Raw genomic sequence first — 57671 nt, 5'->3', positions numbered from 1 at the left:
TATACCTACACTTTGAACTATTTGAATTCTGTAATCTTTATTATTTATTAAAATAGGTGCATCTAATACTATATATCTTTTAAATCGTATAAACTTAGTATATGTTTTAAGTTTTACATTTTCTTTATTTAATAAAATGTCCTTCCATACCCCAGAAGGTGTGAAATAATTAATAGTTTTGTCTTGATAAACACGTATAAATTCTTCTCTTTCCTTTATCAACCCGTTAAGACTATTGAGATTATCTTTTTTTAAATTTGCATCTGATAAAAAATATTCGATATCTTCATATGTATTCCTTATTTGCTCCTTTTGGTAATCAATACTAAAAAAGTTTAGACTTATAAGCTGAATAATTGTATATATTATCAAAATAGTAGTAATTATGGATACTGATACTAGCGTAAGCTCTAAAAATACTGGAAGTCTCACCTTATTCTTCATATCATAATCTCATAATATATCCAATTGATCTTACTGTTTGAATATACTGTTCTTTATCTTTGGAATTGAGCTTATTTCTTAAATACCTAATATAAACATCAACAACGTTGGTTTTTGGGTCATAGTCATAGCCCCATATGTTTTCTAGCAGTGAATCCCTTGATACAACTTTATCTTTATTATTAATTAGAAAAACCAATAATTCGTATTCTTTAGTTGTTAAGTTTAATTCCTTTTGTCCTTTTTTTACTACTCTTGAGCCTTGGTCAATTAATATATCTTTAAATTTAATCGTTGTCATATTATTGTTTTCTTTTCTTCTAAAAACAACATTAATACGAGCAAGAAGCTCCTCGATTGCAAAGGGTTTAGCTAAATAATCATCTGCTCCAACTTGAAGTCCTGTTACCTTATCCATAACACTATCTTTCGCGCTTAGCATTATCACAGGAGTATCTTTCTCTCTTTTAAGACGTCTACATACTTCAAGTCCATTTAGGGTAGGCAACATCAGATCTAAAATTATCAGATCATAATCTTTATTTAAAGATTCATTTAATCCATTCTTACCATCATCAAAAACTACAGCACTATACCCTTCGTATTCTAACTCGATTTTTATAAAATCTGAAATATTTGCCTCATCCTCAATTATTAATATATTCTTCATCTCTTAACCCCTCATAATAATAAGTAGTGAGTTTTTAAGCTCACTACTTATTATAACCCATTTTTCTAATCATCCTCACGATTGTTGTCATTATCTTCTAATTCGTGTTCATTTGTTTCTATATCTGTAATCGCACCACTCTTTGAGCTTATTGTAATTTCCTGTAGCATATCCTCATTATCTTTTATTTGAAAAGTGTATTCAAATGTGGCCTCTTCAAAATCAAGCTCTTTTTCCACTTTTATTACTTCTCCCGGAATCTTTTTAATTGCTATTTCCTCCAATTGCTTCTCACTATAGTTTATGTTTGATTTCGCATAACTATATATCGTTCCTCCTACAATTCCACTTCCAATTAAGACTATGCCTACTACAATTGAAATTGTTTTAGTTATCTTTTTCTTGTTTTCTTTCATTCCTTCTAATATTTTGTTTAAGTTATCTTTCATTATTAATTCCTCCTGTTATTTTATTCTTTACACTTATTATATGAATGGTCTGTGAGTTAATAATGAAATTTCCATTAAATTTGTATTAGATTTGTATTAGAATTTTCTCATTTAGCATAGAATAATAAAGTACCCCCAACCTTTTTTTCTGTATAGGTTGGGGGTACTTTATAGTAAGTTCTTAGGCTAGGAATATGTCCCTATGAAGCCTCCACATCAGAGAATTGACTATTATAAAGCTCAGAATAGAATCCTTCTTGCATTAGAAGTTCCATATGGCTACCTTGTTCTACAATATCTCCATCCTTCATAACAAGGATTAGATCTGCATCTCTTATTGTTGAAAGCCTATGGGCAATTATAAAGGATGTTCTTCCCTTCATTAAATTTTCCATAGCACTTTTTATTAGTATCTCTGTCCTCGTATCAACGGAAGATGTTGCTTCGTCTAATATAAGCACCTTTGGATCTGAAAGAATTGCTCTTGCTATGGTTAGTAATTGCTTCTGACCTTGGGATATATTATTAGCTTCTTCATTGATAATCATATTATATCCATCTGGTAAAGTCTTTATAAATCTATGAGCATGGGCAGACTTTGCAGCTTCTATTACCTCTTCATCTGTGGCATCTAGTCTTCCATATCTTATATTCTCCATTATGGTCCCAGAGAATAGCCAAGTATCTTGGAGAACCATAGATAAATCATCTCTTAAATCAAATCTAGTAAAATCATTTATATCATGTCCATCAAGGAGTATTCTACCCTTATTCAAATCATAGAACCTCATTAAGAGCTTAACTATTGTAGTCTTTCCTGCTCCTGTAGGTCCAACTATGGCAATTTTCTGTCCTGGTTCTATGTCTGCAGAGAAATCATTAATTATAATATTTTCTTCATTATATCCAAACTTAACATTTTCAAAGGTTACTCTACCTTCTACTCCTTCAAGCTTAACAGGTACTTCAACTTCTTTAGTTTCCTCTTCTTCACCTAAGAATTCAAATACCCTTTCAGCTGCAGCAACTGTAGATTGAAGTACATTAGATATCTGGGCTACTTGAGCTATAGGTTGAGTAAAGCTCCTTATATATTGAATAAAGGAAAGTATATCTCCCACTTCTATAGTCTTTCTAACAGCTAACCATCCTCCTAAAATTGAAACTGCAACATATCCTAAATTGCCAATGAAAGTCATAATAGGCATCATCATCCCTGATAGAAACTGGGACTTCCAAGCAGAGTTGTAAAGTTCACCATTGATCTTTCTAAATTCTGAAACTGATTCTTCCTCTGCATTAAAAACTTTCATTATATTATGTCCGCTATATACTTCTTCCACATGTCCATTTACACGTCCAAGAGATGCTTGTTGTTCTTTAAAATACTTTTGAGACTTTTTAACTACAGTCATGACTAATACCATTGAAAGTGGTAGTATTAAAAGAGCAACAATTGTCATCTGCCAAGATATGGATATCATCATAATGAGTACACCTACTAAGGTAGTAGTAGAGGTTATTATCTGGCTCATACTTTGATTCAATGATTGACTTACAGTATCCACATCATTTGTAACCCTTGATAATACTTCACCATGAGTCTTAGTATCAAAATATTTAAGTGGAAGCTTATTTACCTTTTCAGATATCTCTTTTCTTAAATTATATGAAACCTTTTGGGCAACCCCTGAAACTATAAATCCCTGTATAAAAGAAAACAATGCTGATATAAGGTAAAGTCCTATAAGCAATAGAACAATATTTCCTATATACTGAAAATCTATTCCTGCACCTTCCACCCCAGATATCTTAGATATTAATCCTTCAAATATCGAAGTCGTAGCCTTACCTAATATCTTTGGTCCGATGATTGAAAAAGCTGCACTACCTATTGCAAATATTATTACTATGATAAGTTTTAGTCTATATGGTCTTAAATATTGGAGAAGTTGACTGAAGGTTCCCTTGAAATTTTTAGGCTTTTCAACAGCTCTGCCTCCCATAGGTCCATGACCCATACCTCCTGATCCTCGTTTATTTACATTTTTTTCACTCATATTGCAAGTTCCTCCTCTGATAGCTGTGATAGAGCAATTTGCTTATAAACCTGGCAACTCTTTAGAAGTTCTTTGTGTGTTCCAATACCCACTATCTTCCCTTCATCTAGAACTACGATTCTTTCAGCATTCATTATCGTATTAATCCTTTGTGCAACTATTAGTACAGTTCTATCTTTTATTTCTTCATTCATGGTTTTTCTTAATGTTGCATCTGTTTTAAAATCAAGAGCTGAAAAACTATCATCGAAAATAAATAATTCAGGTTTTTTAGCTAATGCCCTTGCAATTGAAAGTCTTTGTTTTTGACCTCCAGATACATTGGTCCCGCCTTGAGATATCTCAGATAGAATCCCATTATCCTTCCCATCAATAAATTCCTTAGCCTGAGATATTTCTATTGCCTTTAGAACTTCTTCACTACTTGCACCAGAATTCCTACCATATTTTAAATTACTTTCTATGGTTCCAGTAAATAATATGCCCTTTTGAGGAACATATCCTATCTTTTCCCTTAGATCATGGAGTTTAACTTCCTTTATATTTATACCATCAAAGAGGATTTCTCCCTCAGTAACATCGTAAAATCTTGGGATTAGATTTACAAGGGTAGATTTCCCACTCCCTGTACTTCCAATAAAAGCAGTAGTTTCCCCAGGTCTTGCAGTAAAGTTTATATCTTTTAAAACATATTCTTCTGCGCCAGGATATTTAAAGTTAACATTTTTAAATTCTAGTAATCCCTTAATATCTTTACTGAATTCTTTTGGACTTACTGGGTCTTTAATAGTAATATCTTCATCTAAGATTTCTGCTATTCTCTGAGCCGATACAGATGCCCTAGGAAGTATCATTGATACCATTGATAACATTAGGAATGACATGATTATTTGCATAGCGTATTGAATAAATGCCATCATATCACCAACCTGTATAGCGCCTTTATCTATTTCATGTGCCCCTATCCATACTATAAGCAGCATAACTCCATTCATAATAAGCATCATTGTAGGCATCATAGTAACCATTAGTCTAGATACAAAAAGATTTGTCTTAGTTAAATCCTTATTTGCACTGTCAAATTTCTTTTCCTCAAATCTCTGAGTGTTAAATGCTCTAATTACCAAAGTTCCGTTCAGAGCTTCCCTCATTACAAGATTAACCCTATCCACCAATTTCTGAACTATCTTGAATTTCGGCATAGCAACAGAGAATAGTGATATGATTAAAATAAGAATAGCTATAACCCCAAGAGCAACTATCCAAGCCATGGAAGTATTAGTATTAATGGCTCTAATAATTCCACCTACTCCAAGTATTGGTGCGTAGAATACCATTCTGAGTAACATTACCATAAATTGTTGTACTTGCTGAATATCATTTGTACTTCTTGTTATTAAAGAAGCAGTTGAAAAATTATCAAATTCTGCATTCGAAAAAGAAGTAACCTTTTCAAATACCTTGTCTCTTAGATTTCTTCCTAGAGATGCTGCAACCCTTGAAGATAAAAACCCTACAAGTATGGATGCTGCCATGCCTAGTACAGATATCAGTATCATTATTCCACCTATGGATAGAATGTAATTAGATTGAGTTTTTTCAATTTTTATTCCTATAGCCTCATACTCAGATTTTACATAATTTATAGCAGATTGAGTTATCATATTATCTGGCAAATCCTTAAATTGCTCATCGATCTTAATCTTTATTCCATCTAACTGTTCTTTGGGTAAGTTTGACAAAACAATAAAAGGATCTGTTCCTTCTGGAAAACTTGCAAAAGGATTTTCAGCTTTGTTCACTTCACCTGCAGCCACCCCTTGCGGAGCACCCTTTTCTATACCTACTACAGTAAGCATAGCTTTACCTAAAAATGAGTTCATATTTTCAATTTCTTCTTTAGAATCAGTATTCAAGATATATAGACTTTCCTTTTCTAAAGACGGATATTTCTTAGAATAATTATTATATTCTTCCTGTGATAAATTTTCTTTACTTATTAGTTTATAGCTGTTATTTACTAAAACCTTTTCATCTTCACTTAAAAATATCTTAATTTTTTCTAACTCTCCAGCCCTTATTACTTCAGGTACTGCATTTTCTATTCCACTTTGCTGTATTCCCACATTAACTATATTTGACATGTAATCAGGTAAAGCTAGATCTGTTGCTGCTTGAAAAAAAAGCAAACCTACTATTATCAATATTGTTATGAGAAATGGCTTCATTTCTTTTATTATCTTAAACATATATTCCTCCCACATTATCTTGATTTTTCTACATCATTTGCTACAAGAAGATTATCCTTCATTTGCATTAACAATCGTCGGAGTATTGCTTTTTCCTCCACTGTCAAGTTCCCAAAACATTCTTCTTCAAGGTTCTCCATTACTTTAATTGCTTTCTTACAAATTTCTCTTCCTTCTTCAGTAATATATACCCTAGAAATTCTTTGATCTTCATCATCTTGCTTACGAATTACTAAATTCGCCTTCTCCATTCTCTTTAGCATCACTGTTATAGTTGAAGCCCTTATATTCAAGCTTTCTGCCAATTCTTTCTGGCTTTGACCATCTTTCCTATTTAGAGTAATAAGCATATGTGGTTGCCCGTGATAAACACCTATTTCATCTAGAAGTACATGGATCCTATGATAGTGAAGTTTTTGTATTTCTAGGAATAAATAATATAAGGAATCTTTCTTAATTATATCCATTTTTTCCTCCTGTATTTAATTAGTCGACTAAACATATTTATTATATTACTCCAATTATATTTACTTGTCAATATGTAATTATGCTGTTATTTAAATATTTATTTTTACTTAGGCGGCTAATTGATATTATGAAAAAGGATGCTAGACTTTATTGTCTAACATCCACTATACTTGCTGCTAAGATATTGAGATACTCTATTTCTGTAAATCTAGCCAAAATCCATCGATTTCAATTTCGTCACTTTCAGGTCTATAGCTATTTATCATACTATAAGATGGTTTATTGAATTTTCTATCTTTATATACTAACTGAAATGGATTCCCTTTATAAACGGTTTCTATAATATCATAGTGCATTATTGTATTTCCCATAATCTTATATTTTCCAGACTGATCGACAAAGGTATCTTGGAATCCCCCAACGCTTATTGCTATCCTCTGATAAGTTCCATCATCTTTGTATTTATAAGAATTAGCAAAAGATGATAGTCCTACTGCCCCACTAATTACATCTTTATAAGCAGTAAACAAATCAGTATGAACATCTGACCATGTTCCCACAAGTAAGCCAGAAGGAAAGTCATCATTGTATTGTAAATATAAAGCATTTAATTCTTCGTCCAATATTGGTTTCATCTGAAACAATATAATAAAAATATTGGCGGGAACAAACAGCTTACCATCCTTATCAAATGGTGCTACTCCAAGATCTATAATCTCTCCATCAAAAACAATTTCTGTGCTCCCTTTTTTCATATCTATCTGTAAAACAATTTCATTTTCCAGTTCCCAACTAAAACTAATATTGTCATTAACCACATTTACATCTGGATAAGGATTCATAAATACATATAATGAAGGAAACTTAGCTGCATATTGTAGTTTGTCTAAAGATACGAAAATATTAACTTCGTCATTCTTCTCTATGGCTATATAGTCAGACTTTGGTATTTCAATGTCATTTATTACAACATAATCCCAATCGTATGGTCCTGAACTACTACTCTCCTTACCAAAGCTTATGGTGGCCTCTTTTGTGCTATCGTTCCACTTTACATCAGCACCCAGATTTTCAGCAACAAATCGTACAGGTATCATAGTTCTACTACTGATTGTCATCGGTGGTACATCCATAATTACTCTTTCCCCATTTATTATTGCATCTTTTTTATCTATCCATAGTTGAATTTTTATTGTACCTAGTTCAATGTCTATTCTCTTTTCATTTGGCTCCCAGCCAATAGATCCACCCATCTCTTCAACTATTGCCCTTACAGGGACTAATATTCTACCATCCACTTTTGCAGGAACGGTATTTCTCCCAGGGTCAATCTCCTTCTTTACTCCATTTACAAGCATCCAAGGATCTCCTAATTTTACTACTATTGTATCTGTAGGTGCAGCAAGAGATTGAATTGAAAATAAGGGAATTATTAATACCAAAATCAGCAATGTTAAAATAGGTTTCCTCCAAAATCTGTAGTTATTAAAGCAGCTCTCCATAATATCACCCCATAATTTAGTAAATATACTTATATATAATATATTAAACTCACGAGGCAATAGTTTGCTTCTAAATAATGTCATGTTTTTTATAGAATATTGCTATTGTTTTGTGGTGTTGATTTTGTAGCCTTATCACAACTAGAGAACCCTAAGTGAATATATAAATATTCAGCTTAGGGTTCTGTTACTTACTTAATCATTGATTCAGAAAATTATATTCTGCTTATTGAAATACTATGTCTAGTTTTATATTGCCTACTACCTGTGCATCAGTTATATTTTGAGTAACTACATTGCCTGCTTTCATTTCTCTAATATTATATTCGTCAATATTAATTGTAAATCTTTCACCAATAGCTCTCCCTGCGCTACTCTGTCTAGCGCCACAATTTAAAGTACTATTAGCAGTTCCTGAAAGATTTATAGTTGAATATCCATTACCCTGAATTCCTGAATGATTATCAGCTTCAATCTTTACATTACCTTCAATTCTTAAATTTATGACTAAACTATTGTCGCTATTATTACTGTCAAATCTAACAGCAGTAGCCCATGAGCTTGCTATGATATTAGCATCTCTTAGAGTTATATCATAAACCACTGGTATACCTAACTCATCATGTATCTGTAATGGAGTACTTCCTGTGGAACTACCAGTAATAACAAATGCAAATTTTTTACTTACATAATCTATCCTTGTGCCATTATGAACACAATATGTTGGATGAATCTCAATTTGCTTACTGTTTGCCAGTGCTAAATTATAGATTACAATGATGTTATCTAATATCTCCTGCAATCTATCTTTTTCAACTTCATTTAATAATGCAGTTACAAGATCCTGTGCAATTTTAAAGTCCTCATGGCTTTGGCTTAATTCTGCTATTGCTACAGCATTTTCTGCTTCCCCAACAGAATTGTCCAACTCCCATTTTGCATATAGTGTATGGTCTCCTACTATGGATACTGTTGTAAAAGATTCAATACGATTTCCACTACCATTATCTTCTGTTTCTCCATCATACCAACCTTCGAAGGTATAATCCTCACGATTAGGTATCGGTAATGTTCCATAAGTTGAGCCATATGTTACTACAATATCACTACAGTATTCACCATCATTGCTATCAAAGGTAACAGTATAATTATTTGCTGTCCATTGAGCTGTGAAGGTTATATTTCCTGCTGGCATGGTTGCCTGAGGTAATGGATACCAACCTCCAAAAGTATAGCCTGTTCTCTCTGGGTCCGCAGGTATAGTAATCTCTGCCTCATATTTTGCTGTAATTACTGCATCAGCATCACCATTTCCTGGTTCGAATGTTAGGGTATAGCTGTTTCTCGTATACTCATATCTCACTACTGTAGATCCATCTGCTGCAATAGTTACTGTTTGAGATGCTGGTGATGTGAATCCTGAGTATTCTTTTACTAATGGTGTTATCCTTGTACCTGCTATACCTGTTGAAGGTACAGTTTCTTCCAGTGTATAGTTTATACCGTCAAGATCTTGAGTATAATATTCTACTGTATAATTAGCCAATTCATTTGCTGCCCATTGTGCTGTGTAAGTCACACCTTCTGCTGGCATAGTTACTGCTAGCTCTGAATTCCAACCAGTAAATGTATAGCCTACTTTTGTTGGGTCTACAGGTGGTGTTATTGTTCCTTCATATTTTACTTGCGTTCTAGCAATTTCCAAATCATCACTATCTAAAAAGATTAAGTTATAGCTGTTTCTCTTATATTCATATTTTACTAATGTTGTTCCATCAGCTTCTATGGTTACTGTTTGTGTTGATGGTGCTGTGAATCCTGTGTAGCTCTTTAATCCTGGAGTTACACTTGCACCTACTGTAGCTGTTAGGTTTTCTGTCTCTGATGGAAGCAAATCATATTCTCCATCTAAATTCTCTTTAAAGTGCTCTACTTTGTAAGACACTTCGTTTGCATCCCATACTGCTGTGTAGGTCACATCTGCTGCTGGCATGTTTGTCGCTGTTGTTGGTTCCCAGCCTGCAAATGTAAATCCAGTTTTGATTGGTTCTTCTGGTATTACTATTGTATCTTCATATTTTACTTGGGTTACTATGTCTTCTTCACCATTTTCTAGCTTGAATCTTAGTGTATAGCTGTTTCTTGTATACTCGTATTTAACTAATGTTGTTCCATCTGCTTTAATAGTTACTGCTTCTGCTGATGGCTTAGTAAATCCTTCGTATGTCTTGACTCCTGGTGTTACACTTTCACCTGTCTTTCCTGTTAGACTCTCTGTATCTACTAAACTATAATCTTTACCATCTAAATTCTCTTTATAATGTTCTACTTTATATGATGTTTCCGCTTCTGTCCATTTAGCATATAGGGTTTGTGCTGAAGTATTTTTAAATATATCTCCTAAACTTATAAGGCTTCCAAAAGCTATATCATTGGATTCATTTGTATACCAACCACTAAATGCATAACCCTGCCTTGTTGGTATTGGAAGACTTCCATATTTTGCTCCATAGCTTATAGTTTTATTTTGAATACTTGATCCTCCATTTGAATCAAATGAAATTATATAGGAGCTTGGAGTCCATGAAGCATTATATGTCAGATTAGATGCTGGCATCTTATCTACAACTGCCTTATCCCACCCCTTAAACTCATGACCTGTTTTCTTCAATACAGGGGCTGTAATACTTGCACCATATTTCATGTCTTTTACTATGTTGCTTTCACCATTATTGGTTACAAAGCTCAGCTGATAGATATTACGAGTATATCTGTACTCAACTTTGGTGCTTCCATCTGCAGCAATCTTAACTGTCTTTACTGCAGGTGATGTAAATCCACCATAGTTTCTTACTGCAGGTTTTACATCTGTATCTGTTGTTCCGGTTAATGTTTGAGTTTCAACTAAAGTATATTTGTTGCTATTGCTAATATCCTCTTGATAGTGTTCTACTTTATACTTGGTATTGGTATTTGCAGTCCATTTTGCATAGACCTTTATATTCTCCCATCCCATGGTTTTAAAAACATATTGATTTTTAAGTGCTGCGTCTGAATACCATCCTCCAAAGGTGTATCCAGCTCTAGTCGGAGCCTTTGGAGCAGAAATAGCTTCTCCATATTTCTTAGTAATAGCTTTTACTGCACTTCCGCCCTTGGTGTCAAATGTAATTGTATAACCATTTTTATTTAAAGTATCCCATACTAGACGATAGCTACGAGAAATTGGAATTGATGAAAATGCTAATGGTGCCTTTTTCCATGTTACTGTCATATCTGCTTCTAGGTAATTTATATTGGATGGTATATTTGCTACTATATTATTGTCCTTAAGGCTAAATCGTTTATCTGAAAAAGCAACTGTATAGTCTCCGATTGGATATATCTTTTCCGATTGCTCTCCTTCCCTAAGATCCAAATATGTCATTTTGAAAGTATCATTTGGAAGGCTATAAGTTTTTGTACTATTATTAAATGTAATACTTGCAGGTTTGTCATAGGCAAAATCAAAGACATTATACCTCTGTCCAGCATTAAGAAGAGTCCATTCATTCTCATACAAGGTCGGATTGTATTCATATTTACCCTTCATGGCCTGGGCCTTAAATGATGTCTCAAAATAAACACCTAACTCAAAATATAGAGCCCCAGATTTTGATGATGTTGTCTTGTTATTTACAGATTTCTTTTCATAGAAGAAGAAGCCATATAGTTTAGTGAAAATACCACTCTCTGCAATAATTCCTACACTGCCTAGGTCCAAAGATATAATACCTACGGCTACCTCTAACTTGATACCTGCCCTAAGTCCAAGGATACCCATGACATAGAATTGGAAGTTATAAGTCTCATCCATGAGATCAACAGTGCTTGTACCAGCTGTCTTTCCCTCTACTCTAGCCCAGAAATTGTATCTTGTACCTGTCTTATACTCAAAATTACATCCAATTGCTACATTTATATTGGCTGATGCAACAAAATTGGCTGTAACTCTCATCTGGACTGCTCCCCAAAGCAGACTCACTGGTACAGATAGAATTTCTTGATCGAATATTTCTATCCAATCAGTGCCATTTTCCATCATTTCACTATATAGGTCATAAAGCTCTGTGACATCTTCAGTAATCTCTTTTTTGTCTTTACTTCCAAGGATTTTTTCTATCTGTGCCGAAACATCTACTGTATCCACACCACCTACTGTGGATACTACTGCCTTAAAATTAACTGATGTGTAATTATATAAATCCATACTAGCAGATACGCTATAGTCAGCTATATATGGGATCTTGATTTTTACACGCCATACTTTTTTAGTATAATAATCCCATATACTACTTGCAGAGGCAACTACAGATAACTTAATTTTTTCCACAAAATTCGCAGTCAATTTTATCTCTATTACATTTCCATCTCCAGCTTGAACATGGATAGTAAGATTTACTTGAATAGTACAATGGATTCCACCATTAAAGTTTTTTGGGCTTTTATTAATGCTTGCCTTTATCTTCTTCTCTTTTAATTTTACTTTGGCATTTGCAGCCATCAATTGAAATTCATCTGTGCTTATTCTCGAGCCATCAGCAAGATTAATGCGAAGGGATTCTAATCCCCCATGGGCATCAGCAACTTGAATGAAACCATCTGTTGACATGGCGAATTTGGTCAAGTAGGAAGCTGCCTTATCTGCAAATTCACTATTTTCTATTTGTTCAGTAATTGTTTTCTCTAATTCATCTACATCTATGTTTTGGAGCATTTGGTCTCCATCTATATCATTTTTAGAATGATAGTTTACAGAATTCTCTATATCTTCTAAGTTAGTTGGTTCAAAATAAACCTTTACTGAAGTCCCTTCAGTTTCTATATCAACTACCTTAGCATAGCTGATTACTTCTTCTTGATCAACTTCTTCTGCTCCCTCATCTGCTTCAGATAACAAATCAACTTTACTAAGTATTAGAAAATCTCCTACATCAATGCTAGTTTCCGCATTAAGTCCTAAGTCACTAAATTTTTCAAAGTTTAAATATTCTAATGATGATGTGAAGGAACCTGTCCCTCCATTATTTATATAATTTATAAGACTATGTCCATCTCCTACAAAAATAGGAAGCATATCTGGAATAAATAGAACTTCATCTGGCTCTGCACCAGTATAGCTAATTTTTTTTCCATCTACTCCTATAACTGTAACATATGCAATATCATCATCAACATAGTCAGCGTCGTCTCCTGACTCAGGCTTGTCTCCACTATATATACAGAGTACATCTCCAACTTCTATAGTTTCAAATCCCATATAATTGAAATCTCCAGTATTAGAAGAGTCATCGCCCTCATCTTCTTCATTGAAGGCTACTAGAGGAATAGACAGGGAACTAACATAAACATTATCCTTTGTAATTTTTGATATATGTTCACTTGGTATATATATAATCCCATCATTTAACTCTAAATTATATACTTCACCCTTTTTTATTGTAAATGAGCATGTCCGAACCTGACCATCTTTATCAGAAAAACTCAGGTCCTCATCTATTAAGCTAAGCTTATAGGAAGCGCCTTCGGTAAATCCATCCACTGCCTTTAGGACAAAGTTGCCATTACTTCCACTTACCTGTAGTTCTACTTCCTTAGAACCATCAGCAATTTCTAGAGATAGGGCTGATTTTATTTCATATGCCGACAGATCACCGGAACTCAAATTAAATGCAAGATTAGGCTCCTGTTCAACTAGGCTAAAAGAATCTTCTATTATCTCTTCTTCTATTTCTTGAATTCCTAAATATTTTGCATATAGGGTTGTATCTTCACTTATACTACTACTTTCAGAAAAAATATCTCCATCTAGACTGAGATCCCTATACCAACCAAGGAAAACAGCCCCCTCTTTTTCTGCTATTGGCAATTCATCAATAGTCTTACCTGCTTCAAGAACTATAGAATTTACTAAAGATCCACCTTGAGAATCAAATTTTATAGTATATTTTTTAGCTACTGGTGGTGTAGTTGGTCCTGAAGGTCCCGGTGACCCTGAAGATCCTGAAGATCCTGAAGGTCCCGATGGTGTTGGTGGTGTAGTTGGTTTCGGCTCTGGTTTTGGATCCGGTGTTGGTGTTGGCTCATTTTTTGTCTCTTGCCATTCTACCACCGTCTTGCTAATTCGTGTAGATAAAGCTGCTGCCTCTGCACGAATTGCATTTGATTTAGGAGCAAATCTTCCATTACTACCTTTAAAAAGACCTGCCTTCCAGAGTTTTAATACAGATTCCTGTGCCCAAGCTGCTACATCTCCTAAATCCTTTGGATCTTCTGTCACATCAGAATCATCTGGAAGTAATATATTACTGACTTCAAAAAAACGAACTGTAAGAGTAGCCATCTGCTCACGGCTAACTATTCCATTAGGATTAAATCGATTGTTGCCAACTCCTTGTGTAATTCCATTTTGAACAGCCCATGCAACATAGGGAGCATAGTAAGCATCTTTATCCACATCTGTAAAGCTGCTATCCTTATACTGGCTTGAGTCCACACCTGCGATTCTACCAATCAAAGTTAGATACATGCCTCTGGTCATGGTTCCATATGGAGAGAAAGTGTCATCCCCTGTTCCCTTAAATATTCCTTGTTCTAATACATAAACTACTGAATCATAAAACCAATCCTTTTCATTTACATCTTTAAATGGGTTTGTATCTTTTGAAAGTAGGTTTATATCCTTCATATTACTTGATGCAGATTGAGCTTCTGCAATTAAATCAAGTGGAAGAATATTTACCAACATACAAACTAGAAGAATTAAACTTACAATACGCTTAGTCATGAAATTGCCCCCTTTCTGAAATAAGTAATTAACTTGTCGAAATTATTTTGTATCTCTGATATAATATAAGAATAAAGATAAATATTTGTAATATTTTGTCTATTTGTGTCTTAATTATATCATAGAAACTAAGTCAACTGCCTTAAGGCAACCTTAAGAATCCTAAAGCTTTCTTTAAATTCAAACAAGTTTGGAGGATGGACATGAAAAGAAAATCCATTAAGACAAGTGTTTTTCTCTATATTTTTATATCCTTAATATTAACAATACCAAGGACTAGTTTTGCTATGGATAAGCCTCAAGCAATAAATGGAACTTTGGATTTATCAAATTGGACTTACCATCAAGATGGAATTGTTAAATTAGATGGCCAATGGGAATTTTACTGGAAGGAACTTCTTACTCCAGAAGACTTTAATAAAGTAGACTTAGAATCAGAGAATAATTTAATTGTACTTCCTAGGGCTTGGAACAAATATGAATTTGATGGTCAAGAACTTTCAGGAAAGGGATATGCTACATATAGACTGCTGATAAAAAACAATAGTGATGAAAGCTTGGGAATTAAGCTTCCTAGGATATTTACAGCCTATAAACTTTGGGTCAATGGAGAGTTAACAGCCTGGGCTGGACAAGTGGGTACAGACATAAATCAAATGACCCCTCAGTATCTGCCTCAAATCAAATACATAAATCCTACTTCTGATACTATTGAATTGGTAATTCAAGTTTCAAATTTTAGGCATCGTAGCGGTGGAATCTTAGAAAGCATAAAATTAGGAACTGCATCTCAAATATCTGATCTCTATATAAGCAATTTAACCCTTGAGTTATTCCTATTTGGAAGTCTCTTTATCATGGGGATTTATCATATTATACTTTTTATCTTTAGGACTAAGGACAAATCTACTTTATTTTTTGGCATATTCTGTCTATTGATCAGTATGCGAACCTTGTTAGTTGGTGAAATATACTTCATCAATCTCTTCCCTAGTTTTAGTTGGGAATTAGCCCATAAGATTCAAACCTTTGCTTATTATTTAGGAGTGCCTTTGTTTACATTATTTCTTAAGTCAGTTTTCCCTGAGGACACTTCTAAGAGGATTAACAGATTAATTTTATTAATTGGTTTTTCTTTTGGATTCATTGTTTTACTGACCCCTGCTAGGGTATTTAATGATATAAATACCTATTATCAAATATTTACTTTTTTTGTCTTCATATATTTATTTTATATTATTACAATCATTTGCTACAGAAAAAGAGAAGGAGCTTTCTTAATAGGTATGGGAGTTCTTGTACTGATTCTCTTCTCTATAAATGATATTCTCTTTCTAAGTACTATGTTTGCTGATTCTGATGATCATTTTTTAAGAAACTTTATTACAAGGGGAAATCTATCTTCTTGGGGACTATTGATATTTGTATTTTCCCAATCTATGGTTTTAGCCAAGAAACTATCAAGAAGCTTCTATAAGGTGGAATTGTTAACAGAAGAGCTTATAGAACTTAATGTGTCTTTAGAGGATAAGGTAATCGAAAGAACCCTTGCCTTGGAAAACTCAAGAAGGGAACTGCAAAGCGCCTATCATGCAGTTTCAAGATCTGAAAAGTCATTACAAGACCTGATTCAAAATATATCTCATGACCTTAGAACTCCTTTGACGGGAATCAAAGGCTATATCAATGCCATATTGGACGGAAAGGTAAAAGACCCAGAAAAACAAAATAAATATCTAGAAAGAACTAATAGCAAAATTGATTTTCTAAATAATATGATACAGGAATTATTAGACTTATCTCAACTTCAATCTAGACAGATGAAGTTAAATATAGAAGAAGTTCCAGTGAGGACCTTGATTGAATCTTTTACAAAGAGATTCAACATAGATAGCCTTCGAAATAATAGAAAAGTTGAAATATCTTCTATATCTGATTCTCAAGATGAAACCCTTATTCTTGAAAATATCTTTCTAATGATTGATATCGAAAAGCTGGACAGAGTATTTTATAACCTAATAAGTAATGCCCATAAATATACTACTGATGATGATACTATAAGTATAAGCTTTAATTTTACTGATGATAAAGAGAAGCTTCTCGTTGAAGTATCCGATAGTGGATTTGGTATATCTACAGATGAATTGCCTTATATCTTTGACCGCTTCTATATGTCTTCCAATGTAGATAAAAGCAATTCAAACAGCACTGGTCTAGGACTCTCAATAGCTAAAGAAATAGTCAATTATCATAGAGGTGAAATATGGGTCACAAGTGAACTTGGACAGGGGAGTAGTTTTTTCTTCACCCTACCAATATATAAGAGGTTATCGTAAAAATATCTACTTACATAATAAGGGGGAATCATAATGGCAAGGGAAACCATATTAGTTATTGATGATGATGAAGATATTCGGGAAATAGTTACCATGTACCTTGAAGATGAAAACTATAATGTACTTACGGCTAAAAATGGGAAAGAAGGCTTATCTCTTGCTTTCTCTGAAAAGCCAGATTTGATTATTTTAGACATGGTCATGCCTGACTTAGATGGAATAGAAGTATGCCAGCACATGCGAAAGAAAATCTCTAGCCCTATTATATTTCTTAGTAGCAAATCCACTGCAACCAATATATACACAGGCCTTATGGTAGGTGGAGATGACTATATTTGCAAGCCCTTTGATTCTTTGGAGCTAATTGCAAGGGTTAAAGCTCATTTGAGAAGAAATCGTATAATAGAGAAGACCAATACACAGGATAATCAAAATAATCTAATATCCTATTTAAATTTGACTATTGATATAGCCCATTTCAAGGTGACACTAGATGGACAAGAAGTAATCTTATCTCCTAAAGAATTTCAGCTCTTAGCTTTATTAGCCCAAAATCCTAATACAGTATTTAGTGGTGAAGAACTCTTTCAAGCTCTTTGGGGGGCAGAGAGTTTAGGGGATTATAGCACAATTATGGTTCATATAAGCAATATAAGAAAAAAGATAGAGCAAGAACCTAAGAATCCAACTTTTATTCATACTATTAAAGGAATGGGGTATAAATTCAGTGTGAAATAATAAATAATGAAATAAAGTAAATAAGTAATTAAAACAAAAATCCCCTATGATCTAGGGGATTTTATTTTAGATATTCATTCCTATTCACCTATACACTCTCATTAGCAAATTGACTCTGGTGCAAATTATAGTAATGTCCTTTTCTCTCAATTAATTCTTCATGGCTGCCCTTTTCTACTATTTCTCCATGATCTATTACCATAATTATATCTGCATCTCTAATTGTTGAAAGTCTATGAGCTATGATGAAAGTTGTTCTATTCTCCATTAATTTTACCATGGCTTCTTGGATTTTTAGCTCTGTTCTAGTATCTACCGAGGATGTTGCTTCATCTAGTATTAGTATAGATGGGTTAGATAGTACTGCCCTAGATATGGCTAATAGCTGCCTTTGACCTTGGCTTAGATTATTTCCACCTTCATTTAGATATGTTTCATATCCATTTGGTAGCTTATTTATAAAATCATCTGCCCTTGCTAAGATAGCTGCACTTTCTATTTCTTCATCTCTAGCATCTAGATTTCCATATTTAATATTTTCCTTTATAGTGCCTGAAAATAGATAAGTATCTTGTAGTACCATTCCAAAGATTCTTCTCAAGAAATCCTTTTTATAATCCTTGATATTCACTCCATCTATTAATATCTCACCATTATCTATATCATAAAATCCAGTTAGCAAGTTTACTATGGTAGTCTTGCCTGCCCCTGTAGGCCCTACTAATGCAATGTTCATTCCAGGCTCTACCTTGAATGACATATCTCTTAAAACAGGTTCACCTTCTTCATATTCAAAGGTCACATTTTTAAATTCTACCTCTCCATTGATCTTCTGTGAAATTATTGCACTTTCACTGTCCTTTCTTTCCTCTTCTTCATCCAATATCTCAAAGACTCTTTCTGCTCCTGCTATACCTGATTGTAATGTATTAAATGTATTGGCAAGTTCATTCAATGGTCTTGTAAATTGCTTGGAATAGGAAATAAAGCTGGCAATAACACCAACAGAAATAGCACCCTTGACAGCCAATATCCCTCCAAATATAGCTATAACTCCAAATCCAAAATTATTTATTACATTCATAATAGGCATGATGAAGCCTGACCAGATTTGTGCCTTTACCCCCACATCTCTTAGGATATCATTTTCCCTTTTAAATTCGGCTATTACCTTCTCCTCATTGTTGAAGGCCTTAACTACATGTATTCCTGCTATGGATTCTTCAATATGCCCATTTAGGGTCCCTAAGGTCCTTTGCTGTTCCTTAAATAATAGTTTTGTCTTTTTTGTTATGATTTTTGTTAAAAGATATACCAAGGGTATGGTTACTAAGCTGGCTCCAGTCATTAGGGGACTTAGATAAATCATCATAATTAAGGAACCGAGTATATTCACTACAGATGTCATGAGCTGTACAGTTGTTTGTGATATGGTGGTGCTTACATTATCTATGTCGTTGGTCAATCTACTCATTATTTCTCCATGGGTATGAATATCGAAAAACATAATAGGTAGGGATTGAAGCTTTTCAAATAAGTTTCCCCTCAAGTTATACACTACTCTCTGGGCAATCCCTGCAACAATATATTCTTGCAAAAATGTAAGAAGATTGTCTAATATATACACAGATAATAATATCAATACAATAAATCTTAAGTTTTCAAATTCAACTAAGGCCTCCCCTGGGTATATAGCATCTATTGATTTTCCTATTAAGTAAGGGACGGATATTCCTAACAAGCCAGATATGAATATAAGGACAAATGTTATAATAAGGGTTTTTCTTTCTAGCTTAAAAGAATCCCATAATCTCTTTAGTGTATGCCTTACATCCTTTGGCTTTTCAACTGTAAGTCTAGCACTCATAGGCCCTGCAATGCCTGTTGCTCCTCTTCTTTTCTGTCTAGGATCCAAAGTTCATCCCCCCTTTTCCTAACTGGGAATAATAAATATCCTTATATACTTCTGAATCTTTCATAAGCTCCTTATGTGTTCCCTGACCGACTATCTTTCCTCTATCCATTACAAGAATCTTATCTGCATCCATTACAGATGTTATTCTTTGGGCAATTAATATGGTTGTAGTGTTTTTTAGATATTCCTTTAATCCTTGCCTTATTTTTCTCTCAGTAATTAAATCAACTGCAGAAGTACTATCATCTAAAATCAATAACTCCGGCTTTTTAATAAGGGCTCTGGCTATGGATATCCTTTGTTTTTGTCCCCCAGATAAATTTACTCCACCTTGCCCTAAATAGGTGTTATATCCTTCATTGAAGGAAGTAATAAATTCATGGGCATGAGCAATTTTTGCAACCCTTTCTACATCTTCAATCGTTGCATCTTCATCTCCCCATTTAATATTGTCCTTGATAGTACCTGTAAATAATAATACCTTTTGTGGTACTATACCAACTTTTTCTCGTAACTCCTCTAGAGTTATATCCTTTACATCTATACCATCAATCTTCACTGTTCCCTTATTTACATCATAAAACCTTGGTATTAAATTGATCAAAGAGGATTTTCCAGAACCAGTTGAACCAATAATAGCTAAGGTTTCTCCGGGATTTACATGAAAGCTTATATCCTCTAAAACATATTTACTGATGCCTTGATACTTAAAATATACATTTTGAAATTCGATCCTTCCCTCTGCATCTTTAAATGAAATAGGATTATCCTCTACTCTAATAGTATCCTTGGCTTCAAATACTTCTCCTATTCGTTCAGAAGATGCCTTGGCCCTAATGAACATATTTAATATTCTTGTCATCATTATAAGGGAGAAAAGCACCTGGGTCATATAGTTGACAAAGGCCATTATTTTTCCGACTTCCATATCACCGCTATTTACCATTAGGCCTCCAAGCCATAGAACTAATACAATACCTATATTAACTACTAGGGCTACGAAAGGATTGAATACTGCTACAACCCTCATTCCCTTAAGGGTAATACCTCTCAACTCATCATTGACTATTCTAAATCGAGATTTTTCATAATTAAATCGATTAAATGCCTTAACAACCCTAATTCCAGCAAGATATTCTCTCATGACTCCATTAACTTTATCTAAAGCCTTTTGAATTTTTGTAAATATTGGATAAGAGATTTTCAAATTTAATGAAATAATAACAACAACAATTGGGACAATTGCCAATAATATAAGGGCCATTTTAGGATTTAAAACAAAGGCCATAACTACTGAGCCTATTCCAATAATTGGAGCCTTTACAAATATCCTCATCATTCCATGGGCGAAGTTTTGTAATTGATTTACATCATTAGTAAGCCTAGTAATTAAAGAAGCGTCTTGAAATTCATCTACATTATCAAAAGAGAACCCTTGTATCTTAATATACAAATCCTCACGAAGATCTGCTCCAAAGTTTTGACTTACTCTAGAAGATACAATATTTCTAATAACTGCAAAAGTGGCACCTATGGCAGTCAATAAAAACATTAGCCCTCCCAGCTTTAATACATAATTTATATCTCCTGTTTTTACACCATTATCTATTATTTTTGACATAATTGTAGGTTGAATTAAATCTCCCATGGTTTCCAATATAATAAATATAATAGCGATTGAATATTGCTTTTTATATCTTTTTAAATACTTTTTAAGATAAGTAGTTTTCATTTTCCCACCTCCAATTGTCCTCCATTCTATTATAATGTTTAGATACCCGAAATACAATAAAAACTAAGTTATTTTACTAACTCAGTTTTTATATTTCTACTATTGTTTTTTCTTATGAAATATTTGAAAGACTTTTATCTACAAACTCCTCAGGGCATCAATAGGATTTAGTCTACTAGCTTTTCTAGCTGGCATAAATCCAAATAATATTCCGACTATGGCTGAAAATCCAATCGCTAAAACTATTGTAGACATTGAAACCGTCAGGCTAAATCCTATATAAATTGAAGCAATATACGCAATAGAAAGACCTAATGCTAATCCCAGTATACCTCCAAAGATTGATAAAAATATGGATTCAATAAGAAATTGTAATTGTATACTATTGGGTTCAGCACCTAATGCTTTCCTAAGTCCTATTTCAGAAGTACGCTCTGTCACAGATACTAACATCATATTCATTATACCAATACCTCCTACAACTAAGGATATAGAAGCAATGCCTGCAAGAAGCAATGACATCATCCCTGTAATATCTCCTATTGCAGATATTATGTCTTCCATATTGAATACAAAGTATGAGTTTTTCTTATAGTTGAAAGCTTGATTTAGAACTTGTTTTATATCATCCATTATAATATCAGATTTATTACTATCAGCCATGTATACATCGATATTCGTTATACTCCTACTACCTACAGTTTTCATAGCTGTAGTATATGGAATTATAATGGTTTCATTAGATGAAGAAAAAGAAAATTCACTACTTGAATTTAATACTCCAACTATAGTAAAGCTTACTCCATTTATTAATATATCTTTATTTATTGGGTCTTTTCCTAAAAATAACTCTTCATTTATTTTAGATCCTATTATGGCAACCTTTGTATTTTCTTCTATATCTAAAATATTCAATCCTCTTCCATTTTTTATGATATCATCATTAGCTTTAAAATGTACTTCGTTTTTCCCTTCTACAGTAACTTCAGTCATTACTGTTCCATTACTGGCTATGGAAGTCTTTCCTGTTATTGTAGGAGACAGTCCTTTTATATTTTCAATGTTTCCTAATGCTTCTAAGTCTCTTTCATTTAACCCCTGTTTTAAAGGTGTTCCCATTGCTTGAACAGTTATCTTGTCTGCGCCCAGTGAAGATACTTGATTTGTCACTTCATCTGTAGCTCCTTGAACTATGGTAATAAGTGCTATAATGGAGGCAACTCCAATTATTATACCAAGTATGGTTAAAAAGGAACGCATTTTATTACTTATTATATTGCTCCAAGACATCTTGATACTATCTCTAAGCATGGTCCCCACCACCTTCAAACATCTTACCATCTACTATATTTACTATTCTATTTCCATGGGTGGCGATATTTTTATCATGGGTTATCATGACTATGGTTCTACCCTCATGATTTAATTCTTGAAACAACTCCATTATCTGGACTCCTGTTTTTTGATCTAAGGCTCCCGTAGGCTCATCAGCAAGCAGTATAGATGGCTCTGTTACTACAGATCTAGCTATTGCAACTCTTTGCTGTTGTCCTCCTGATAGCTGAGTTGGTAAGTTTGGTAATTTATCTCCCAATCCTACCCTATCTAGTATCGCTATAGATCTTCTTCGTCTTTCTTTGGCAGGGACTCCTGCATACACTAATGGGAGTTCTACATTTTGAAGAGCGGACATTCTTGGCAATAATTGAAAAGACTGGAATATGAATCCTATCTCTCTATTTCTAATCCTAGCTAATTCTTTTTGGCTAAGGTTTGCAACTTTTTCTCCAGCTAAGGTATAGGACCCTGAAGTAGGGGTGTCTAAGCACCCAATTATATTCATCAATGTTGACTTGCCAGATCCTGATGGACCAAGTACTGATACAAATTCTCCCTTGTTTACTGTAAGATTAACCTTGTCTAGAGCTATTAGCTCCTCTCCACCTAAATAATAGATTTTAACCAAATCTGTCATCTTTAGTATTTCATCCATTAATTATCCCCTCCTGAATTACGAGAGTTTCTAACTCCTTCAGGTGGCCCGAAATTATGATTCGCTTTCTTAGGAACAAATACTTTATCTGAAATATTTACACCAGATTTGATTTCTACATTTATTCCATCAGTAATACCTAGTTCAACATCTACAGTCTCAATTAATCCTTCTTTTTTTACATTTACATATGGACTATTATCATCTCTGAAATTGATAGCAGTCATAGGTAAAATAGCTACAGCTTCAGCGCTTTCATTTAGTACCTTAGCTTCCGCACTCATACCTACTAATATATCTCCTTCATTTTCAATTGAGATAGTAGTATTGAAGAAAGTAACGCCATTCATAAATATACCTTCCTTTGCTATATCTGTCACTATTCCTTCAAAGTCTTTACTTAAAGCATGAATAGTGATACTTGCTTTAATGTCTTTTTCTATAGATTTTAAATCATACTCATCTACCTTTACTCTTAACTGTAAATCCTTATAATCTACTATTTCAATAATCTTAGCCCCTGGCATTAACTGTTCATCTTCTTCAACAAAAATATCAAGTATTTCTCCATCTATTTCAGATTTAACCTCTACTCCTCTATTTGTCTCATATATTACATCATCTTTTTTTACCATGTCTCCTGTTTGAACCTTGAACTCTTTAATCTGTATGGCTTGTTCTGCAAATATAGTCTGCCTATTCTTTGCTTCTATGCTACCAGCGAAACTATAATATGTGCTGACATCTCCTGATTTAACCTCTATTTCATCTCCCGCAATTTCTTTAGGCGATCTTATTCTCCCTAATACAAAAGCTGCAATTGCCATGACTACTAAAATTCCTAAAATCCATTTAAATCCATTTTTTCTTGCTTTCATTATGTTTATACCTCCATCTATTGTATATATTAATCAACTATTATATTATACCCAAATAAGTTTAGAAATTGGTGCCTGGCACCAAATTTGAAACTTATTTAATATAATTTGCATTTTATCGAATTTTGTCATATTATTGTATTAAGGACAAGCATATTAACTTACAGAATATAAAGGATGGTGTACTCATGAAGAAGAAGAATTTTATAGGAATTGTAATTATTGGATTGTTAGTAGTGAGCATTTCTCTTCCTCTTAAAGATGTTGTATTAAATTTATTTGATAGAGATGCCAAAGCTGAATCTGTCAATACAACTGTAACACCCCCTAATGAAGAAAAATGGAATAATGTTCAGTTGCCTAATACTGATATAGATAAGAATGAAGAAGATTTAATTGTCGAAGAAGAAATCGACTATTTAAAAGATACCACTTATACAGACGAAAGTGGAAAACTTATGGTAAAAAATGTAGATAATGTTTTGGTCTTAGTCAACAAAAATAGAAATCTTTCTTCTGATTATAAGCCTGAGGATTTAGTTGTTCCCAATGTTAGATTTTCTTTTAAAGAAAAACTGGAAAAAAGATATCTACGAGATGAAGCTGCTAAGGCATTAGAAAATTTATTTGCTGAAGCTGAAAAAGATGAGATTATCCTTTATGCTGTATCAGGGTATAGATCTTATAATACTCAAAAAGGTCTATTTGATAGAAAAGTAGAAAGAGTTGGTTATGAAGAAGCGAATAAATTAGTAGCAGTTCCAGGTCAATCAGAGCATCAAACAGGGCTTTCAATGGATGTATCTAGTAAATCTGCGAATTTTTCTTTAGAAGAAATCTTTGGACAAACTGTTGAAGGAAAATGGCTTAAAGACAATGCTCATAGATTTGGTTTTATCATACGATTTCAAAAGGAATATGTTGATATCACTGGTTATAGCTATGAACCATGGCATATTAGATATGTAGGCGAAGAAGCAGCTAAAGAAATTTATGAAAAAAACATTACTTTAGAAGAATATCTAGGAGATATATAATATACTCATAATAAAAGAGATGGAAATCATTCCATCTCTTTTTTATTCTAACATTAATCTCTCTAGTTCAAGTGGTTCTATATAAGATCCATCCTTATATGCTCTCATATTACCGCCAGATATTTCATCAATTAAGGCTATATGATTATCTTCTCCAACCCTACCGAATTCAAATTTAATATCATATAATTCTAATCCTTTTTTACTTAATTCATTTTTTACTACTTCACCAATCTTCTTTGTTAAATCTACTAATATCTTATATTCCTCTTTAGTCATAATGTCTAACATCTCTAATCCTTCATCAGTTATTAAGGGATCATTTCTATCATCATCTTTTAGAGTAACTTCTACATAAGCATCTAGTTTCTGACCTTCTGATGCGTACATCCCATATCTTCTCAAAAAACTACCTACTGCTCTATATCTACAAATTACTTCTACACCTTTTCCAAACATCTTAGCAGGTAGGACTGTCATAGTATTATTATCTATATCAGCATCTAGATAGTGAGTTGGTATTCCTATACTATTTAATTTCTCATAAAAGAATTTAGTTAGTCTAAGTCCAGCCTTTCCAACTCCCTCTATAGTTAACCCTACAGTATTAGCTCCTGGATCAAATACTCCATTTTCCCCTGTTACATCATCTTTAAATTTCAGCAAGTAATTTCCGTCACCTAGTGCATAAACATCCTTTGTTTTTCCTCTGTAAACTAAGTTCATATTGTTAGCTCCTTTGTAAAAGATTTTCTATTAATAATATATAGTTTTTTATGAAAACTATCAAGCCATACTGAAAAAAAAATGAAACAAGCCAAAATTCTTCAGGCTTGCAATTTATTTTTTATATTCTATGCTTTTGCTGCTGTATTTCCAAAATCATAAAGGGTATTAATTTATCCTATATATAGCTAGTATATATTACCACTATTAGGTATAATATTAGACGATAAAATCTTTATATAAGGAGTGGAAAAATGTCTAAAACTAAAGATAAAAAGAGTATAAAAAGAAGCAAAAGTATTGGAACTTCCTTGATGGCAACAGTCACATTAATTATTATCGCACTTACTATTGCTGTAGGTTCTACATCCTACATAATATCTAAAGATTCTCTAGTTGCCCAATCAGAGGATTCCTTATTAAATAAGGCAATTGATTCAGCAAATATTGTAGATGGAAGAATAGAAATATATACATCCTCCATCGAACCTTTAGGAAACTTTGAATATTTAGGTGATCCAAACATATCTTGGGGGGAAAAAATAAAATTACTGAAAACTGAAAAGGCTCGATTAGGACTATCTGCTATTGGAATCGCAGATATAAACGGAAATTTACAATTAGATAATAATACTAGTGTAGATGTAAAAGACTACAACTATTTTAAAGAGGCGAAGAATGGTAAATCATACTTTTCAGAACCCTTTAACAATAGTGTATCTTCAAGTTTTGAAGTAGCTATATCAACCCCACTTAAGTATAATAATAGAATTGTTGGTGCTATTATAGGATTTAAAAATGCAGATGAGTTTTATGCCTTAGCCAGCGATATTAAAATAGGTGAGAATGGATTTGCTTACCTATTGAATGAATATGTTGATGTAGTCTCTCATCCCACAGTAGTATCAGGTGCCACTAGTGATGCTGTATCAGGAGCTACAACAAGCGAAGATATTCCTAGAATTAACTTATATTCTTTACTAGATATGGTAACTGAAAAATCTAAAAATGATGTAAATAAGATAATAGAAGATATTACAAATAGGAAAATAGGTGTCGCCCAATATGAAAAAGATGGGGATATAATACATTTGGCATATGCTCCTATTCTATCAAAAGGATGGACTATTATAGTAAATATTACTGAAAATGAAATCTTAATTAAGTTAAATCTTATAAAAAGGTCTTTACTTATCATAAGTGGTATATCATTAGTTTTGGCAATTGCCTCTTCATATTTTATAAATCGTAAAATCACCAATACAATTGTTGATATTAGCAATAAGACCAAGCATTTATCAGAGCTTGATTTAAGATTTACAATAGATGGGAAGGCACTAAATAGAGACGATGAACTTGGTATTATGGCTAGATCAATCCAAGCCGTATTGGATACTATAAAAGGTTTCGCAAGGGAAACTCAAGCTTCTTCCCAGTCTGTAGCTGCATCATCTCAAGAATTAGCTGCAATAACTGAGCAATCAGCTTCAGCTTCAGCTTCAGTTGCAGAAGCTTCCAATGAAATAGCTAGCAAATCGCAAATTCAATTAAGCGAAATATTTAAGGTATCCAATGAGATAAATAATGTATCCAAACAATTTTTCTTGGCATTAAATGAAAGTAAATTAGTAGAGACATTGAGCAAAGAAGCCTTTAGCAACACAGAGCAGGGCAAAATAGTAATAGATGAAGTAATCCTTCAGATGGATAATATCAGGAATAGTACCAACAAAGTAAGAAATTCCTTGGAGAATATAAATAACAGCTCCGATAAGATGGATGAAATCCTTGTGGTTATTCAGAGTATAGCGGAACAAACAAATTTACTGGCATTAAATGCAGCAATTGAATCTGCCAGGGCTGGAGAAGCTGGCAGAGGTTTTTCTGTAGTAGCTGAGGAAATTAGAAAACTGGCTGATCAGACTAAAAATTCCACAGATGAGATTAATGATATTATAAGAAGTAATAATAGCTTAATTTTAGATGCAAATCAAAATATGGAATTTAGTAACGAAGAAGTAAATAAGGGGATATATAAGGTTAACGAAACTAAAAATACCTTTGATGATATAGCTAAAATAGTTGAAAATATCACTGATGGAATGTCTAAAAGCAACCAAGCTATTTCAAATGTTGAAACTAGCTTACATGAGGCAGTTAACTCCATAGAAATAGCTGAATCCATTACTAATGAAGTAGCTGAGCAAATCAATAATGTTTCTGCAGCAACCGAAGAACAAATGGCCTCAATGGATGAAATCACGACCTCAACAGACTCACTAGCAAAACTAGCTGATGAACTACAGGAAATATTTTCAAACATAAAACTATAAAATTTTATAATTAAAATACAGCTTTTCCACCTAATATTGTTGTTTCAATCTTTACATCTTTTATCTTATTTTTTACTAAATAACCAAACTAATCATTTTGTTAAAAGCTACAAAAAGATGATTTCTGTCCAATACAGAAATCATCTTTTTGATTGTTATCATAATTATTACTTCTCTAGTTCTTCAGTTAATTCAATTATTTGATCTATTATATTTCCTATATGTTCAATGGTATTTAATAGAGGTTTTTCAGTAGTTATATCTACTCCTGCCATTTGAGCTAATTCTACAGGTGTCTTCGTTCCTCCTGCTTTTAAAACTTCTCTCCAATCATCTATTGCTTTTTGTCCCTCTGTTAATACTCTCTTACTTACTTCTGTTGCAACAGTTAATCCTGCACTATAAGTATATGGATATAGTCCCATATAGTAATGTGGCTGTCTCATCCAAGTAAGCTCTGCTCCATCATTAATCCTTACTGTATCTCCCCAGAATTTTTCTAGAGTTTCTTTCTTAAGTTTATTCAATATTGGTGCTTGAACAGAACCACCAGCATCAATTATTTTATATACCTCTCTTTGATAATGAGCCTCAAGTAAATGAGTAACAAAATTATGATAATAAGTGCGAGATATCATAGATGATAATACCCATCTCTTCATTCTAGGCTCATCCATTGTCTTCATTAAATAATTTGCCATGAGCATTTCATTCATGGTAGATGGTGCCTCAACAAAGTATGTGGACGGTCTAGTGTCAAATATATTTTGATTTTGTTGAGCAAAGTAAAAATGTCCTGCATGGCCTAACTCATGAGCCAATACAAAAGCTTCTCTCATTCTTTCAGTCCATGAAATCAAGATAAATGGATGTGCACCATAAGGACTAGAACAAAATGCTCCTGTAGATTTACCTTTGTTTTGGACAAAATCTATCCATCTTTCATCAAAGGCTCTTTTAACTACTTTTAGATAATCATCTCCAAGAACTGATAAAGCTCCCTCTACATATTTCTTAGATTCCTCCACTGTTATCTTTGGTTCAAATTCAGGATCTACATCTAGTTTTAAGTCTGCAAAAGCCATTTCATCTAAACCATGGATTTTTTGTAATAATTTTGCATACTTTCTCATATGTGGAGCTAAATGTTCCATTATTAAATCTATTTGTCTATCATATAATTCTCTATCTACTTCTTGGCTAAATAGCAAACTATCGATTACAGAGTCAAATCCTCTTAGAGTTGCCATTGTTTTTTCTTTCCTAACTTGCACTTGATAAGAAGTAGCTATGGTATGTTGATACTCTCTTAGTTTCTTTGAAAAAGCTTCAAAAGCCCCGTGTCTTAATTTTGTATCGTGCTCATACTCCCATTCTCCTTCAAATAGTACAAAAGATAAGGGATATTCTTTACCATCTACAGTAAATGTACCAAAATCCATATCTGCTAATTTAGCCCTATTATAAATTTGATAAGGAGCACCTAAAGTACTTGATAATGCTGATAATGCTTTCTCTACTTCAGGATGAAGTGCATGCTTTTTATTTCTCATTACTTCTTTTAAATATCCACTATTCTCTTTTGATTCTTCCATTGCTTTAGATATTACATCCTCTGATGCTTCTATTATTTCTGATTCTACGAAGGATGTTCTACTACTAATATCAGATGATACATTGGAAAGTCCCATTTGTCTTTCTTGGTTTTCTACATTTGCTTGATCCACTGAAACTGCAAGGGATGCATAAGCTCCTGCTAATGTAAGATTTTGATATAAAAGTCTTAGTTTATCTAAACATTGATTAATTACTGAAGCTGCATTTAGCTTGCCTTTGAATTCTCTTTCTATTTCTTCTGATAATATTTTTGCCTTTTCTACTACTTCCTTGTACTCTTCCTCCGTCTTAAAAATTGCTGTTAAATCCCAAGTAAGATTTACATCTACATCTTTTCTCTCTAATAATACTTTAGCCATTTTACCCCTCCTTGAATTTACTTCGAGTATCTAACTAAATTATAATACTAATGCATGAATATTACAACAATTTCATTTAGTCAAAAACCTAGGACTCTAACAATTTATTAATCTCTATTTCTAACAATTCTTTCTTGCTTTGCATTTGGCTTATGTTTGACTTCAAATCCGATACAATGCTATTTACTCTGTTATATGCATTATTCACATTTGATATAGATTCATTTATTCTAGATTGAACAAACCAATCGGCAAAAAGCCCATCAAAGAAAAAGTCTGCAAATTTAGCAAAAGAACTTATGTTAATTTCTATCTCAGTAAATTGATTTACATCCGCTAATTCTTTTTGAAATATCTTTAAGAGATTTTGAACATCATATGAAAATTTATTTGCATCATCTATTTTAGAATGCTTCATAATATCTGAGAAGAAACCTCCTCCTAACATATCCCACATCCCCCAATTTTTCGCTGAATTAAGAGGCTCTCTCATCTTCATTAAGGCATTAGCTGCGTTTTCACCAGCATTTATAGCTTCTCTAACTTCTTTCATATCTAACTTTAACTCATTTATCTCGTCTAATGAGATCCTAATTTTTTTACCTGTAGGAGTATCTCCATTAATTAGAATTTCTTGCTTTGCCTTTATAGCTTGCTGGTATTCTTCTTTTACCCCTTTATAATTCATCAGTTCCTTATCACATTTTCCTATCTCATGCTCTAGTTCCTTTATAGCTATAACACATTCATCATACTGCATTTTCACTCCTAGATATTCTTTTCTTTCTTTATCTAGTTTGTCTTCTTTTTTGCCAATGAGATTTAGAAAAAATGCATTTAAGCTCATTCCTTCAAGTTTTAACACATCTTTTTCTTCCTTACTTAACATACCACTTAGGATTTCTAAATTCAGCTTTTTCTTCCTTAATTCTTCAGTAGCCATAACCCTTAGTGATTCTAACTTCTCTTTAGATCTAAGTCTTTCTTTCAAGTAATATATCTCTTCGTTACTTTCCCTATACAACAATATCACCCCTTATTAGTTTTATCATTGTTTTTGATTATATCATAAAATAGTCCTTAGTTTTGTAGCTTAGAATTATTTTTAATAAAGAATATCATCATTAGATCTTTTAAATATACTAGCTCTTATTTTTTTATCTTCTTTCATGTGCTTCTCATTTTTATTAATATCTTTAATAATGCCTTCACCATCTTGGATTAACTGCTTCAACCTATTGATCTCTTCTTCAAGGAGGCTTCTACCCTCTTGGGTAATAATGTAGGTTTTTTTCCTGTTTTCCTCAGAAACTAAGTTTATAAAACCTTCCTTTTCAAATCTTCCCAGTAATGCATATAAAGTGCCTGGACCCACAGTTACACGACCATTAGTGAATTCTTCAATTTCTTGCATTATTTCATATCCATGTCTTTCTGTAGTCAATGCCAATAATATATAATACATGGATTCCGTAAGGTTTTGTAGTTGTTCCCTAGCCAAATAATCACTCCTCTATATCGATATTAGTTATACTTAATATTAATATATGATGTGTTATATGACTTGTCAAGAATTATGTTTATCAATGGACTAGTTACCTAATCCTCTATAATAAATCTATAAGGGGTTAATTGTCTAATTTCTTGGGTATATTAAGTTTAATTATATGAAAGGATTGATAGTATGAAAAATATAAAAGTATTTTCAGATTTTGCTTGTCCATTTTGCTATATAGGGTTTTCCATAGCTGATAAACTTAGGAAAGAGAATCCTGATATAAATTTTGAGTGGTTACCTTATGAATTAGATGCTGATTTAGATCTTGAAGGGAGTGATTTAGCTCTTCATATTTCCCAAGACCAGATAGATATGGGATATCGAAGAATCGAAAGATTAGGTGGAGAATATGGATTGATATATAACAACAAAACTAAAAAATTTAATACCCATAGATTACACAAAGCTGCCCTTTATGCAGGAACTGTAGGTAAATATTATGAGTTTGCTAGGGAGGCTTTTAAGGCCATATTTGAAGATGGTAAAAATGTTGGTGATCCTTTAATTATTAATGAAATTGGATTAGTATCTGGGATAAATATAGCTGAAATGAATAAATCTATTGATGAGGGCTCTTATGATGCGCAGATGGAAGAAGCAAAAAATCTTGTAGACCCTTATGAAATAGACAGTGTACCAAGTTTTATAGTAGATGATAAAAAGAAAGTGACCCTTTTAAAGGATTATGAAAAGTTTAAAAAGGATTTAATAGGAGAGTAATATTGATGATCAAAAAATATAATAAGCCATCTAAGGAAGAAATTAAACTTAAACTAAGTGATATCGAGTATCGAGTAACTCAAAAAAATGCTACAGAAAGCCCCTTTACATCAGAGTTAAATATGAATAATGAAGAGGGTATTTATGTAGACATCGTCTCTGGTGAGCCATTATTTAGCTCAAATGATAAATTTGATGCAGGATGTGGATGGCCTAGTTTTACTAAACCAGTAAAAGATGAACATATAATTGAAAAAAGAGATAATACTCATGGAATGATTAGAACAGAAGTTAGAAGCAAATATGGAGATTCCCATCTTGGCCATGTTTTCAACGATGGTCCAAAGGATAATGGGGGACTAAGATATTGTATCAATGGTGCTTCCCTTAGATTTATCAAAAAGGATCATATGGAAAAAGAAGGATATGAAGAATATCTTATTTTATTTAAATAAATTCATTTTAAAAAGACTAGAAAAATCTAGTCTCTTTAATTTCCAAATATTATATTTTAAATAAATGTATTAAACTATTTAATTTTTCAGCTGTTGCTGCTTGATGATCAGCTGCAGCTGCTATTTGTTCTAATGCAGACATGGTTTCTTGCATGCTGTTCATTATCCCATTTGAACCTTCTGAGGCATCACTCATATTGCTCGCTACATTTTGTATTACTGATGCTATTTCTTCTGTTGAAGCATTTAATTCTTCAGCCATAGCTGCAGTATCCTGGGATAGCTCATTTACGAATAGTGCATCCTTTTCATAGCTAATCCCTGTATCTATTAATAAGTCATAGTCTCTTCTTACATTCTCACTTACAAATTCTAATATATCCTGAGCATTAATTGATAGATTTGTAAATGCAGAGCCTACATTGCCAACTACCTTTTGGATTTGTGTTACATATGCATCAGATTGTTCTGCTAATTTCCTTATTTCATCAGCTACTACTGCAAAACCTCTACCACTTTCTCCAGCTCTTGCAGCTTCAATTGCAGCATTTAGTGCTAGTAGATTTGTTTGAGATGCTATTGATGATATGGATTCTGCAATTATGGTGATTTCATTTACTACTTTTCCTTGTTCTATGGCATTTAATATTGCCTGTTCTTTTTCATCTAATAGTCTATCTGCCACCTTCTTAGACTCTTGACCTTGATTTTTGATGGTTTCAGCTCTTTGCTTAATATTCTCTGATTCTGCACTTCCATCAGCTGAGCCAGAAGCAAGTTGAGTAACTCCTGAGTTCACTTCTTGTATTGTAGCTGTTAATTCTTCAGTTGCAGCATTTATTTCTTGTATATTATCTACTACACCCATGGTATTGTTTGATATAGACTCAAATGTGGAATTGATCTCCTCAATTGTAGCAGAAAGCTCTTCTGCAGATGCTGAAACATCTCCTGATTCTGATGATATTTCAATTAATGTAGATTTTATTTTCTCCCTTGCTTCTTTTAATGCCCTTATAAGTTTGCCTAGCTCATCATTGGAATTAGATTCTCTAACTTCAAATCTTAAGTCACCATGACCTAGAGCCTCAGCAAAATCAAGGCCTTTCTTGATTGCTTTAGATATAGTCAATGATAGAATTAGCCCTAATAATATGGCTACTGCAAAACTGATTATTAATATAGTATACACTAATGCTAAAGCAGCAACATAAGATTTCTTATTGCTTTCATTTTGAATACTAGCCATTTCTCGATTTAACTCAATTAAATCGTCTAATTGTAAGAACATTTCATTAGTAAAAGTGGCTAAGGATTTAATTGATACATATGCAGTATCTATTGAACCATACCCTATATTTCCTAATATTTTATCACGCCTTGATTTATAGTGATCTATAGAAACTTTAAGCTCTTCCCATATTTGTGTAGCTTCTTTAGATAAAGTTCTACTTTCAAACTTAGTCATAATTTCTACATTAGCTTGTGTAATATCATCTATTTGCTGAACATATTGAGCTTTCATTTCTTTATCTTCTTCACGGGTAAGGGATTGAAGTATAAGATTTACTTCTTGTAGATTAGCTTTTATCATATGTAATTCATTAATACTTTGAAGGTTATTGTCATATATTAAACTTGCATTTTTATTAATCTTTTTCATACTGCTTGTCCCTAGAGTACCCACAATACCTACGAAAATAGCAATAAGAATAAAGGATGATATTAATTTTGATTTTATAGACATACCCATTAATATGTTTTTTCCTCTATTAGTTACTTTACTTATAAAGTTACCAGATAATTGCTTTCCCTTCTTAGTTTTTTCCTTTTTCACTTTGTCTTCATTCTTTTTCTTAAATAAAAAAATACTCTCATTCAAATTCTTCTTTTTAAATTTCATGAGTCTCCGCCTCCTGTATTTGCTTAGTTAAAGTTTAATACAATAAGTATTTCTATAATGTAATTGTATAGTATTTGAATTGTCAATACAAGTGGCAATTGTCAAATATTTCATAATAATGTTGTCAATTAGTATACAAAACTTTTTATATATATATTTTATTTTTATCTTATGGTATAATATTATGATATAAATTTTAAGTAAGGGATGGAAGTAATTTGATTAGTGTAAATAATGTAAGTTTGAGATATGGATCTCAGAAATTATTCGATGATGTAAATTTAATGTTTACTCCAGGTAATTGTTATGGTGTAATTGGAGCCAATGGAGCTGGAAAAAGTACTTTTCTTAGAATCCTATCTGGTGAGATTGAACCAAATACTGGAGATGTTTCAATATCTAAAAACATGCGTATGTCTGTCTTAAAACAGGATCATTTTCAATACGATGATTGTCAAGTAATACAAACTGTAATTATGGGAAACAAGAGACTTTACGAGATAATGATTGAAAAGGATGCAATCTATGCTAAAGAGAATTTTAGTGATGAGGATGGTATCAAAGCATCTGAATTAGAGGCTGAATTCGCAGACATGGACGGCTGGTCAGCAGAGGCTGAAGCTTCTTCCTTGTTACAAGGATTAGGCATAAGTACTGAGCTTCATGAGAAAAAGGTTAATGAACTAACTAGTAATGATAAGGTGAAAGTATTACTTGCTCAGGCCTTATTTGGTAAACCAGGTATCTTAATACTAGATGAGCCTACTAACCATCTTGATGTAAAATCTGTTAGATGGTTGCAAGAATTCTTAGGGGATTTTGAAGGTACTGTTATTGTAGTGTCCCATGATAGATATTTCTTAAATGAAGTATGTACTCATATGGTAGATATTGACTTTAGCAAGATTAAAATGTATGTAGGAAACTATGATTTTTGGTATGAGTCAAGTCAATTAGCACTTCAACTGATGAAGGATCAAAACAAGAAAAAAGAAGACAAGATTAAGGATCTCCAAGCTTTCGTTGCTAGATTTAGTGCTAATGCTTCAAAATCTAAGCAAGCAACTTCTAGAAAAAAATTACTAGAAAAAATAACTTTAGATGATATACAACCTTCTTCAAGGAGATATCCTTTTGTTGGATTCACCATGGAAAGAGAAGTTGGTAATGAGATTCTAACAGTAGAAAATCTTTCTAAAACAGTGGATGGGGTAAAGGTATTAGATGATATAAGTTTTAGAGTCAATAAGGGAGATAAAATTGCCTTTATTGGAGAAGAAATTGGAATTACAACCTTATTTAAGATACTAACGGATGAAATAGAGCCTGATAGTGGTAGCTATAAATGGGGTCTTACTATTACTAAATCCTATTTCCCTAAAGACAACTCAGAGTTTTTCAATGATGTAGATTTAAACTTGGTGGATTGGATGAGACAATTTTCAGAGGATCAATCTGAGATTTATCTAAGAGGTTTCCTAGGTAGAATGCTTTTCTCTGGAGAAGAAGCTTTAAAACAAGCTAAAGTATTGTCTGGTGGAGAAAAAGTAAGATGTATGCTATCTAAAATGATGCTTAATAATGCTAATGTGTTGATTTTAGATCAGCCAACAAACCACTTAGATCTAGAATCAATTACTTCAGTAAATAATGGATTAAAGGATTTCAAGAGCAATGTATTATTTGCTTCCCATGACCATCAATTTATCCAAACAATTGCCAATAGGATAATTGAGATAAAACCTGATGGATTTAACGATAGAGCTATGACTTATGAAGAATATATAGAAAAATTTTATTAGGATATATTTTAATACCATTTAATCAAATATAAACAGCCCATAAGAGGGGGACCGCTTATGGGCTGCTATTTTTACAGTGTTATTTCAAATCTGTAAAATCTATATTAATTTTCTTGTCCTCATTATTCCTTACAACAGTTAGTACTGCTGAATCACCTTGTTTGTACTTATAAAGCGCTTTCTTAAGATTGTTCATATTCTCTATATCTGTCTCATCTATTTTAACTATTATATCTCCATTTAATAGGCCTGCTCTAGATGCAGGAGTGTTTTCTCCAACTTGTATCAATATTAAACCCTTTTCAGTAGTTAATTTTACTCCAAGTCTAGCTTGATAATCATCAACTGATATTCCTGATATTCCCATATATACAATCTTGTAAGTTCCACTTTCTATAACTTCTTCTATTATTGCCTTTACTTCATTTATAGGTATTGAAAAGCCTAGACCCTCTGCTGATTTTATCTTGGCTGTATTGATACCTATTACTTCTCCTTTACTATTTAAAAGAGGTCCTCCACTATTTCCTGGGTTAATAGATGCATCAGTTTGTATTAGATTCTCTATTATATTACTTGAATCTATTTTAATAGATCTATTTAATCCCGATATTATTCCTGATGTAACTGACCTTTGAAACTCTAAGCCCAATGGATTTCCAATAGCTATGGCTATTTCACCTACTTCAAGTTTGTCAGAGTCTCCTAAAGTAGCTACTGGAAGCCCTGTTGCTTCAACCTTCACTATTGCTAGGTCTAAGGTGCTATCATTCCAAAGAACTGTAGCTGGTTTTTTATCTCCATTTTCAAATAGTACATTGACTGATTTTGCCTGACCATTAGCAACCACATGAGAATTAGTAAGAATATATCCATTACTATCTACAATAACCCCAGATCCCACACCTTCAACTTCTTGTTGTGAGAAGAAGTATTGTTGTAATTCCACAGATGTTATACCTACTACTGAACTCATTGACTTCTTCACTACAGCAGATACAGTGTTGATATCATCTGAAGTATTGATACTTACTTGTTGTGCTACATATTGGTTACTTGCTACACTTGCTGGATTTGGTAAATATTTTCCATACAAACTTGGTCCTATATAAGATGAAGCTAATCCTCCTATAATTGAAGCTACTAAAGCTAGTGCAATATAGGATACCGCACTACCCCTGAAGGATTTCTTCTTTGGTCTTTTCACTTCCTCAGAACTCCTATATATATAGATGTCCTCAGGTATTTTACTATACTCTTCTTCTTTGGTATATTCTGGTTCAATTATATCTTCCGATTCAATTATGTCTTCTTCCAATTTAAATCCTTCAATTATTAAGTCCTCATTATTTTCTATTAAGTCTTTATTGTTTTCATCCATGCTTATCCCTCCAATATTAATTCACTCTCTTATCTAACTATCTTTATTCTAACCTAATAATATGAAAAAAATATGTGTTAATTATGTTTTTGTTGTGTGATTTATTTTTTATCTTCATTTATTTGTTATAATATCCTTAAAGAAGTGTAAATTAAAATGGGGTGATATTTGTGTCCTATAAAATATATTTAGTAGAAGATGATGAAAATTTAAATTTAGTTCTTACTTCATATTTAAAAAAAGAGGGTTGGGATGTAGTTTCATTTTTAAATGGGGGAGAGGCTGAGAAATTTATTGCAAGTCCTCCTAATTTGTGGATTTTAGATATTATGCTTCCTGATATTGATGGATATCAGTTGATTAGGGAAATAAAACAAGCCACTCCACATATTCCTGTTATATTTATTTCTGCCAGAGATGCTGATATTGACAGAGTAGTAGGTCTTGAATTAGGCAGTGATGATTATTTGCCTAAACCATTCTTACCAAGGGAATTAGTTATTCGTGCTAGAAATCTACTGGATAGATTTAATCATAATTCTATGATAAATAATTTGCCTCCTTATACTATCAATGATAGTAGTAGATTGGTAAGCTTAGATAATAATCTGATTGACCTTACTTCTAAGGAGTATGACTTATTAATTTATTTTGCAAAAAACCAGGGTATTGCATTATCTAGAGAACAAATATTAGACCATATATGGGGAAATGATTATTTTGGTTCAGATAGAGTTGTAGATGATTTGGTAAGAAGACTTAGGAGAAAAATGCCAAAATTAGATATTGAAACTGTATATGGCTATGGATACAGGGTGGTACAATCATGAAAAATTATCCTTTATCAGTGCAAATTTGGATAGTTATTGCCATTATTACCTTATCTATTTCCATATTATTATCATTTATATTACCTTCTACTTTGAGAAGTTTTTTTACTAAAGAGTTATATGCTACTATCCACTCAGCTCAGGATTCGGTATTTAATCAATTTGACAGTAATATCTATCGTGATTATATTGGACCAGACTTCTTTGGTAATAGTAATCAAAGCTTAGAAAACATTAGAACTGTTAATCACTTTATGATATATGACGAAAATAAGATAATAATAAATACTGCAATTCCAATTAATTTTCTAGACAAAATTAGAAATGAGGCATCTGTTCAGACAGATGTTAGCAAAGAATATAGTGGTGAAATAGATGGGGAGAAAATATTTTATGTAATCACAAAAGGGCAAGCCCTTGGTCGTGATGCATTTTTAGTCTCTTATATGAGTGATTCCTATAGACAAGACTTAGTTCAAACTCTATTTAAACAAGTTATAAATACAATGACTCTAGTACTGATCTTTAGTTGGATTCCTGCCATCTTAGTATCTAGATATCTATCTAGACCTTTAGTAGATTTGGAGAAAAAAGTAAACCGGTTGGCAAATAATGAATGGAATGAAGCTGTGGAGCTAGATAGGAATGATGAAATAGGTAAACTTGGACTTTCTATTGAACATCTTAGAAATCAATTAATCCGCCAAGATGAAGCCGAGCAATCCTTCTTACAGCATGTGTCACATGAACTTAAGACTCCTGTAATGGTAATTCAAAGTTTTACTCAGGCAATTAAGGATGGCATATATCCCAAGGGCAGTATAAATTCATCTATAGATGTCATAGATGAAGAAGCAAAGAGGCTGGAGAAAAAAATTAAAAACTTATTATATCTAACTAAATTAGATTATTTATCTAATCATGAGGTAAATAAGATTAATTTCCCTCTTGATACCTTAATTAGAGAAGTATCCGATAAGCTTTCTTGGAGTAGAACAGATATTGAATGGGAGCTTGATTTAACACCTATTGTTATAGAAGGAGAAATTGAACAGTGGCGAATTGTAGTAGAAAACCTATTGGATAATCAAATTAGATATGCAAATAGTAAAATTCTTGTTTCCTTAAAAAATATTGATAGCAAAACAATTATGAAAATATGGAATGATGGGCCACAAATTGAAGAGGATTTAATAGGAAATATGTTTAATGAATTTAACAAAGGATATAAAGGTGAATTTGGGCTAGGTCTTGCCATAGTCAGTAGAATACTTAACACACATAAGTCTAAGATTTCTGCTGTAAATGAAGAAAAAGGGGTATCCTTTTATATAGAAATATAATTTGGGAGATGATGATGTGGAAAAATTAAATGTAAAAATTGAGCATGTATTTCATAGTTGCTTTATTGTAGAAACTGAAAACTACCAATTAGTCTTTGATTATTACAAGGGTGATATTTCCTTAAAGGACAAAAAAACTATAGTATTTTCAACTCATGGTCATGAAGATCATTACAATACTGATATATTTAAATGGCAAGATAATATTAGAGACATAGACTATGTTTTAAGCTCTGATATTAATATTGAAGATAATAACAATAGGATTTATAGCATGGATCCATATAATAATTTGGATTTAGATAATGTTAATATTAAAACTTTTGGCTCTACGGACTTGGGGGTATCTTTCCTTGTAAATGTGGATAATGTTAATATTTTCCATGCCGGTGATCTAAATTGGTGGTACTGGGATGATGATACTATAGAAGAAAAAGTAAGTATGGAAAATTCTTTTAAAGGCGAAATAGAAAAAATTAAAGGCTTGGATATTGATATAGCCTTCTTTCCAGTAGATCCTAGATTAAAATCTTCTTTCAATTTAGGTGGAGAATATTTTATCAAAGAAATTAAGCCAAAGTACTTTTTACCAATGCATTTTGGGGATAACTTTAATGTCACATCTGACTTTATCCACAAAACAAAAGGAAATACCAGTGAAATCATAGAATTAAATCATAAAAACCAGGTTCTTGTACTGTAACTCATTAAAATAGTTTGTTAAATATCAGCTTATTGTTGCCAGATACTGTAAGTCTATAATATAATATGGTAGTGAATATAAATAAAAAACATATATCATATGATATATGTTTTTTAAATTATACTCAAAATATTATGGGGGTGTTTTTATGAACAAAAGATTAATTGCATCTGTGAGTTGTGCAGCTTTACTTCTATCATCTACAAGTTTAGCGGCTAATACAAACTCAATTAAGACTGCTGTAGATGCTGTTGCTACTGCTACTACTGCAGCACCAGCTCCTTCTACACCTGCTACACCTACACCATCAACACCAGCTCCATCTGCTCCAAAGCCAACAACAACTGCACCAAAAGCAACACCAGTTACGGAAAATGCTACAGAAATAACTAGACTCCTTGCATTAAATTCTGTAGGTAGCGATGTTAGTCTTTTACAAGCATTACTTATCAGCAATGGCTATGTACTTAAAGTTGATGGAATTTATGGAGTAAAGACTCTAGCTGCTGTTGAAAGTTATCAAGGCAAAAATGGCCTTAGAGTTGACGGAATAGTTGGCCCTAAAACACTGGCAAAATTATCTCCAGTTGTGGCTGAAAAGCCAGTTGAAGAAGTAGTTGATGCTGTAACTACTCCATCAAAAGTAGTAAAAGTTGAAGATATTGAAAAAGCTCTATCAAAAGATGGTGCTTGGATGGCTTATTTAACAAGTGATATCACTACTGATAAAGATCTTGTTTTAGATGCAAACTTTACGAATAAAGATAAAACTGCTCGTAAATTAGCTTTATATAATTATGTAACACCTGGTGAAAAATTACCAATAGATGAGTATACATTAACTGCTAAATCTTTAACTATCAAGAGTGCTAACGCTAAGATTCAAAATGGTAAATTTGTTGGAGATATATATGTTGTTTCTCCTAATTTCCAATTTGTTGATGTTGATGTAGTAGGTAATGTTTACTTTGCTAACGAAGAAATAAAAACTAGTACAAAAATAGACGAAAAAACTACGATTACTGGCAAACAAGAAGTATTGGAAGTTGATACAGTATCTTCTGCTTCTAGAGTATATGTTGAAAGCGATTTAGAAAGAGCTTTCGGAAAAGATGGTAAGTGGATAGTTACTATGCAAGATAATTTAACTACTGAAAAAGAACTTGTTTTAGACGGTAGCTTCTTAAATAAAGGAAATGCAGCTCGTAAAGTTGCTTTATATGACCAAGATTCTAATAAAAAATCAATATCAGAATTTACATTAACAGCAAAATCATTAACTATTAAGAGTGCTAATGCTAAATTACAAAGGGGTAAGTTTGTTGGAGATATTTATGTTGCTGCTCCTAACTTCCAATTAGTTGATACTGATGTTGAAGGTAATATTTACTTTGCTAACGAAGAGTATAAAGCTTCATTTGTTATGGATGAAGCAAGTACTCTAACAGGTAAACAAGAAGTTATGGAAGTTGATTCTTTGTCTTCTGCTTCAAGAGTTTATACTAACAATGATTTAAAGAGAGCTTTTGGAAAAGACGGTAAATGGATTGTTACCTTCCAAAATAATATAACTTCTGATGAAGAACTTTCTTTAGAGACTACATTCGCTAACAGAAATGTACCTGCTCGTAAAATTGCTTTATATGACCAAGATTCTACTAAGCAAACTATAGCTGAATATACATTAACTGCTCCTAAGTTAACTGTTAAAAGCACTAATGCTAAAATTCAAAAAGGTAAATTTATTGGAGATATCTATGTTGTTGCTCCAGGATTCCAATTAGTTGATGCTGATGTTGAAGGTAATATTTTCTTTGCTAGACAAGAATTCTTTGATTCATTTAAGATGGATGAAGCAAGTACTCTAACAGGTAAGAAAGAAGTTATGGAAGTTGATGCTTTATCTTCTGCTTCTAGGGTTTATACTAATGCTGATTTAGAAAGAACCTTTGGAAAAGATGGGGCATGGATAGTAATTTTACACGATAATATAACTACTGATAAGGAACTTGTTTTAGATGGAGAAAAGACAAATAGAGATGTACCTGCTCGTAAAATTGCTTTATATGATCAAAACTCCGCTAAAGCTACAACTGTTGAACTTACATTAACTGCTCCTAAATTAACTATTAAGAGCCCAAGTGCTAGAATACAACATGGTAAATTTGTAGGAGATATTTATGTTGAAGCTCCTAATTTCCAATTAGTACATGCAGATGTAGAAGGTAATATCTACTTCTTAAATGAAGAAGCTGAAAAAACCTTCTCAATGGATGAAAATTCTACATTAACAGGCGTTCAAAAATTAGTTAAATAATGATACAAAGAGGATGAAGCCTAAGCTTCATCCTCTTTAATTTTGACTAACTTTTCTTTTATAAACTTTATATCATCCTTAATCCATCTATGTTTTACTTCAGATACATTAAAGTTAACTGTCTTAAATGCAAATTGGAAGAAATATCCTCCTAATATAGACATTATGGCTGTTCCAATACCAACAGATCCACCTAAAAAGTATCCAACTACTAAAGCCAATATTTCTACTGAATTCTTCACAAATCTAACAGATTTCTTTGTTATTATAGTCAAAGCAACCATAAGGCCATCTCTAGGTCCAGCACCATAGCCTGCACCAATATATATAAAGACCCCATATCCTAATATAATCATCCCTATAATCATCATCAATAAACTAGGTAAAAAGCTATCAAAAATAGGAATTAAATTGTTGCTCATTAAAATGTCAATAAATACTCCTATAGATGTCATATTAAATATAGTTCCCCAGCCAATATTTTGACCTAAGACTATATCAATTATTATAATAGTCAACCCAACCATTATATTTGCTTTTCCTAGGGTTAATCCAGTTACATTACCAAGCCCTTGGTGCAGTACATCCCATGGTGCAACTCCTAAATTCGCATTGATGGTCATTACCATGCCTATGGCACATACAAAATATCCTACAAAAAGTCTAATAAATGATATAACAACCTTTTTCAACGAAGGACCTCCTCTTATGTAAAATTATATTAAAAAATGTTGACTATCTATAAGCTAGATACAACTATCATAGTATAATTAGCTCAAATTAGTCAACATATTTGTGTGTTTTATAAATTTAGGTATCTATATCCTTCAATGCCTTATTTCATCATATCTTAATTATTAATTATATATTGTATAGCAGAATCTCTTTCATAGGTTGACCCAATTGCAGCAGTCACTTCTATATCTGGTCTAATATTGACCTCTTCTCTTATGCTTCCATCCTTGTTTAGACCAATTAAATTTCTCATATTAACTAATATTCCACTCTTTGGTAAGGAGAATATTACAGTGTCAAAAGGCCAATTTATGCCTGATGTAGTTTCACCAACTAAAGTTGCGAATCCACTATCTTTACAGAATGCAGCAAAATTTTCTGCTAAAACCAATGTTTTATTGTTTATCAGTACATATATTTCACCTGTAAATCCTACTGCTTCTACGGGGCTAATTGTCCTATTAGCAATACTGTAATAGTCGAAATCTGCCTGTAATTCAGCACTTATTTCTCCATTAGCTAGTTCTTCTATTGGAGAGAATTTCATCCCCTTGTATTCATGAAATGTTTTCCCATATCCTCCCCTACCTAGTATATAATTATCTACTGATATCTCCTTATTTGTCAGTGGTTCAACTATATTTTTTATCCAATAATCATCCGTATCTCCAACCCAGTAGCTTGTTGCTCTAACATCAATAATTAGTTTTTTGTAATCTTTAACTTCCTTAAAAAATTCTCTGATTAGATGGCCATCTTCTTCTAAATTATCTGGATCCATGCTATGTATTTTTAAATATGCCACTTCATTGGGCACAATTATATCTTGACTAAAGTAGGATGATTTTGAAGTCTTTTCTACATGTTGGTTAGAATTAGTAACTAATTTCAATTGAGATTCATCAAATCTATAGCGTTTCATTGTATTTTCTTGAGTAATCACATCACTCCAAGGCGATATTTTATCTCCTTCTTTATTTACAGTTCCTGCATAATAATTTTTATAGAAATGCATTTCTACCACATTATTATCTGCATCATTTAATTTTTCTAGAATTTTTCCTAATTCATCCATAAACATTTCATCTGAATCTGTGCTTTCTATTGCCTTGATAAAATTTTCTTTTTCTCCTAACCAGTTAACACCATTAACTCTTTCATTTACTTTTAATAAAGGGTAGTTATTTTCTACAAAGCTATATATGTACTCAAAGTCATGCAATTTGTCTTCCAATGTTAAGGCTTCTACAGCTTCTACTTGACTTTGCTCCACTATAATTGCTTCTTTTCCCTTTTTCAAAAGCATAAGTGAACTAATACCTATCAGTAAAACTAATGAAATAATAATTAACTGCCTTTTTCTTTTTCTTCTCATAACCCGCCTCCTAAAGTTTATTTGATTTATTTACTCTTAATAATTAACTCCTTGAATTGACTATTTATGCCATAGTTCAAGAATCTCAAGAAGAATTCTCTTGCTATCTAAATCTGCTTCTATATTAGAATCAAGATTTCCACCATTAACCATGTAATAACCATCTTCCTTCATAAGAATCCCACCTGAAAAGTCATGCCCTGAATTTTCATATCCATGAATGATAATTTCATTTTTAGCATATTCTTTTATTATATTAGAAGAAGATCTAGCATCCCAAACCCTATCATCTTCGCCATAAAACATTAAAATTTTAGCATTGGAGTTTTCAACCTTGATTCTAGCCTCCTCTAAATTAGTACTTTTTCTTATAACTCTATTCCTTAATAAGATAAAATTATCATAAGGCTTGTTTAATAGTAGATCAACCACCCTGTCAACGATTGATATTATCCCAATATTTCCATTTAGATAATCTACATCCTTTCCATTATATGTCCATGAAGATGTTTCTCCAAAGTATCTTGCTATATTAACATGACTTGTAGGGGCAATTAATACCACATTATCAATAGTATCATAATAAGTGGACAGCAATAATGCTAGTTCAGCTCCCCTAGAAGTACCTAATATAGTGATAGTATCTGAATTCTTGCAATTAGCCTTGATATAAGAATATATTTCTTCATAAATCTCTAATGGTACTCTCTCTATATTCTCTGATTGACCTTTTTGACCAAAGTAATATACTGCAACAACTTCATATCCATCACTGGAAAGATAATTTGCCATATATTCATTCATACTCCCCTCTGAACCACCAAATGTAATGACAACTCCTTTATGCTGAATGTCATAGGGTATATGATGATATCCTCGTATGTAATCTTCGTTAAATTTTTTCTTTATAACTCCTATATTTTTGGGACTTAATCTATAGATCTCGCTTCTTCTAGGATGAGTCATATACGCTGTCTTTGCTTCATCTATCTTAGATTGATTTATCTCTCTAGATACTAATATAGAACCTATCAACAATGTTGTAAGTAAAAAACAGATTATACTTTTCCCTTTTATTTTAAACTTCTCTGTCAAATCATCTCCCTCAATATATTGTTCTTCAGATATTGTCTCAGATATATAACAATCCCTTTCCATCCTTTTCCTTAATAATAGTACTCCTACAATCAATAATACTATCCCCATCACTGTAAACCATAAGGGCTGAAATCCTTCAGTAGAGTATCCAGGAATCTGTAAATTAAGCAACTTAGAGACGATAAATCCCAATGAATTATTAATTGAGTGTCCAACAATGCATAGAAACAAGGATTTTGTTTTTGCAAATACCCATCCAAGTAATAAACCCCCTACAAAAGCTGAAGAAAATTGATATATATTTAAATGCATTAATCCAAACAACAAGGCAGAAATTACAACTGATTTAACAACGGAATGCCTCCTAAGCAAGCCATCTAATACTATTCCCCTCAATAGTATTTCTTCAGTAATTGAAGCAATAATAACCACACTAATAATTGTCCATATCATATTGATTTCTCCTGAAAATGCTGATTTAAATGCTTCTTTCCAAAAATCACTCATAGGAAATATCAACTTTATGTAATTACCCACTTCTGACATTACTATATTTACTCCAGTAATAGCTATAACTAATGGGACAATTATTCTAAAATGCTCCTTCTTTACAATCAAATTGCTTTTAACTGATAGTATAAACTTCTTATTAAGCACAATAAATACAATTATCAAAGGTATAATTTTGTTTAAAGCGTCAAACAGAGGATGTTTGCTACTAACCCCTAAGGCTTTAGAAATCAAAATGATTAATGTACTAATTACAAGTGTGCATATCATATCTAGTAAAATTATCTTTGAAGCTCCCCATGTTGTCAGTCTAATTTTTCTTTTATTGGTTTGTATCATAATAAAATCCTCTCTCTAATAAAAGTTGTCTATTTATTAATAACTATCAAACTCCTAAATTATTTATGCCATAGTTCAAGAGTTTCAAGTAGAATTCTCTTGCTATTAATCATTAACTATATATTGGATTGCATTATCTCTTTCAAAGCTAGATCCTATTGTGGTATCCACTTCAATATCAGGTACTACATATGCCTCCTGCCTTATGGTTCCATCTCCATTTAACATAAGCAATCCACTTGTTTCTATGACTATTCCACTTGGTAATGGAACAAATATAGTATCAAATAAAAAGCTTCTACCAGAAGTTGTCTTGCCTACAACTGTTGCAAATCCACTATCTTTGCAAAATGCAGCAAAGTTTTCTGATGCAAATTGAGCTGTTTTATCAACTAGTAAATATATCTTGCCTTTAAATCCAATAGGATCTACAGGTTTTATTGTTTTATTTTTCAAATGATAATAATCAAAATCTGTTTTTGCATCATTTGCAAATTTATCTAGAATACTACTATCCAATTCAGTTATTGGTGCAAAGTCCATACCCCTATACTCATAGAATTCTTTCCCATAGCTTCCTTTCATAAGTAAATAATTCTCAGCTGTTATATCCTCTTTAGCCAAAGGCTCTACTATATTTTTTATCCAATAGTCGTCATCTCCCATGGTTCTTGTTTTATCTCTTATATCTACTATAAGCTTGTCATAGTCTTTTATTTCCATTAAAAAATCTCTTATTATCTTTCCATCTTCTTCAATTCTATCAGTATTCAGACTATAGATCTTTATATATCCTACTTCATTAGGGACTACTATGTCTGTTTTACAATATGCTAAATTTCCAACTTCCTTAGATGCATATTGACTATCCTCTACTAATGCTAATTGAGATTCATCAAAGTCATACATCTCTATTACATTATCTTGAATAAGTAATTCAACCCATGGCTTGTAGTCGTCTTTATATTCTGGGCTAATATATATACCATAAACACGCTTAAAAATGCTCAGCCCAATTGTACCTGTATATATATCATTTAATTCTTCTAGCATTTTCTCTAATGCATCAATAAAATCTTGATCTGTTTTAGTACTTTCTATGGTCTTCTTAAAATCATCCTTTTTTCCTACCCAATCAACTCCATTTATTCTCTCATTAACCTTTAATAATGGATAATTCTCTATAACATATTCATATAGGTATTCAAAATCCTTTAATCTTTCTTCCATTGTTAGTCCTTCAACACTATCTGATTTTACTTCAGTACTTAATAGCTCATTACTAATGTATTCCTCTGTATCTTTTGAGCATCCTACTAAAGTAATTACTAAAACAATAGCTAAAATAGAAACTAATAAATTTGTTTTTCTCATACAGATCACTCTCTCTTTCTTTAGAATAAATAGGTTAAAAGAACAATCTTCCTATTCCTTATAAAAAGTATACATTTAACATAATAGCATAAGTATGGTGTCGAAATTTGTTAGTTTATGACATTGTATATGTGCTAAAACTTTAATAAAAGTTTATATTGCTATCTTATATAATTTGGAAATTCTCTAGCTCTATTAAACAAGAGTGATACAGCATTCCATAAGACTGTATCACTCTACAATTACTCTTATTACTTGTCATCTTATAAAATCAATAGTTTTAGAGTATATTATTCTCTAAGTCTACATTAATAAAAAAATCTATATTCTCCTTCAATAGAATTCTTTTATATCTACCCATTTTCCAATCTTCATAATGTTACCATCCTCTAGAATTATTACTTCATCCATCTTTTGCAAGGTTTCATCTCTATGTGAGACTACTAATATAATTTTTTCTTCTTTTATATTATTTAATATATTCATTATAGATTTTTCACTGATAAAATCCAATGCAGAAGTTGGTTCATCTAAAATTAATATAGAACATTTTTTTAGTATAGCTTGGGCAATACCTAGTTTTTGTTTCTGCCCTATACTTATATTCGCACCTTTTTCTCCTAAATATGTATCTAATCCATTGGGTAAACTTTTAAACCAACTCAATAGATCTACCTGATTTATTACATCTAATAATTGTTTTTCACTTATATTTTTATCAAATAACGATAAATTATATCTAAGAGTATTACTAAATATAAAAGAATCTTGTGTTAAGTAAGATATCTCATTTCTCCATTCTGAAAGTAATACATCATATAAAGATTGGTTGTTAATAAGTATACTTCCTTTATCTGGCATATAAAATGCTGTTAATATGTTTAAAATAGTGGTTTTCCCTGACCCAGATCTTCCAGTAAGTCCTATAATCTTTCCACTTTCTAAATTAAAGCTTATATCTTTTAATATAGGTTCTTCTTTATTATTGTAAGTAAAAGTTACATTTTTAAATTCTATATTAGGGTCTCGAATGTCTTCTATAGCGTTTCTTCCTAATTGCTCAGAAGGTTCTCTGTAAAATCCTTCTATTTTATCTAAAGAGATATCTGCATTAGTCAAATTACTAAACACATTTAGTAAGGATAATGTAGGTCCTATCAACATATTGGTAAAATTTCCAAAAGCCATTAACAAACCAATTGTTGGCGTTCCATTCTTTACATACCATGTACCACCAATTCCATATAATATGGCTTGATAGGGTACCATAATTAACATCCAAGTAGATAAGTTCATTAAAGTAAAAATCAATTCATATTTTAGAGTACATTTTGCAACATTTATAAAAGATTTTTCAGATATATCATTTTGTTCCATATCCAAGTTCATAATTTTTATTGATTTAATTCCATTTATCATTTCAGTAATTGCATTTATCATAGATACATTACTTTCTCTAGACTTAATACTCACTCTTTCTAAATATTTATTTAATGTTTTAAATACTAGTATTAATATGGGGAATATCGGAATTGTTATTATGGTTAATCTAAAATCTAGATAAAGTAGCCAAATTAGAACAACGAATATTGTAATTACTGAAGAAAAAAATTCTGCTAAACTTCCGAATAAAGTTCTTGATAGTGCATTTACATCATTAACCATAATGGATATTATATCTCCCGCTGGAGTTGTGTTATGATAATCCATTGACAATTGTAAAGATTTACTGAATAGTTTTTTTCTTATATCAACCATAGTTTTCGTACTAGATTTATATAAAAAATAGGTTTTAAGTATTGTAAATATTCCATTTAATAATACTAATCCTATGAAGATAAATTGTATAGTCCAAATCATATCTAACTTCTTTGGTATTAGGACATCATCTATTAATATCTTCAATGTATAAGAGGATCCAGAACTAAACAAAGATGCTAATAGCGAAAAAAGCAATCCTAAAAATTGATACTTAGGATAACTTAAAATTAAAGGTAAAAATCTTTTATAGCTCTTTTGCATTTTTTATTTCACCTCATATATATTTCACAAATTTAAATTTTATTTGAGTATAATATTTCATCTAATATCTTATAAATATATTCTTCTGTCCAATAGCAGTTGAAGTCCTCTCCACTAATAAATCTATTTCTTCTACAGCTTCCGAAGCAAACGGGTAATAGTTTGCACTCCATACACTTAATAGCTTTATAATCATCAAATATAGATTTATTCCAATTATTGTACTCTGAATTATAATCTGCTAGAAATTTATCATTTATATTCCCAATTATAAACTTATCATCTCCAAAGAGGGTATCACACATATATAAATCACCATTAGGAGATATTATATATGTATCTTTTTTATCAGAGTTACACCAAGTAAATGTTGGCTGTGGTAATGGCTGTAACATTCTCATTGTAGTACTGCTATCCACCCTATCAAAGGCCTTATTTATTTTTTGATATAATTTGTTTTGCAGTAAAATGCCATCTTCTATACTATATAATTCATGATTAAAATTCTCTAAAGAATTATGGTTCGTTTCATACTCATAAACAGGCCTAAAATAAAGATTAAACCTATCATCACTACCAAATATTTTTTTTAAATTGTCTATCTGTTCATCTGAAACCTTAATCGTTTTCTGTGTAAAATTGCTACGAACATTAAACATAAATTTATCAGAATCAGATACATTATTTATTATTTCTATAATATTTTTTAGAATAGTATCATATGTACCTTTCCCACTTTTCAAATATCTTTGTTCATCATGCGATTCTTTGTTTCCATCAACTGTAACTTGGAAAGTATCTATGCCACTGTTTAAAAATTGTTTGAACAAGTTATAGTTAAGTAAATACCCATTAGTAGTAATTGTTGAAGATATAGTAATTTCTTTACCAATGTTTTGATTTAGGTTTTTCATGAACTTAACAATATTTTCTGCCTCCAAAGAAGGTTCTCCACCAAACCAATTTATTATTATATTTTTTGATCCACTAGTAATTTTATTTTGAATAAACATATAAATCTTTTCATAATCTATACTCTCCATCCTTTTGGGAGTTGTATCATATAAAAAGCAATAAGGACACGCAAAGTTACAATTTTCTGTAGGTAATAGTGTTATTTGAGTAATTACATTATTATTTCTAGCATACTCATATCGTTTTTTTAGCAATTCTTTTTCATCAGTAGATGACTCTATGATAAATCCATTCTTAAAAAGCACATCATCAAATAACAGTTGATTTTTATTTGATGAATTAAAATTTAATCTATGTAATTCTATATTAGGTATATATGCAATCGCACCTGTCATTGAATTATATAATACGGTATTCTTTTCATTTGATTTTGAAAAATTGTAATAGCTTTTTTTATACAAACTTAACACCCCACATGTATTTTCTATATTTATGAAACAGTATATTGAATATGGATTGTTGAAAGAATCCATATTCAATATACTCATCTCCTTTTACTATTAATGCAGTAAAGAAGGGTCTGTGCCGCCGCCTCCTCCGCCTCTCTGGCAACAGTGACCTGAAGCACAACAGTTACCGCCATGGTTTTCACAACTTTGATTCATCAGTGATTTCTCATAATCAAAGAAATTCATGCCCTCTCTTATAATATAAGCTTCCATTTTTATACCTCCTTCCTGTAAATATCTTAGCTTGTTTTAGAACTCTACATTATACATATTTAATACACTTTTATATGTTATAATGTCTGAATTCTTCTAATCTCCATATATATTTTTAAAAAACATATATCACAATTAAATTAAAAGGTATTCTATCAGAATTTCAACTTTTACTGCACTATTAAAATCCCTATAGCTTAGGCATCTTTACATACTTTATAAGCGTGCCACTTTATTATCTTAATATTATCTTCTTCAACTAAATATTTAACATTAACTTTAGCACTTAATACAAAAATTAAAGACAAAAATATCCCCAAAATAACTACAAGTTTTTTTATCATAACCCAATCCCCTTTACTTATTTTCCCTTATATTTTATAATAATGGTGGTATATGGTAAAATCAACGCCATTATAATGGTGTTGATTTTCAAGTAATATAATGATATAATTGTCAGTTTTAATTAATAAACTTTAGATTGAATGGAGTGATTTTTTGTACTATAATTTAGAGAAATATGGCGAAAAAGTATCTACTATTAGAAAATCTCTTTCTCTTACTAGAGAGCAACTTTACGATTTGTCATATGTTAGTGTTGAGACTATTAGAAAGATTGAAACAGGCAAATATCACCCTAGTTATGAAATCCTCGACTCTTTATCACATGTATTAAAAGTAGACTTAAATAGACTTATTTTAGATTATAGACTTGATAACTTTGAAGAATTCAATATTATAAGAAACAACATGGAATCTAAGTTTGATAGGGATGAATACTATACCTTAGAAAGCGAATACAATGATTTTGCTAATTTACTTAAATCTACAAAAAATCAATATTACCAAAAGCTAATTAGTCAACTGATGCTACTTATAAATTCCGTTATATTAGACAAAAAAGAAAAAAAACCTAAAGAGTCTCTTGATAAACTGATTGAGGCTATGCAAGTATCTACTCCTGGTTTTTTATTATCTAATTATAAAGCATTTGTTTATAACGATGTAGAGATTAGAATTTTGATGAATATAGCTATGTTAACTGAAGAACTTAAATCTTATGTAGATGCTGCCAATATGATGGAATTCTGCATGAGAATAGTGAATACAAATAACGAAATATATCCAAAGCTTTGTCACAATTTATCTAGCATCTACAGCTTATTGGATGATTATAAAAACTCTTTAAAATATAGTAACTTGGGCATTGAATATTGCAATGAAAATAGGAATTTCAATGGATTAAACCTATTATATTTTAGCAAAGGAGTTGCTGAATATAGTTTAGGACATGAAGGATATATTGAATCATTAAATAAATCAATATCCTTTTGTGATATTATGGGACAAGATGAATTAAAAAAAGTCATAATAAACAAATGCAGAAAATTTTATAATATTGAACTTACATAAAAAATCAAAAAAGAGAGAACATAAGTCTCTCTTTTCTTTTCTTATCTTGTTTTCCTGCCACCTTTTTTATCCTTGGAGGCGTATCTAGGTCCACTTTCGTTAGATTTCTTATACCTTCCTTTTTCAGGGTAAGGTTTTTTAATGGATGTCTTAGATTTAGATTCCGTAGTTTTCGAATCTGATTTTTTGGGGTCTTTCTTTCTATCTTCTTTATGGGTGTTCATTTTCTTTGGTTTAAAATCTATCTTTATCTTTCTCTCAATTAGTGCTAAATCATTTTTATCCTTTTCTGTAACCAAAGTAACTGCCATTCCAAGATTTCCTATTCTTCCTGTTCTACCGATTCTATGGATATAGCTATCTACATTTTCTGGTATATCATAATTAATTACATGGGTCACACCCTCTACATCTAGCCCTCTTGCCACAATGTCTGTTGCTACAAGGATTTGTAGTTCTGCCTTTCTAAAGGATTTAATTACTCTTTCCCTCTTAGCCTGACTAATATCTCCATGTAGTTCATCTGAATTATAACCTCTGGCGATTAATTCTTCATTTAGGGATGTTACTCTTCTTTTTGTACGACAAAAAACTATTGCTAGATATGGTCTATACTCATCTATTAATTGGCAAAGAGTATCCAATTTTCTTCTATCAGTTGTTTCAATGACTACTTGTTTAATCTCATCTAATGTAACATTCTTTCCCTGAATCTCAATTTGCATTGGATTCTTCATAAACCTTTTAGCTAATGATCGTACTTCATTAGGTATTGTAGCTGAAAACAACATTGTTTGACGGGTCTTTGGAGTATCTACTATAATACTCTCCACATCCTCTAAGAATCCCATACGAAGCATTTCATCTGCCTCATCTAAGACTAAGGTATTAAGCTTACCAAGATCAATGGTTTTTCTTCTCATATGGTCTAATAATCTCCCAGGAGTTGCAATTACTAAATGAATACCATTTTTTAGTTTCTTTACCTGTTGTTCAACATCTTGACCACCATAAGCTGCTAAGATACTTATTTCCTTTGCTTCCATCAACTTTTTAGCTTCATTTGTAATTTGAATAGCCAGCTCCCTAGTTGGGGTAATTATCAATCCTTGTATATGGGGTCTATTAATATCTATTTTCTCTATAATAGGTAATAAAAATGCAAGAGTCTTACCAGTTCCCGTTTGAGCCTGAGCTACTACATCTCTACCTTTTAACAATTCACCTATTGACTCCTCTTGAATAGGTGTAGCTTCTGTTATTCCATTTTTCTTTAGTACAAAATCTAACTCTTTGCTAATACCTAATTCTCTAAAGCTAGTTCCCATTTATACTCACCTTCCTTCTCTATATTCTTATCATTAATCAATCAATAAATTCTATCCCTTAATCTATTAATATTCTTTAATAATCATCTAAAAACGAATGCTTTTCTCCATCCTTTTCCCATCCTATAATGGCATCCATACTTACATTTTCTGCTGCTTTAAATATTGAGATATCAACATTTCTAAAATCCTTTCTTAGATTTTCAAGTAAAGCTTTTATCTCATACCTCTTATTACCAATCTTCTTGGCTGCTACCATACAGGCACAATTCAAAGGCCAAATTCCACTATTTTGAATAAATCTCTGTATATATTTTTCTTCTATATGATAGAGGGGCCTTATTAGTTCTATTCCTTCAAAATTTTGTGCCTTTAGTTTAGGCATCATGGTTTTAAAATTTGCAGCACATAGTAAATTTAGCATTGTAGTCTCTATTACATCATTAAAATGATGCCCTAAGGCAAGTTTGTTACATCCCAATTCCTTAGCTTTGGTATATAATGAGCCTCTTCTCATTCTTGCACACATATAGCAAGGATAATCATTGGCTATCTTGTCTGCTACTGCAAATATATCTGCGTCATATATATGAACTGGAATCTCAAGGTATTTACAGTTATCTTCTAAAAGTGTCCTTATCTCAGGATGATACCCTGGATCCATGGCTATAAACTCTAACTCAAAGTTCTGATTACCATTTTTATATAATTCTTGAAAAAGTTTAGCCATTATAAGGCTATCCTTCCCTCCAGATATGGCTACTGCAATTTTATCTCCATCTTGTATAAGTTCATATTCCTTAATAGCTTTAATAAATTTTGCCCATACATGCTTTCTATAAGTCTTTATTAGACTTCTCTCTATATCAGCTAATGGCTTTCTTTCATTAAAAGGCACCAAAATTTCACAGCCTTCTCCCTTTATACCATTATCTTTTTCTTCCATTGTGATCACTCCATCTAAATCTTAATTGATTACTATAGTTTATATTAAAAATTAATTAATTACAAGGATTGAGAAGCTATATCCTCTTCTATTTTTTCTTTCTCTCCAAAATACACAGTTCCCCATACACCAACAAGTATCATGACTGCTCCCAGAAAATCATACCAGTGAAAAGCTTCTTTTAAAATAACTACTCCTGCAAAAATAGACACTATGGTACACAGATTAGCAAATACAGCTGATTGAGATACTGGTATCTTAGATATGGTGTAATTTACCATAAAAAAAGCAACTATAGATGATAAAATCCCTAGATATAATAAGGGCATTATAGACTGACTATTAGATAATGGTGCAAAGTAACTTCCCATTGTACCTTTAGCTATATTAATAACTGTAAGTATTCCATTAAAAGAAATGGCACCTACCCACATCATCACAAAGGTTATCTCCACTGGAGTAAAGTTTTCTGATGATTTTTTTGACCCAATATTATAAAAGGAAGAAGCAACTATAGCTATAAATAAAAATACAATTCCTAAAATACTACCTGATAAACTTAATTTATCCTTCATCATATTAATAAAAACAACTCCACCTACAGATAATATTATGAAAGCTATTTGAGATGGCTTAAGTTTTTCATGTAAAAACATCATACTAAAGATTGCAACAAATACAGGTATTAAAGATATCATAAGACCTGCTTCTGAAGTTGAAGTCATGCTTACACCTAATACTTCAAATATAAAATATAGTACCGGTTCACAGAGAGATGTTAGTAAAATCATCTTAATATTCTTTCCCTTAAAATTTACCTTAATAATCTTAAAGGCTTTAAGCAAAGTCATTATCATAGCTGCCAATAAAAATCTAAATGAGATTAGTTCCATAGGCGTCATGACTTCTAATCCTATTTTGGTAAACATAAAGGAAAATCCAAATATGGTTGAATATATTATTGCCGAAATGATAGGTAAATATTTTTTGTCTTTCAAGTTTACACCCCCGTATTAATATATCATTTAGGCTTGTCAGCCGCAAGCCTGCTCCATTGTTTTTTGTTCATTAGCCTTTCTTGCATAATATGGAAACTACAAAACGGTTTATTAACACATTAAATAGGGTATTTTAAAAAATAATTGTAGCAAACTAAAATCAATATATATGAAAGGAGCAAATTAGATGCCTGATAAAATAATTATTATTGGTAATGGCATAGCTGCTCTTACTGCTATAAAGTCTATAAGAGAAGTTGACCAAGGAAGTGAAATACATTTATTTGGGGAAGAAGTATTTTATCCATATAATAGGGTAAGATTATCAAAAGGTTTGTTGTCTACTCTGCAAGAGGATAAAATCCTACTTCAGAAAAAGGAATGGTATGATGATAACAATGTAAATCTATATATAGGTACTAAGGTAGTTTCAATAGATACAGACAAGAAAGTAGTAAAACTATTTGATGATAGTTTGATTAGCTATACTAGGCTACTAATTGCCAGTGGTTCCCACAATGTAGCACCCAAAATTCCCGGAATTGAGAAATC

43 protein-coding genes (2 of these 43 running past the window's edge) are annotated in these 57671 nt (G+C 31.9%); 13 read left to right on the top strand and 30 right to left on the bottom strand.

What is annotated here, in order from left to right:
* The 8 genes from RIN63_RS00820 to RIN63_RS00785 form a co-directional block, all read right to left on the bottom strand.
* A protein-coding gene (locus tag RIN63_RS00820; protein WP_310442746.1) for a HAMP domain-containing sensor histidine kinase crosses the window boundary here: on the bottom strand, positions 1-444 show its 5' end (the start). 921 nt of this gene lie to the left of the window's left edge; 444 of the gene's 1365 nt are visible here — the first part of the coding sequence; the start codon lies at positions 442-444; the stop codon falls past the left edge of the window.
* A 1-nt stretch (position 445) separates the two neighbouring features.
* Entirely contained in the window at positions 446-1114 is a 669-nt protein-coding gene (locus RIN63_RS00815; protein ID WP_310442745.1) for a response regulator transcription factor, read from the bottom strand.
* 65 nt (positions 1115-1179) lie between these two features.
* On the bottom strand, positions 1180-1563 hold the full coding sequence (locus tag RIN63_RS00810; protein ID WP_310442744.1) for a PepSY domain-containing protein: 384 nt from the start codon (positions 1561-1563) through the stop codon (positions 1180-1182).
* Positions 1564-1763: 200 nt separating this feature from the next.
* A complete protein-coding gene (locus RIN63_RS00805) occupies positions 1764-3623 on the bottom strand; it encodes an ABC transporter ATP-binding protein (RefSeq protein WP_310442743.1) in 1860 nt (619 codons plus the stop codon).
* Positions 3620-5872 (bottom strand): ABC transporter ATP-binding protein, encoded by a 2253-nt coding sequence (locus tag RIN63_RS00800; RefSeq protein ID WP_310442742.1) that lies wholly within the window; start codon positions 5870-5872, stop codon positions 3620-3622. The genes RIN63_RS00805 and RIN63_RS00800 overlap by 4 nt, the downstream gene beginning before the upstream one ends.
* A 14-nt stretch (positions 5873-5886) precedes the next feature.
* Entirely contained in the window at positions 5887-6339 is a 453-nt protein-coding gene (locus tag RIN63_RS00795; RefSeq protein WP_310442741.1) for a MarR family transcriptional regulator, read from the bottom strand.
* A gap of 195 nt (positions 6340-6534) precedes the next feature.
* On the bottom strand, positions 6535-7842 hold the full coding sequence (locus RIN63_RS00790) for a copper amine oxidase N-terminal domain-containing protein (protein ID WP_310442740.1): 1308 nt from the start codon (positions 7840-7842) through the stop codon (positions 6535-6537).
* A 226-nt stretch (positions 7843-8068) separates the two neighbouring features.
* Entirely contained in the window at positions 8069-14668 is a 6600-nt protein-coding gene (locus RIN63_RS00785; protein ID WP_310442739.1) for an InlB B-repeat-containing protein, read from the bottom strand.
* Positions 14669-14871: 203 nt separating this feature from the next.
* On the opposite strand from RIN63_RS00785, the gene RIN63_RS00780 reads away from it, so the two are divergent.
* Both RIN63_RS00780 and RIN63_RS00775 read left to right on the top strand, forming a co-directional pair.
* Positions 14872-17004 carry a sensor histidine kinase gene (locus tag RIN63_RS00780; protein ID WP_310442738.1) on the top strand — a complete coding sequence of 711 codons (2133 nt, stop codon included), beginning with the start codon at positions 14872-14874 and terminating at the stop codon, positions 17002-17004.
* A gap of 33 nt (positions 17005-17037) precedes the next feature.
* Positions 17038-17742, top strand: a complete 705-nt coding sequence (locus RIN63_RS00775) for a response regulator transcription factor (protein WP_310442737.1) — start codon at positions 17038-17040, stop codon at positions 17740-17742.
* Positions 17743-17830: 88 nt separating this feature from the next.
* Here RIN63_RS00775 and RIN63_RS00770 read toward each other — a convergent pair whose 3' ends face one another.
* From RIN63_RS00770 to RIN63_RS00750, 5 genes are all read right to left on the bottom strand, one after another.
* On the bottom strand, positions 17831-19657 hold the full coding sequence (locus RIN63_RS00770) for an ABC transporter ATP-binding protein (RefSeq protein WP_310442736.1): 1827 nt from the start codon (positions 19655-19657) through the stop codon (positions 17831-17833).
* A complete protein-coding gene (locus tag RIN63_RS00765; protein WP_310442735.1) occupies positions 19647-21389 on the bottom strand; it encodes an ABC transporter ATP-binding protein in 1743 nt (580 codons plus the stop codon). Before RIN63_RS00765 ends, RIN63_RS00770 begins: the two co-directional genes overlap by 11 nt.
* Positions 21390-21527: 138 nt before the next feature.
* Positions 21528-22700, bottom strand: a complete 1173-nt coding sequence (locus tag RIN63_RS00760; protein WP_310442734.1) for an ABC transporter permease — start codon at positions 22698-22700, stop codon at positions 21528-21530.
* On the bottom strand, positions 22693-23382 hold the full coding sequence (locus tag RIN63_RS00755; RefSeq protein ID WP_310442733.1) for an ABC transporter ATP-binding protein: 690 nt from the start codon (positions 23380-23382) through the stop codon (positions 22693-22695). The genes RIN63_RS00760 and RIN63_RS00755 overlap by 8 nt, the downstream gene beginning before the upstream one ends.
* A complete protein-coding gene (locus RIN63_RS00750; RefSeq protein ID WP_310442732.1) occupies positions 23382-24260 on the bottom strand; it encodes an efflux RND transporter periplasmic adaptor subunit in 879 nt (292 codons plus the stop codon). Before RIN63_RS00750 ends, RIN63_RS00755 begins: the two co-directional genes overlap by 1 nt.
* Positions 24261-24448: 188 nt before the next feature.
* On the opposite strand from RIN63_RS00750, the gene RIN63_RS00745 reads away from it, so the two are divergent.
* Positions 24449-25297, top strand: a complete 849-nt coding sequence (locus tag RIN63_RS00745) for a M15 family metallopeptidase (protein WP_310442731.1) — start codon at positions 24449-24451, stop codon at positions 25295-25297.
* 42 nt (positions 25298-25339) lie between these two features.
* Here the strand turns inward: RIN63_RS00745 and RIN63_RS00740 are convergent, their stop codons facing one another.
* The gene (locus RIN63_RS00740) at positions 25340-26023 is read right to left on the bottom strand and encodes a phosphoribosylaminoimidazolesuccinocarboxamide synthase (RefSeq protein WP_310442730.1); all 684 of its coding nucleotides are present in this window, start codon (positions 26021-26023) and stop codon (positions 25340-25342) included.
* 254 nt (positions 26024-26277) lie between these two features.
* Here RIN63_RS00740 and RIN63_RS00735 point away from each other — a divergent pair, with 254 nt between their 5' ends.
* Complete coding sequence (locus tag RIN63_RS00735; protein WP_310442729.1) at positions 26278-28356, top strand: methyl-accepting chemotaxis protein; 2079 nt, start codon at positions 26278-26280, stop codon at positions 28354-28356.
* A gap of 167 nt (positions 28357-28523) precedes the next feature.
* On the opposite strand, the gene pepF is transcribed toward RIN63_RS00735, so the two are convergent.
* The 3 genes from pepF to RIN63_RS00720 all read right to left on the bottom strand — a co-directional run bounded on the left by pepF (position 28524) and on the right by RIN63_RS00720 (position 31833).
* Complete coding sequence (gene pepF, locus RIN63_RS00730) at positions 28524-30332, bottom strand: oligoendopeptidase F (RefSeq protein WP_310442728.1); 1809 nt, start codon at positions 30330-30332, stop codon at positions 28524-28526.
* A gap of 88 nt (positions 30333-30420) precedes the next feature.
* Positions 30421-31356 carry a hypothetical protein gene (locus tag RIN63_RS00725; RefSeq protein WP_310442727.1) on the bottom strand — a complete coding sequence of 312 codons (936 nt, stop codon included), beginning with the start codon at positions 31354-31356 and terminating at the stop codon, positions 30421-30423.
* Between the two features lie 81 nt (positions 31357-31437).
* On the bottom strand, positions 31438-31833 hold the full coding sequence (locus RIN63_RS00720; RefSeq protein WP_310442726.1) for a PadR family transcriptional regulator: 396 nt from the start codon (positions 31831-31833) through the stop codon (positions 31438-31440).
* A 183-nt stretch (positions 31834-32016) separates the two neighbouring features.
* On the opposite strand from RIN63_RS00720, the gene RIN63_RS00715 reads away from it, so the two are divergent.
* Together RIN63_RS00715 and msrB are read left to right on the top strand one after the other, a co-directional pair.
* Positions 32017-32610, top strand: a complete 594-nt coding sequence (locus RIN63_RS00715) for a DsbA family protein (protein ID WP_310442725.1) — start codon at positions 32017-32019, stop codon at positions 32608-32610.
* Positions 32611-32615: 5 nt separating this feature from the next.
* A complete protein-coding gene (msrB, locus tag RIN63_RS00710) occupies positions 32616-33065 on the top strand; it encodes a peptide-methionine (R)-S-oxide reductase MsrB (protein WP_310443330.1) in 450 nt (149 codons plus the stop codon).
* 49 nt (positions 33066-33114) lie between these two features.
* Here the strand turns inward: msrB and RIN63_RS00705 are convergent, their stop codons facing one another.
* A complete protein-coding gene (locus RIN63_RS00705; RefSeq protein WP_310442724.1) occupies positions 33115-34968 on the bottom strand; it encodes a methyl-accepting chemotaxis protein in 1854 nt (617 codons plus the stop codon).
* A 218-nt stretch (positions 34969-35186) separates the two neighbouring features.
* On the opposite strand from RIN63_RS00705, the gene RIN63_RS00700 reads away from it, so the two are divergent.
* A complete protein-coding gene (locus tag RIN63_RS00700; RefSeq protein WP_310442723.1) occupies positions 35187-36770 on the top strand; it encodes an ATP-binding cassette domain-containing protein in 1584 nt (527 codons plus the stop codon).
* 79 nt (positions 36771-36849) lie between these two features.
* Here RIN63_RS00700 and RIN63_RS00695 read toward each other — a convergent pair whose 3' ends face one another.
* Positions 36850-38151 carry a trypsin-like peptidase domain-containing protein gene (locus tag RIN63_RS00695; protein WP_310442722.1) on the bottom strand — a complete coding sequence of 434 codons (1302 nt, stop codon included), beginning with the start codon at positions 38149-38151 and terminating at the stop codon, positions 36850-36852.
* A 170-nt stretch (positions 38152-38321) separates the two neighbouring features.
* Here RIN63_RS00695 and RIN63_RS00690 point away from each other — a divergent pair, with 170 nt between their 5' ends.
* The 4 genes from RIN63_RS00690 to RIN63_RS00675 all read left to right on the top strand — a co-directional run bounded on the left by RIN63_RS00690 (position 38322) and on the right by RIN63_RS00675 (position 43344).
* On the top strand, positions 38322-38981 hold the full coding sequence (locus tag RIN63_RS00690; RefSeq protein WP_310442721.1) for a response regulator transcription factor: 660 nt from the start codon (positions 38322-38324) through the stop codon (positions 38979-38981).
* The gene (locus tag RIN63_RS00685) at positions 38978-40324 is read left to right on the top strand and encodes a HAMP domain-containing sensor histidine kinase (protein ID WP_310442720.1); all 1347 of its coding nucleotides are present in this window, start codon (positions 38978-38980) and stop codon (positions 40322-40324) included. The genes RIN63_RS00690 and RIN63_RS00685 overlap by 4 nt, the downstream gene beginning before the upstream one ends.
* Positions 40325-40340: 16 nt before the next feature.
* Positions 40341-41027, top strand: coding sequence for an MBL fold metallo-hydrolase (locus RIN63_RS00680; RefSeq protein ID WP_310442719.1), 687 nt, complete (start codon positions 40341-40343; stop codon positions 41025-41027).
* 148 nt (positions 41028-41175) lie between these two features.
* Positions 41176-43344 (top strand): peptidoglycan-binding domain-containing protein, encoded by a 2169-nt coding sequence (locus tag RIN63_RS00675; RefSeq protein ID WP_310442718.1) that lies wholly within the window; start codon positions 41176-41178, stop codon positions 43342-43344.
* Between the two features lie 20 nt (positions 43345-43364).
* On the opposite strand, the gene RIN63_RS00670 is transcribed toward RIN63_RS00675, so the two are convergent.
* The 8 genes from RIN63_RS00670 to RIN63_RS00635 all read right to left on the bottom strand — a co-directional run bounded on the left by RIN63_RS00670 (position 43365) and on the right by RIN63_RS00635 (position 52778).
* Positions 43365-44036 (bottom strand): hypothetical protein, encoded by a 672-nt coding sequence (locus RIN63_RS00670; protein ID WP_310442717.1) that lies wholly within the window; start codon positions 44034-44036, stop codon positions 43365-43367.
* A 158-nt stretch (positions 44037-44194) separates the two neighbouring features.
* Positions 44195-45454, bottom strand: a complete 1260-nt coding sequence (locus RIN63_RS00665; RefSeq protein WP_310442716.1) for a S41 family peptidase — start codon at positions 45452-45454, stop codon at positions 44195-44197.
* Positions 45455-45514: 60 nt separating this feature from the next.
* Entirely contained in the window at positions 45515-47401 is a 1887-nt protein-coding gene (locus RIN63_RS00660; protein WP_310442715.1) for a type II CAAX prenyl endopeptidase Rce1 family protein, read from the bottom strand.
* A gap of 105 nt (positions 47402-47506) precedes the next feature.
* Positions 47507-48775 (bottom strand): S41 family peptidase, encoded by a 1269-nt coding sequence (locus RIN63_RS00655; protein ID WP_310442714.1) that lies wholly within the window; start codon positions 48773-48775, stop codon positions 47507-47509.
* A gap of 333 nt (positions 48776-49108) precedes the next feature.
* On the bottom strand, positions 49109-50797 hold the full coding sequence (locus RIN63_RS00650; protein ID WP_310442713.1) for an ABC transporter ATP-binding protein: 1689 nt from the start codon (positions 50795-50797) through the stop codon (positions 49109-49111).
* Positions 50798-50829: 32 nt separating this feature from the next.
* Positions 50830-52173, bottom strand: coding sequence for a radical SAM/SPASM domain-containing protein (locus RIN63_RS00645; RefSeq protein ID WP_310442712.1), 1344 nt, complete (start codon positions 52171-52173; stop codon positions 50830-50832).
* A gap of 99 nt (positions 52174-52272) precedes the next feature.
* Complete coding sequence (locus tag RIN63_RS00640; protein WP_310442711.1) at positions 52273-52434, bottom strand: hypothetical protein; 162 nt, start codon at positions 52432-52434, stop codon at positions 52273-52275.
* Positions 52435-52631: 197 nt separating this feature from the next.
* Complete coding sequence (locus RIN63_RS00635; RefSeq protein WP_310442710.1) at positions 52632-52778, bottom strand: hypothetical protein; 147 nt, start codon at positions 52776-52778, stop codon at positions 52632-52634.
* Positions 52779-52932: 154 nt separating this feature from the next.
* On the opposite strand from RIN63_RS00635, the gene RIN63_RS00630 reads away from it, so the two are divergent.
* Positions 52933-53847 (top strand): helix-turn-helix transcriptional regulator, encoded by a 915-nt coding sequence (locus RIN63_RS00630; protein WP_310442709.1) that lies wholly within the window; start codon positions 52933-52935, stop codon positions 53845-53847.
* A 41-nt stretch (positions 53848-53888) separates the two neighbouring features.
* On the opposite strand, the gene RIN63_RS00625 is transcribed toward RIN63_RS00630, so the two are convergent.
* The 3 genes from RIN63_RS00625 to RIN63_RS00615 all read right to left on the bottom strand — a co-directional run bounded on the left by RIN63_RS00625 (position 53889) and on the right by RIN63_RS00615 (position 57119).
* Positions 53889-55175 (bottom strand): DEAD/DEAH box helicase, encoded by a 1287-nt coding sequence (locus tag RIN63_RS00625; protein ID WP_310442708.1) that lies wholly within the window; start codon positions 55173-55175, stop codon positions 53889-53891.
* A gap of 76 nt (positions 55176-55251) precedes the next feature.
* A complete protein-coding gene (locus RIN63_RS00620) occupies positions 55252-56121 on the bottom strand; it encodes an ATP-binding protein (protein WP_310442707.1) in 870 nt (289 codons plus the stop codon).
* 59 nt (positions 56122-56180) lie between these two features.
* Entirely contained in the window at positions 56181-57119 is a 939-nt protein-coding gene (locus RIN63_RS00615) for an EamA family transporter (protein WP_310442706.1), read from the bottom strand.
* 187 nt (positions 57120-57306) lie between these two features.
* Here RIN63_RS00615 and RIN63_RS00610 point away from each other — a divergent pair, with 187 nt between their 5' ends.
* Positions 57307-57671 carry the start of an FAD-dependent oxidoreductase gene (locus RIN63_RS00610; RefSeq protein WP_310442705.1) on the top strand. Its footprint extends 850 nt past the window's final position, so only the first 365 of its 1215 coding nucleotides appear in the window; it begins with the start codon at positions 57307-57309; its stop codon lies beyond the right edge, outside the window.

Origin of the sequence: Tissierella sp. (assembly GCF_031460495.1) — a bacterium.
Taxonomy (GTDB): domain Bacteria; phylum Bacillota; class Clostridia; order Tissierellales; family Tissierellaceae; genus JAVKTS01.
This window is presented reverse-complemented; position numbering and strand designations above follow the sequence as displayed.

Bases quoted from the DNA above. Each gene is read 5' to 3' on its own strand.
- RIN63_RS00815 (WP_310442745.1), bottom strand. From the start codon at position 1,114: ATGAAGAATATATTAATAATTGAGGATGAGGCAAATATTTCAGATTTT.
- RIN63_RS00810 (WP_310442744.1), bottom strand. From the start codon at position 1,563: ATGAAAGATAACTTAAACAAAATATTAGAAGGAATGAAAGAAAACAAG.
- RIN63_RS00805 (WP_310442743.1), bottom strand. From the start codon at position 3,623: ATGAGTGAAAAAAATGTAAATAAACGAGGATCAGGAGGTATGGGTCAT.
- RIN63_RS00800 (WP_310442742.1), bottom strand. From the start codon at position 5,872: ATGTTTAAGATAATAAAAGAAATGAAGCCATTTCTCATAACAATATTG.
- RIN63_RS00795 (WP_310442741.1), bottom strand. From the start codon at position 6,339: ATGGATATAATTAAGAAAGATTCCTTATATTATTTATTCCTAGAAATA.
- RIN63_RS00790 (WP_310442740.1), bottom strand. From the start codon at position 7,842: ATGGAGAGCTGCTTTAATAACTACAGATTTTGGAGGAAACCTATTTTA.
- RIN63_RS00785 (WP_310442739.1), bottom strand. From the start codon at position 14,668: ATGACTAAGCGTATTGTAAGTTTAATTCTTCTAGTTTGTATGTTGGTA.
- RIN63_RS00780 (WP_310442738.1), top strand. From the start codon at position 14,872: ATGAAAAGAAAATCCATTAAGACAAGTGTTTTTCTCTATATTTTTATA.
- RIN63_RS00775 (WP_310442737.1), top strand. From the start codon at position 17,038: ATGGCAAGGGAAACCATATTAGTTATTGATGATGATGAAGATATTCGG.
- RIN63_RS00765 (WP_310442735.1), bottom strand. From the start codon at position 21,389: ATGAAAACTACTTATCTTAAAAAGTATTTAAAAAGATATAAAAAGCAA.
- RIN63_RS00760 (WP_310442734.1), bottom strand. From the start codon at position 22,700: ATGCTTAGAGATAGTATCAAGATGTCTTGGAGCAATATAATAAGTAAT.
- RIN63_RS00755 (WP_310442733.1), bottom strand. From the start codon at position 23,382: ATGGATGAAATACTAAAGATGACAGATTTGGTTAAAATCTATTATTTA.
- RIN63_RS00750 (WP_310442732.1), bottom strand. From the start codon at position 24,260: ATGAAAGCAAGAAAAAATGGATTTAAATGGATTTTAGGAATTTTAGTA.
- RIN63_RS00745 (WP_310442731.1), top strand. From the start codon at position 24,449: ATGAAGAAGAAGAATTTTATAGGAATTGTAATTATTGGATTGTTAGTA.
- RIN63_RS00740 (WP_310442730.1), bottom strand. From the start codon at position 26,023: ATGAACTTAGTTTACAGAGGAAAAACAAAGGATGTTTATGCACTAGGT.
- RIN63_RS00735 (WP_310442729.1), top strand. From the start codon at position 26,278: ATGTCTAAAACTAAAGATAAAAAGAGTATAAAAAGAAGCAAAAGTATT.
- pepF (WP_310442728.1), bottom strand. From the start codon at position 30,332: ATGGCTAAAGTATTATTAGAGAGAAAAGATGTAGATGTAAATCTTACT.
- RIN63_RS00715 (WP_310442725.1), top strand. From the start codon at position 32,017: ATGAAAAATATAAAAGTATTTTCAGATTTTGCTTGTCCATTTTGCTAT.
- msrB (WP_310443330.1), top strand. From the start codon at position 32,616: ATGATCAAAAAATATAATAAGCCATCTAAGGAAGAAATTAAACTTAAA.
- RIN63_RS00705 (WP_310442724.1), bottom strand. From the start codon at position 34,968: ATGAAATTTAAAAAGAAGAATTTGAATGAGAGTATTTTTTTATTTAAG.
- RIN63_RS00695 (WP_310442722.1), bottom strand. From the start codon at position 38,151: ATGGATGAAAACAATAAAGACTTAATAGAAAATAATGAGGACTTAATA.
- RIN63_RS00685 (WP_310442720.1), top strand. From the start codon at position 38,978: ATGAAAAATTATCCTTTATCAGTGCAAATTTGGATAGTTATTGCCATT.
- RIN63_RS00675 (WP_310442718.1), top strand. From the start codon at position 41,176: ATGAACAAAAGATTAATTGCATCTGTGAGTTGTGCAGCTTTACTTCTA.
- RIN63_RS00665 (WP_310442716.1), bottom strand. From the start codon at position 45,454: ATGAGAAGAAAAAGAAAAAGGCAGTTAATTATTATTTCATTAGTTTTA.
- RIN63_RS00660 (WP_310442715.1), bottom strand. From the start codon at position 47,401: ATGATACAAACCAATAAAAGAAAAATTAGACTGACAACATGGGGAGCT.
- RIN63_RS00655 (WP_310442714.1), bottom strand. From the start codon at position 48,775: ATGAGAAAAACAAATTTATTAGTTTCTATTTTAGCTATTGTTTTAGTA.
- RIN63_RS00650 (WP_310442713.1), bottom strand. From the start codon at position 50,797: ATGCAAAAGAGCTATAAAAGATTTTTACCTTTAATTTTAAGTTATCCT.
- RIN63_RS00640 (WP_310442711.1), bottom strand. From the start codon at position 52,434: ATGGAAGCTTATATTATAAGAGAGGGCATGAATTTCTTTGATTATGAG.
- RIN63_RS00635 (WP_310442710.1), bottom strand. From the start codon at position 52,778: ATGATAAAAAAACTTGTAGTTATTTTGGGGATATTTTTGTCTTTAATT.
- RIN63_RS00625 (WP_310442708.1), bottom strand. From the start codon at position 55,175: ATGGGAACTAGCTTTAGAGAATTAGGTATTAGCAAAGAGTTAGATTTT.
- RIN63_RS00620 (WP_310442707.1), bottom strand. From the start codon at position 56,121: ATGGAAGAAAAAGATAATGGTATAAAGGGAGAAGGCTGTGAAATTTTG.